The sequence below is a fragment of the Photorhabdus sp. RW14-46 genome (assembly GCF_963887965.1).
GTDB classification, from domain to species: Bacteria; Pseudomonadota; Gammaproteobacteria; order Enterobacterales; family Enterobacteriaceae; genus Photorhabdus; species Photorhabdus laumondii.
Genome location: NZ_CAWPHH010000013.1, coordinates 1 through 57,671 on the forward strand (window position 1 = coordinate 1; position 57,671 = coordinate 57,671).

A 57,671-nucleotide genomic window follows, 5' to 3' on the forward strand; every position below is an offset into this window, starting at 1 on the left:
TATTCACCCTGGCTGAATAAAATTGAGCGTCTGTGGCAATCCTTACATGAAACGGTGACACGAAATCATGGCTGTCAGTATATGTGGCAATTGCTTGAGAAAGTGAAAACGTTTTTAAATTCATGTCCCTACAGGAATAGCAGAGAATAAAAAGAGTGAGTGTATTATAATTATGAAAAGTTATTTAGTTGAACGTCAGGGCTATTGAACTTAATACAATAACTCTTCCTCCATGACTTATTAGTTTTCCATCATCAGATACAACGGAGGAATGAAAGATATGAGTATCTTTTGAAGGTAACGGCAAGAGCACATCCCCAAATGAAGCAATAGTAATACTCGACATAAAATCTCTGTCCTTCTGATAACACTGGCCGTTGCTCAAAGCCTTTTCTGCATAAAAATACGGGCATTCCCATCTGGGAAAGAGGGCACCTCACCAAAAATGCTATAACCATGCTTCAGATAAAAGTCAGGTGCTTGAATCGCCATAGTAAACAGCACCGCCGTATGACATCCACATAGGATCGCTTTTTTTTCGGCCCGTTTCAGCAACATACTTCCCAGTCCCTGCCGACGCAGTTCTTCCGGAAGAAAGAAATAACTAATGAAAAGCACACCCAGAGAGGTACGACCCACCAAGCCACCAACGACTTCGCCTTGCTGGTCATGGACATAGAAATCCAGCGGCTGGTTGTCAGAAATATTGGTTTGTTCCACATTCCATATATCAAGTAATTGACTAATTTTCCCCCGGCTTTCAACATCACCCTGATCGGAACTTTTGATGGAGTGCCCGGAGTCCAGAATATCTCGATTCATGCATTGATCCTGATTGGCCGGGACGATATATCGGCCCGGTTGGTTATATTAAGTTGCCGTACTCGCCAAACGCGTTTCCAGAAATCACTGCTCATAATCACGACCGCGAGCTGTTAGTACAGGTACCACAGGTCTACCATCGGATAATTCGATCCAGAGCCTTAATAAATGGCGCTGGTTGAGTGCATCATCCTGAAACTCCGTGCGGGAATGCAGTGTGGTATAGTTGTTGAGAAAAAGGATTTCTCCAGGCTCAAGCATAAATTCGAGTCTGAACTCTGGGCGGTTACATATTTCATAAAATGCGTGAAGTCCAGCATCAAGTGCGTCAGGGAGAGCTAGTCCCTGAAGTTTTGCTGCTGCTCGCATATAAGCACCGAGACACATAGAGCTCACCCTACTTGACGGCAATAATTCAGGACACATGAAGCAAGATGAGAGGTTTCTTCAAGTGCAGGAATAGAACTGACCTGTGTACCTGTTTCCATCAATGAGCGCTGAAACAACTCAGCGTGAGTGACTTTTCCCTCTCCATTTACCCCCATCTCTTCACGTAAATTTTCCATCAGATGATGAATATCATTGAAGTTATCAATATGGCTGATCAGAGCACACAAAAAGCGAGTAAAGTTACAGTTTGATTTTGTTCACTCACCTTGCCTCTCCTGTTTCTGAAATAAAACGCATCTCTGATCTCTATAACAAGCAGTTCTTTACTAGTAGCAACAGAATAAGTACTGCGGTGCTTATAACCTCTTAACAATCAATGCCAGCGAAAATATACCCGTTATCTTTCAAGTTGCCTCTTTGTTGGCTGCACTCACTCACCCCGGTCACATAGTTACCTATGCTCCCGGGGATTCGTTCCTTTGCCGTCGCGATGCATCTTGAAATCCATAGGGTATAAACATTTCATTGATGAAACCATAAATTATCTTAACAATCATTTCAATAAATTATTAATCACGCAAAGTAATAAATATTCAACTATTTGAAAAATAAAATTAATATCTTTATGGGAGTATGAGTAAGTACCAATATCGCCTAATTTTTTATTGAAATAATTACTAATTAAAATAATTTCCAATAGGTATCAATTGATGTATCTAAATAGATATATGGACACCGACTCGATTCAAGTAGATAAATAAATTTTCTGGCAACGAAGTCGAAAACATATATTCGGCTTCAATGAGCCCGGATGAAAATCGGTACTCTCTGCCCTCATTATTTCAATTGATGCTATACCCGTTATCTTTCAAGCTGCCTCTTTGTTGGCTGCACTCGCTCACCCCATCTTAGTGAAAAATTGTTTCAATCATGGCAGAGTCATCAAGCCATCGATCCTATCTCTGATGAATATCCAGAATTAACGTTACACGACGCCTATCTCATCCAGCAAAAAGTTATTGCTTACCGGTTGGAAACAACTGGAGAGCGAATTGTCGGTAAAAAAATCGGTATCACTAGCCAAGCAGTTATGGATATATTGGACGTCGATCAACCCGATTTTGGCATTCTCACCTCAGATATGCATTACAAAAACAATGCCACTGTACCCATTGAACAATTAATTGCGCCGAAAGCTGAAGGTGAAATTGGTTTTATCCTGAAACACAATCTGTTATGACAAATTGACAGATTATTACCGGAGGAATAAAGAATAATGATCAACGAAGCAATTCAGGCAGCAAATGGCTTGGTAAGCATTGTCCCTCTCTTAGGGGGCAGCACTTCACGCAAAGATTATGATGAGGCTATGAAGCTGGTAGAATATCTGGTCGAGCACCATCCAGATAGTCCGCTGGTCGATATGCTTACAGCTAAAATTGACACATACGAAAGTAATGCGCCAGAGTTTACAGAGTTCAATGAACGTATTACTAGCACACAAAGCGGTGTCGCAATTCTATGTACATTGATGGATCAGTACGGCCTGAATCAGACTGATTTTGAGGATGAAATAGGGAAGCGTTCCCTTGTTAGTCGTATTTTGAAAGGTGAACGTTCGTTAATGCTTGAAGCTATGCGTAAACTCTCAGTTCGTTTTGGCATACCGGTTAGTGTTTTTATTGATTAATTGATAGCAAAACGACACAACCGACAACTGCGGCCATTAAAAAATGCTGGCATTACCCGCGTAGTTGCGGGTTTTTAAATCATCATTCATGCAATTTCCCCTTTCTTCCCTTTTATTGTCTGACGGGCCAGTTGCAGCAATTCGGCCTGTAGGCTCCAGGTTTCTTCCTGCGAATCTTTCAGCGCCGATCGAACCTCTTCCAGTTGCACGGTCAGATGCTCACCGGTAGTGCTGCGGCGGACCACCTCCTCGCGCAGCACCTTCTCACTGTCATTTAAAGTGAGCCTGAGGCCCTTTTCATTGGCTCTTAATGCGAGCAAAAAAGGTCGATGATTGCAAGCAAGCGGCTACCGCTAACTTTCCAGCAACTTCTGCGGTATTAACTAATACAGCCATATTGGCTTTCGCAGAAATTCCATCGGTTTCTCGATCCACCATTCTCATCAAATACTTTGTCAACGAGTTGCCAGCAATATTTTTCTTCTTAGCCTCTAATACAGCTTCCTGTATAATTATATCAATCTTTTGATTATCCAGAGCATCCTCAGGCTTAGTTGGCGTCGTAATTAATACCCCTTTTCCTCCTGGCAGCATCCAATTTATCTCAATAGCTTTGGCAATGACGGCAAGTTCATCAAGACGCTGTGGGCTTTTGAATCCGCTGGAACGGCAATAGAATGCAGGAAAATCATCCGACTGATGGGAGATGACTGGCACATTCCATGTCTCCAAAAACTCCAATGTTAATCCAATATCGAGGATATTTTTTGCACCAGCACATACGACAGCAACTCGGGAACGCGTTAACTGAGTCAAGTCTGCTGATATATCCATACTCGCCTCTGCCCCTCGATGTACCCCACCAATACCCGCAGAACAGAAGAATTTAATACCCGCTATTTCTGCTGCAAGTATTGACGATGCCACAGTGGTCGCCCCCATACCGCCACTCGCTAACACGACCGGAATATCTCGACTCGTGACCTTTGGAACGTGAGATGCTGTCGCAAATTTTTCAATTTGCTCATCTGACATTCCAATCAAAAATTCCCCCTTATCTATTCCTATCGTTGCGGGTATTGCCCCACTTTCACGAACAGCCTGCTCAACATTCTTAGCTGTTGTGACATTATCCGGATAATCCAAACCGTGAGTAATCACATTAGATTCCAGAGCAACAACAGGCTTTCCTGATTCAAGTGCTTCTTTTACCTCAAGGCTGAATTTAAATGGAACCTTATTGCTGATATTCATACTATATACCTTTTAATTTTTTTGATATTATCGACTAAATACTGAACCTTGCAGATTATATTTCTATATCGCTGGTAATTTTAAAATTAGATTATTTTCTCAATCTCAGCAACACCTTCACTTTCCAACAGTTGATAGTGATCCGATATTAATTCAATTATTTTAGGCGACATTGATGAAATCACATCCGATTCCTCGATAAATGAATCATTATCTCTATTCGCCTTGAAAATAGTTATAGGTGCCTTTAGGTGTCTGTGATAAAGCTCATCAACACTGTACTTGAAATCATAAGTCAAAGTCACAATCCTAACGATACGTTTTACTAATGATGGTTCCAAGTTTTTAAAACGACTACATATAAAGTTAATAAATGTCGTTTCACTATTTACTTGTTCTAAGCAAGTTTTAACCATTGGGCTGTTGATTGAACGAGAAAATACAGAAAAAAGTATTTTAACAAAAGCCGGATTAGTAAATTCAGCGCCTTTATCCATATATTCCGCTTGCTTCATATCAAGATGAGGAGACCCCGGAGCCAATAAATTCAATGCGTTAACTTCTTCTCCCGCTTGTTCAAGCTGGTATGCAACTTCAAATGCTACTCGGGCACCAAATGAATATCCCCACAATATATATGGCCCTTCTGGCTGTATTTTCTTTATCTCTTTAATATCCTCTTCTGCCATTCTCTGGATAGAAGAAAACGGTATTTCACTCTCGTTTATCCCATATGCCTGTATTCCATAAAATGCCCGATCAGGAACGACTTTATTAGCAAGCAATCTCAAACTCATAGGATATCCGCCCAAACCCGGCCAACAGTAAATGGGGTCTTTGCTTGCCTGATTCAATAAAATTAATCTTGATATTGTTTTAGAGTCTGTCTGTTCAATCCACTTAGCCAATTCTGCTATATTAGGAGATTGAAAAAGTATCTGTAACGGAAAACGAATATTAAAGGCCGCATTGATCTTATTAACCATTGCAACGGCCATCAAAGAATTACCCCCACTTTCGAAAAAATCATCGAGGGCAGATACTGAATCCCATTTCAGTACTTCCATCCAAATTTTTCCAAGCCTTATTTCAGTATCTGTATGTAATGGCACCAATAGACGCTGTGTTGAAACATTCTCCACGGCTTTAGATTCTGATAAAGATTGATAATCCACTTTTCCATTGGCCGTCAAGGGTAATTTATCGAAAACTAATACCTTATTTGGAATCATATATTGAGGGAGTTGTTGTTGAAGATCATCTTTAATGATTTCAACTGGCCCTTTCATATGAACAACATCTTCTTTCATGCCTTCACACATATATTGCGCTTGGCTAATACCCCCACCTATGCAGAAATAAAATGCCGCCATAGGTCTATCAAGTGCATTGAGAATAGATCGCATCCTTTTCGCCGAAGGTAAATCGTTATTGCTCTTCGAACTGTAACCAGATGACATTAATCCAATATACAATGGATTACTTTGTAACGCATGTAACCGACGACCCAGTGTTATATAATAATGCCATTCAGGGACACAGCGTGGAATAATTGACACGCCAAAACTGGAGCGATCATAAACTTGCTGATTAATCGCAATAACATCCTTTTTTCGGACAATATCATCACTTATTCGTACAAATTCTCCGTTAGAAAAGTGATATAAACCACACGGCATCTCAGGTATTTTATGGGCATGTGTTTGTAAATAAATATCAGTCTCAAATGGCGGCAATCCATGTTCATAGCTACATATTTCAAATGCACCAAGATAATAATCCTGAATATCACCATCATACCAATCTGGACATTCATCTTGATATTCACTTTTACCAATACTCAAGCCAATTTCCGGTAATACGTCATCAAAAAGACCCATCATATGGCCCGCTTCCATTTCCAGAACTTCTTGTATATTGTTCTTATAAACGGGCTCAATGGCTTCATGCTTGCCAATAAAATGCACTTTTATCGTTGGCATTTGCCGACGACTCAATGTTGAAATTTTTATTAACTTATGTGTCACTGGATGATAATAGTAAATCCCCGCATCCAAACCGAGAACATTATGCAATTCAAAATACATTTGTGTCGCATAGAGAGCACCCGGTGAAGCATAGGCATATTTGGGCAATAAACGTTGATGGCTGGTAAACTGACCAAAATAACGCAATGCATAACCGAAATCATTCAGGGTTAGATGACTCAGTGGCAAAGAGCTAATTTCATTCGATTGAGTGGCTGTCAGCAATTTTTTTAATTTCTCTACCGTTATTTCTGTTCCCTCAAAATAGCGATATGTCTTGCGCCTAAATGCATATTCTCTCTGTTTTATCTCCCCTTCTTGATAAGGAAGTAAGAATGTAGGACGATTTTCACATAACTCTTCACTTCGACAACCAGAATTAGAAAGTTGGGCTTTCACCTGTAGTTTATCGGCTTTTGATTTGTGATGTGAGCTACTATTACCTTGATCCATCAATGCAGCTTCTTTCTCATCTAATTCCACACACGCGATGAGATTTTGGAAACCCGTTCTGGCATCCTTCTTAATTAACATTGCCGCCGTCTTTATCCAGCTATGTTCTTCAATCGCATGGCGTATTTCATCAAGCTCAATACGGTAACCTCGTAATTTGACCTGGCTATCAACCCGACCAACAAAATAAGTATTACCATCAGCCCCTCTGGTTACCAGATCTCCCGTTCGATATAACCATTGATGTTGAGTTCCTGATACAAGGTGATTACAAATAAATTTATCTTTTGTCATTTCTGGTTTATGCAAATAACCACGTGCTAATTGAGCACCCGAAATATAAAGCTCGCCAATTTCGCCAACCGCCACAGGTAATCTATCATCATCAAGAACGTAGTATTCGGTATTATCTACAGGTGCACCAATCGAAATAGAGGTTTGATAATTCGGCAAAGTCTCATTTGTCACCCGGAAAAATGATGAATTAATCGTACATTCTGTCGGGCCATATAAATTGATTAATTCACAGTGAGTAAAACTATTCAAAAATTGCGTGGCTAATTTGGTTGTCAGTGCTTCTCCCCCACTGAATACTTGAGTCAGTGATAAGCAATCCAAAAAATTAGGATTATCCAGTAACGCTTGTAGCAAAGTAGGAACACATTGCAAAGTCGTTACTTGATGCTGAAGAATGGTTTTAATAATTGCATCCGGATCGCGATAGCAACCTAAAGGACCCATAATCACTTGACCACCAATTGCAGGCGCTAGAATTTCCCATTGAGCCGCATCAAAACTCATTGGTGTTTTCTGTAAAATCCGGGAGTGACATCCTAATTTGAACGCTTTTGCAAGAAATCTCATTTGATTTACAATACTGTGATGTTCAATCATCACTCCCTTTGGCTTACCCGTGCTACCAGAGGTATAAATAATATAAGCCAGACTAGTGGGTTTAGGAACTTGAACTGTGCCCAGAATATCTTCTATTGTTCGTGTTTTTATCGTCAGAGCGACATCTTCTGGTGTCATAATTAATACTGATTTTGGTGCAATGTCCTGTAGCTGTGCTTTTAAGTGCGATTGCGTAAAAATCACATCAATACCAGAATCTTCTATCATATATTTGAGGCGTTCAGTTGGATAGTCAGGCGATAACGGCAAATAAGCTTTATCCGCTGACAAAATACCCCATGCACCACAAATTAAATCTATAGAAGGATCACAAAAAAGCCCAATACCCACCGAATTCTTTGAGCTAATTTCTGACAGACAATACCCAATCTCTTTCACCCTCAAATAGAAATCAGCGTAACTGAGAGATTCTTCTTGATCAATAACAACATATCCATCTGCCTGGTGCTTAAGTTGACTCTCAAGCATATTCATCAATGTTATTGCTTCTTCTTTAAGATAAACATCATTGATTGAGTCACATTGTGTAATATTATTTTCTAACATTTTCGATAACTTTATATAATAATAAAATGAATATCTCCGTAGTTAAAAATGACATTTTATCTACGGAATTATAAGTGCCTTTTTGCTCATGATTTATGACTTATATTTTATTAAAACCATACAATCAGTTAAATTCAACAAAGACATACCTTTCGAGGCAGATTAATACCCTTACCAATTACATTATTCAATGCTCTCCGAAAATAAAACGGTTATTATTCTCCACGGTAATACTGGAGTATTTTTTTGTAGTTTCGTGATAAAATTCATCTCATCACGATATGGAATTATCAATCAATTAATTCATTATTCTTTAAATATTCCAATATTATTCAATTGGTGCTTCTTCGAAAGAAGGAGGAAGCAAAGGAGTACTTGTAAATTGACTGGATGCTGCCCTATAAATAGTTAAACCCTGTTCTTTCCACAATTGATTCATCACATAAACCAGTTTCGGATTATGTTCTTCCTCTTCCTCTAATGCCCTGGCAATAATATGCGACCACTCCTGTTCCCAGACAGGATAAGTCATTTCGTCTTGCCTGAATGAATAAGTCTGATTAAGCGCCGAAAATTTGGCAGGCTTCGATAAATCAGTTGTTGAAAACAGAATGCACAACATGCCAACCCAGTAACATTTAATAATATTTTTACTTTCCTCAGCCGGTAAACGTGAAGCGATATTTTTCATTGCAAACAACGAGGTAATCAAATGAAGAAACAAAAAATCACCGGGTTTAGCGAGATAAATTAATGTCACGACATAAAATAACTGCGCCCAACTTTCTTCTACATTTTGCGTCTCAATCCAAACCGGCAAACGGTATATTTCTGGGTGACCTTGCATTAAAATACGTGCAATACGATATTGAAGACCAGATCTTTTTAATTCAGGATGTATTAAATCAGTATCGGCCAGATCTTCATTATCAATCAACGAATTCACCCAATCGGTCAATTCTGCTCTCCTCTGCTCCCACAGTGTTGAAATTCGCAATATAGAATCAAAAGCATTCTTATCGTTTAGCGAACTATCAATAAAAGCGCGTTCTGAATGGCAAGGAACGTACGAGAATGCCATGTAAGCAAGTCCTTCAATAATCATCCACGGGTGATTAATATCCAATGCCCAACCTAAATGAATGGTACCGTGAGTTAATGCACCAGCCCACCCAGACAAAAGCGTTGGCATATATTCTTGTAATACTTGTTCAATCCCTTTCTGTTTAATTTCTTCTTCAAAATAATCACAGTAAGAAGAATAACTTGTTCGCTTACCCAAGAAATGTTTCCAGTTCGAACTATCTACCACGTGCTTTAATGTTTTAGGGGGTTCCAGCCCCATACCATAAGGCGTCAATTTAACATAATTATCATAATAGTCTTTAATTCTGCTAGCACTGATCCCTAAACCATGTAGTGCTATAACAGCATGTTTAATGTGATTCGTCAGGTGACCGTTAAATTCAATGTGATATGAGCGATCATTAAGTAGTTTATTAATCATTTTTTTACCCTACCCTTATTTTAACTCAGTTGTTTTTCTAGTGAGATAAATTCCAATTAACACAAACAGTACTCCAACAATTTTTACCAACCCGGGCGTCATCCCCTGATATAGCCAATCAAGTAGTACCGCTGATAACATTTGCCCGGCAATAACAAGGACAGCGGCATTCATCGCCCCTAATTTAGGAAAAATATAGCTACTGACTGCTACAAACAAAGCGCCAAACACCCCACCCATATAAGCCGCGGTTGGGATAATGCTAAAATCCCATTTATTCCATTGCCAGCTCGATAAAAGTGTTAATATCACTGTTAAGAGAAAAAAACCACCTATATGATTCCAAAGCGAAGCACCAAAAGAACCTATCGAGACACTTAACTGCCCATTAATCGTCCTTGTCGCCGCGATAAATATGCCATTTAAAAAGGCAATAAAAATCAAGCTCAGCATTAGTTACTTCCCCCAAATAGAATTAATATACTGCCAAATAGAACAAAGAAAATCACATAAAAATCTTGTATCACTATCTTTCTTTTTCTTGTTCCTAAAAGCCCAAAGTGATCAGCAACCAGACCAAAAATTATTTGTCCAACTAACCCTAATGAAATTGTACTGGATAATGGTAGTCCACCATTAATAGCAATAGCCGCCAGCACAACGGTAAATGCACCAGGAATACCACCAAGATAAAACCATATAGGAATATTTGATTTCTTATGTTTACTTGCATCTATTTCTTTCCTAGAAAAGAGCTTAGATACAATAATAAACAATATCAAAGCAACAATCGCGCCAATGCCATGAGCCACCCATGATGCAAAAAAGGGTGTTGTACTTTCCGACAGTATACTATTGGTGTAAATCATCAACGTCAGTAGACTTCCACCAATAACTGCCAGTAAGATATTTCTTATCGTATTAATCATTTAAGTATATTTTCCTCAATAATACGAAGTACGTCATCAAAACAATTAGCTATCCAAGTTGGCTTGGCTTCTTTCAACATATCGACATTATGTATACCATATGTCACCGCTATTGATCGCAGACCAACGGCATTTGCCATATGAATATCGTGAGTTGTATCACCTACCATAACTGCCATCTCTGGTGTAGCACCGTAATATTCCAAAATTTTCCTTCCTGATTCTGGATCAGGTTTAGGTTTTGAAACGTGATCAGCACCAATTACCTCATCAAATACAACGTCTATACCAGCAGCCTGAAGTAATGCTGTTGCACTTGCGGTAAATTTGCTGGTCGCTACAGATAATTTTACTCCCTTTTTATTTAAAGAGATTAATCCATCTTCAACACCAGGAAATAATAATTCCTTTGCTTTCGGCAGAATACATCGACGATACTGTAATTGATATTGTTCAACAGCTTTAGCGATTAACGCCTCTTCAGGCGATATATTCAAGAGCGTTGCAAATGCTTTCTCTAAGGGCAGACCAATTGTAGTACAGATGTTTTCATTTCCTACCAATGGAATGTTTAATCCCTTAAAAACAGCATTGAATGTTTCCACTATTGCGCGAGAAGTATCAAACAATGTACCATCTAAATCGAAAATGATTATTTTATTCATTAAAAAATACCTTTAAAAAATCATTAATTATAAAATAATTTAATAACCTGGAGACTTAATCAACAAATCTTCTTTAAATTTAATTTCAGGAAAATAAACCTCTTCATTCCATTTGGCCTTTTCGATCGGCTCTAATGAAATGGAAATAACATCCTCTTTACAACCAAACGCTTTTTTTACCACCTTCGTCAATTCTAAAGATAAGATATCTTTATCTTCTTGTAAGAGGTTAGCAGGAAAATGTTTTATATTAATATGTGGCATATGTCATCCTTTTATACCCGTCATCTTTCAAGTTGCCATAGGGTATAGATTTAAAAAATAATTAATCTAATTTTATTATATCGCATTCACGATGGTTTATACGTTCCAAAATATCGATCACCAAAATCACCTATGCCAGGATTCATAAAAGCATCTTTATTAAGCCCATTCTCTATTGAAGAGGTAATCAGTTTAATTGTCGGGTATGATGTCATGATTCTATTAAGACCAACAGGAGAAGAAAGAAAATTAACAACAATAATATTATCTTCAGGTACTTCTCTTTCTTTTAATAAATCGATAGCCTTAGCTAATGATCCTCCTGTAGCCAACATAGGTTCAAAAAGTAAAATAGTTCTCTCCGCAATATCATCAGGTAAGTTCGAATAATAATAATGAGGAAGTTTTGTTAATTTATCCCTTTGAATAAGAATTTTTCCCATTGGGGAATCAGGATACATTCTTCGATACTCGCCCTCTATACTTTCTCCCGCACGTATTACCGAAACACCACAAAGCTTAGTATTTAAAATCGCTCCATTATAAATATCCCCAATTGGGGTTTGAATATTATGAGAGGTATAAGGTAGCAACTCAGATGCTGCCTCTAATAATAAACGAATGATACGATCAGAATAAAATACAAACTCCGATTGTTCGGCTTTACGATTACGCGCTTTTGTATGCAAAGAAGTCAAATATTGACTTTTCGGCAAAACATGCACGTTTTTATAATTCTCCATTATAACTCCAACTCATATTTATAGATAAATGTTATTCAGCCGTACTTGGTCTCAAATAAACCCGTGACAATTAACGTGCCTATTTAGATCATCACATATCGATTAAAAGATAAACTCTCATATCCATTCTCTTAATGCAATAGGTCGAATCTACAGAATATTTTATATACTACTGCTTTATTGTTTAAATAGTTGTATTTAGCAACAAAATCAAAAATAGGTTATTAAATTCAAGCCATATTTTCAGACTTGTCTTATTTCTCTATAAACCTTTATATGGAACCCTAATCTGACTTGTCAGAAAAATAAAAAATAGACCCGTTATCTTTCAAGTTGCCTCTTTGTTGGCTGCGATGACCGAACATTAAACCTACATAATGTAACAATTTCTTATAGTTAATATATACCCGTCATCTTTCAAGTTGCTTCTTTGTTGGCTGCACTCACTCACCCCGGTCACATAGTTATCTATGCTCCCGGGGATTCGCTCCCTTGCCGCCGCGATGCATCTTGAAATCCATTGGGTATAATAAGATAATATATTTTGCCGAATAAATTGCAGAAAACTATTATAGCTCTTACCAGAATCATCAAGAAATGCTAAAGTTGAAGGATATGAATATTTCAAATGAGCATGCCATATGATCCAGGAAAAACGTGTTATTCGTCGAATCCAGTCTGGTGGTTGTGCGATCCACTGCCAGGATTGTAGCATTAGCCAACTGTGTATTCCTTTTACCTTGAATGAACACGAGCTTGACCAGCTTGATAATATCATCGAGCGTAAGAAACCTATCCAGAAAGGGCAAACGTTATTTAAAGCGGGCGATGAGTTGAAATCTCTTTATGCTATCCGTTCTGGCACCATTAAAAGCTACACCATCACCGAAGAAGGTGATGAGCAGATTACAGGTTTCCACCTCGCAGGGGATTTAGTCGGTTTTGATGCTATCCTCAATACTCAGCATCCAAGTTTTGCTCAGGCTCTGGAAACATCAATGGTCTGTGAAATTCCGTTTGAAACACTTGATGATCTGTCCGGCAAAATGCCTAATCTCCGCCAGCAAATGATGCGCTTGATGAGTGGAGAAATTAAAGGCGACCAAGAAATGATACTGCTGTTATCTAAGAAAAACGCGGAAGAACGGTTAGCCGCGTTTATTTATAATCTCTCTCGTCGTTTCGCTCAGCGGGGTTTCTCACCAAAAGAATTCCGTTTAACTATGACCCGCAGTGATATTGGTAATTATCTGGGTTTAACGGTTGAAACTATTAGTCGTCTGCTTGGGCGTTTCCAGAAAAACCAAACTCTCGGTGTAAAAGGTAAATACATCACGATTGAAAACATGGATAAGTTGTCTGAGTTAGTCGGAAAAAAATCTGTTTCAATTACCTAATCTTAAAACCAGATCACCTTATTTTGTTGATCTGGTTCTCCTCTAACCTGTTCGGTTTGCTTATATTGGTTTATCTTTAGTATTGAAGCGTGAGTATTGAAGCGTGTTTTGTCTAGCCTCTGTGAGGATACCATTATGGCAAACTATCAAAACCTTTTAGTTGTAATTGACCCAAGTCAGGACGATCAACCGGCATTAAGGCGTGCAGTTTATATCGTGCAACGTAACGGTGGCCGGATTAAAGCTTTCTTGCCCATTTATGATCTTTCTTATGAGATGACCACCTTACTCTCCCCAGAAGAAGGTAGTACTATGCGTAAAGGTGTTACCAGCCAACGCACGGCCTGGCTTAAACAACAAGCGTATTACTATCTGGAAGCCGGTATTGATATTGAAATAAAAGTGGTATGGCATAATCGACCTTATGAAGCGATTATCCAAGAGGTCATTACAGGTAATCACGATTTACTTCTGAAAATGACGCATAAACATGACAAGCTAGGCTCCTTGATTTTTACCCCACTTGACTGGCAATTACTCCGTAAATGTCCATGTCCAGTATGGATGGTAAAAGATCAGATCTGGCCGGACCAAGGCTCGGTTGTAGTCGCGGTCAATTTATCCAATGAAGAATCATACCACCATGAATTGAACCTGAAATTGGTTAAGGAAACTCAGGAACTGGCAAATCAAGTCATGAAAAATCCGGAAATTCATTTGGTCAGCGCTTATCCTGTCGCACCACTGAATATCGCTATTGAGCTACCCGATTTCAACCCAAGTGTCTATAACCATGCTCTACGTGGCCAGCATCTTATTGCCATGAAAGAATTGCGCCAAACATTCTGCATTGATGAAAAATATACTCATATCCATGAAGGATTACCGGAGAATGTTATTCCCCAAATGTGTGATGAGATGAATGCGGGCATTATTGTTCTTGGTATCCTCGGCAGAACTGGGCTGTCCGCTGCTTTTCTGGGAAATACCGCAGAACATGTGATAGACCATCTTAAATGTGACATTCTGACAATCAAACCTGATGGTTTTGAATGTCCAATTAAAGCCGCTAAAGAGTAATAGGATGATAATCATCTATTTGGCGATAAAACCCGAAACAGATTTTCGTCCCAGTTTTTATCGCCAGATAAACGGTTCAGGCAGTGTCACACCGAGGATCTCCTCACGAGCTATACGCCAGAAAAGACGAATACCCGCTTTAACTTGATAAGTTTCTTTTCCCAATACCTTAAAGATTAGACCACACTGATGAGGTAAACGACTGGTACCACTCGCTATACCTGTTTCAGCATCGTACTGAGGAGCCATCCGCGCCAGAATACGATCGTGATGAAGCTGAGGTGTCAGCAAGATCACATTGCCAAATACATGAAACGGCCCCATCACCCCCACACTGTTCAATGACTGCTTTTTGGGCTCCAGTACATAACGCTCTGTAAACAATATCTTGCCATCAAAATCAGTTGCCGTAATACGTGATGAGTAAACATCAAATTTAAACCCCTGATCAGCAAGGTAGTATTTGCGACCGGACATAATAATTTCAGAATAAATCAGGGTGGCAGTCGGATGGATGGTTATTTGAGTATCGGTAATAAACCGAGAGCCGCTGTGAGGTATTACCGGATCGGGCATCATTTCCAGATAGCCTCCCTGCTCTATCTGGATAGTTTGTACTTGCGCTGCGTAGTTATTTTCCATCGAATGAATCTTAGTCGCCGATTGGGTAGTGACATGACCAAACGCCTCTGGAGCGACATGAATGTCCAGCGCCAATCTATCCCCTTGCAAGATACATCCCGATGTGGAGATCATAAATACGCACGGCATCTGCGGCAGTGCCTCATCCCAATACAATGCCCGCTGGACCAAATAAGGAACCCGACGTTTCATTTGTGCCAAAATGCTGCGATCACCACGCCGGGCAAATCCCAACCGTAGATAACCACTTTTACCGACATCACCGCTTGCCATCTGGGGCGGTTCATCCTGAAATCGTGCAAGTTCCGGCGCGTTGACACCAAGATTATTTGCCTGTTGACACGCTTCTCCAATATTTTGTGGCAAGCGGGTGAAAGTCATTGTGTCGCCTGTAATGAATGGGTAAACAGGAAATCACGCATGATCATATTTACCAACGTTTCAACACCCTCACCGGTTTTGCAATTGGTAAGGATATAAGGACGCTGACCACGTACAACTTGAGTGTCATGCTCCATCACCGCCAGACTGGCACCAACATAAGGCGCTAAATCAATTTTGTTGATCACCAGAATATCGGCCTGTACCAAACCCGGACCGTTCTTACGCGGAATTTTCTCCCCTTCAGCGACATCAATCACATAAATATAAAAATCTGCCAACGCCGGACTAAAAGTGAGTGTCAGATTATCACCACCACTTTCAATCAACACAACGTCGCTGTCAGGAAAACGCGCTTCCATCTCCTCTACCGCAGCAATATTCATACTGGGATCTTCACGCACCGCGGTATGAGGACAAGCACCGGTTTCCACACCAAGTATCTTTTCTTCATCCAAAATGCCTTTCAAGGTACGTTTAACCTGTTTAGCATCCTCAGTGGTAACAATATCATTGGTGATAATCAGAGGTTTTATTCCGCGCTGAATTAAGATAGGGGTGATCACTTCAATAACGGCAGTCTTGCCTGAACCCACCGGACCGCCAATACCAATTCGGGTAATTTTTTTCACAAGGATTTCCTCATACGATTAAGAGGGGGTTAAAAGCGATATCAGAATCAAGTTAATTACTGAACAACCGGGTAAATGCGCTAACGTGCAATGCCGCCAGAACATCGGTCATCGGTGCATAAGATGTCATCTGTTCAATCCCTCCCTTTTCCGCCTCATCACAAAACAGTTCAATATCTTGATTCAATGAGAACAAGATACGTTGAATGTCAATATGGGTAACACGCATCAGGCGTATAGCCGCGCTGAGTATCGTCATTGCAACGCCATATTGATGCATGACGATCACTTCACGTGGAGCCGCACCCAATGCACTCATGACGACCGCCAAAGTAATCGGATAGGTACCGGCGGCAATATCGCTCTTTATTTGTGCTAACCACCATGCAATTAATGACTCACCGGTGACTTCAACCGCCATTTCCGCTAACTTTTTCCCCATCCGCGTGACCATAGTGCGACTTTCTTCATTTAATTTTCGGTTAAATATCGCCCAATCATGGGAGATAGCCGCATCATGCTGCCCACTATTTAGCGCCTGACACGCAGCCATTACCGCGCGGCCATCACTACTCACCGCCTGTAACAACGCTGTACGCGTAAAGTCGCTTAATGTTGCCACGTCATATACGATTTTGCTCTGAATGGCCGATTCCAAACCGTTTGAGAAAGAAAATGCGCCAACAGGCAGTACTGAATCCGCAAACTGCATGATTCTGATTAAGCGGAGAGCATTCATTTTAGTTTGATCACATGCTGGTTCAGAAATGTATTATCGACATGAACGTGTGTCGCGGAATCCTCTGCACCACCGAATAACAGGCGAGCCTCTGAGTTGTTAAGAGAAGGCAATATCTCTTCACCTTTAACAAAGGAGTAAGGCAATGCATGAAAACCGTGGGTTTTCATGACTGAATCCATAACCTTAGTTGATACTGTCAGCGGAATATAAATCTGATTATGTTTAATCACTGATTTCCAATGCTGGTTACCTAAAGCATGACCAAGTTCAAAGCTCGTTTTCATTACCGTCTCTACATCTAATGACAGCAATGATTTCAGGTGAATAACCATCACATCACGCAAGCTCATTTGAACAATAACTGCCAGTCCTTTAGCTTCGTCCCACAATAAAACGTCGCCATCAGACAATATCTGATGACGGTCAAGGGAAATACCCAAATCCAACCCGTTAAGGGTGGATTTACGACAACGGCTTTTTTGCGCTTCCCATTGCGAAAGCACCAAGATATCTGGCGAGATCCCTTGCAAGCGATCTCGCCAGAAAACATCCTTTTTGGCATTACCAAGAATCTGTTCAATAACAATCATAAGATAATCCTCTGAACGCATGGATCGGTTAATCCGGCCAGAAAAATATTCTCTGACCGGCAGCAAAAAATAGGTTAACTAAAGAAATAGCGCTGATTGAGCGCGACTGTCCTGACCGGTTTTACTGTGGCATATTCACCATTCACCCTGACGGCAAAGGTTTCTGCATCCACTTCAATCGTGGGCGTTTCAGCATTACGCACCATATCTTTCTTAGAGATAGCCCGGCAGTTGTGCACTGCCATAACTTGGCGCTCCAAACCAAGGCTCTCTTTTACCCCCAGTTCCATTGCTGCTTGGGATACAAAAGTGACACAGGTTTCCTGAAGAGTTTTGCCCAATGCGCCAAACATCGGACGATAAAATGTCGGTTGTGGTGTCGGCAGTGAAGCATTTGGGTCCCCCATCACCGCCCAATTAATCATCCCGCCTTTAATGACCAACTTAGGTTTTACACCAAAAAAACGTGGCTCCCACAGCACAAGATCCGCCATTTTTCCCACTTCAACTGAACCGAGCACATGGCTTATTCCCTGAGCAATAGCCGGGTTAATCGTAATTTTGGCGACATAACGTAATACACGGAAGTTGTCGTTATGTGCTGCATCCTCCGGCAACTTGCCACGCGCCGCTTTCATGGCATGAGCAGTTTGCATCACACGCAACCAGTTTTCTCCCACCCGCCCCATAGCCTGAGAATCACTGGAAAACATCGACAGTACGCCCATATCGTGCAAAACATTCTCCGCCGCAATGGTCTCTGGACGTACACGGCTTTCCGAAAATGCAACATCAGCCGGCACTTTGGGATTAAGGTTATGGCAAACCATAATCATATCAAACAATTCTGCCTGGCTATTGATACCGTAAGGCAGGGTAGGATTAGTCGAACTAGGCAACACATTCATCTGGCTGGCAACTTTAATGATATCCGGTGCATGCCCGCCACCGGCGCCTTCGGTGTGGAAAGTATGAATGGTGCGACCTTCAAAAGCATCAATGGTATCCTCAACATAACCACCTTCATTCAAGCTATCGGTGTGCACCGCGACTTGGATATCCATTTCATCCGCTACGCGTAAGGCATTACGCAATGCGGAGTTAGTTGCGCCCCAGTCCTCATGCACTTTCAACCCGGCAACACCCGCTTTGATCTGCTCAACCAGCGGCATAGCCACCGCAGCATGGCCTTTTCCCAAAATACCTACGTTAACCGGTAAACTCTCAAAAGCACGCAGCATGCGGTGGATATGCCACGGACCAGCGGTAACAGTAGTGCCGTTAGTGCCATCAGTGGGACCAACACCACCGCCAAAGAAAGTCGTCACACCATTGGATAAAGCATGTTCAACCTGTTGAGGAGAAATAAAATGAATATGGGTATCAATGCCAGCAGCCGTGAGGATGAGATGTTCACCGGATATCGCATCAGTACTAACACCAACTACCATACCGGGGGTAACACCATTCATCATGTTAGGATTACCACTTTTACCTATCCCGACAATGCGTCCCCCTTTTATGCCGACATCCGCTTTAATAACACCTTGCCGGGCATCCAAAATAGTGACGCTGGTAATCACCAAATCCAAGACGTTTTCGCTGGTCATTCGGTTATCCGCACCCATACCATCACGCAGCGATTTGCCCCCGCCATAGACCGATTCATCACCGTAACCGCGCAGATCTTTTTCAATTTCAATAAATAGATTGGTATCACCCAAGCGGATCTTATCGCCAGTCGTCGGGCCAAAAAGACCTACATATTCCTGCCGGGAAATGGTTGGCATAGTTTATTCCTTTGTTCGAAAGATTTTCCGACGTTCGTCAACTCTACCTTGAATTTATTCGATTCTACTACCCGGCATGTAACCAGGTTGTCTCCACAGGCTCATCAATAGCAACCGGACTTTTACCCGCCCAACCATCGACTAAATTATTAAATCCATAAACGTTTTGTTTCCCACCAATCGGGATTAATGACACTTCGATTTCATCACCGGGTTCAAAACGAATAGCAGTTGTTGCTGTGATATTAAGTCGTTTACCAAACGCAGCCGCACGATTAAATTGCAACGCTTTATTTACTTCAAAAAAATGGAAATGAGATCCCACCTGAATAGGGCGATCACCTGAATTACGAACTCTTAATTGAATAACCGGACGATCTTCATTAAAGGAGATCGGGTCTTTAGCCAGAATATACCCCCCCAACGGAGTAACATCTTCTTTATTATTTTTTTCCATCGGAAAATCTCCACGTTAAGACGTGAGTCAAGACATAAGTTAATATTTTGTCTAGATAATTTTTCCTGCTATTTACAATTTGCTTCAACAATTATTGAATGGGGTCATGCACCGTGACCAAACGACTACCATCAGTAAATATTGCTTCAACCTGTACATGCGGAATAAGATCAGCAACGCCATCCATCACATCCTCTTTAGTCAGAACATGCCTGGAATCATCCATCACTTCTTCCAATGTTTTCCCCTCTCGGGCACCTTCCAATGCAGCCGCAGTAATAATTGCGACGGCTTCAGGATAATTGAGTTTTAAACCGCGAGACTTACGCTTTAATGCGACATCAGCCAGTGTATATACCATGAGTTTTTCGATTTCCCTTGGTGTTAATTGCATAAAACCCCCTAATCGTCGCGATGCATCCTGAAATCCATTGGATATAGAACTTAATACAATTTTTCCAACAGACTTTATTCAAAAGCTGCTGTCCCTATCCGAATATTGATTTATACCCGTCATCTTTCAAGTTGCCTCTTTGTTGGCCGCACTCACTCACCCCGGTCACATCGTTATCTATGCTCCCGGGGATTCGCTCCCTTGCCGCCGCGATACATCTTGAAATCAATAGGGTATAGATAATCTTTTAGTAAAAAATCTTTGACACAAAGAGCATAATATGTCAATTAAGATCATTCTTCTCAATACAGGTTAGTCCTCTTACCTCTTATTTAAGTTTATCCAAAGTAATATTACAAGCTGATTAGTATGCCCCTACTTAGTGAAAAAATTATAGGTCATGAAGTCAGAAAATACTTACTGTTTTTTTTGACTTCTAGCAATCACCCGTAAGGCGGGTTTTACATTTACAGATTTACAGGTATTCCATATATGAATAATTCAACGGATAAAAAACGTGCTGTATCTCTTCTGGTTGTTTTGATTGCCGCCAACATATTGGCTTGGGTTTGGGCATTTATCGCTTTCCGTCATCATGCGGTTATGATGGGAGCAGCCCTGTTGGCTTACGGTTATGGACTGCGCCATGCAGTCGATGCTGATCATATTGCCGCAATTGATAACGTCACCCGTAAATTGATGCAACAGGGTAAATCACCCATTGCCGTCGGCGCTTTCTTTTCTCTTGGGCACTCTACCATTGTTATTCTGGCCTGCTTCGCCATCGTTCTAACCTCTATGGCGTTTAAAGATCAAATGGGCTGGGTTCATGACTATGGCGGCATTGTTGGTACCTTAATTTCTGCCTGCTTTCTGCTAGCAATAGCCCTGATTAATTTACTGATATTAAAAAGCGTCTATCAGAAGTTTCAGGAGATCAAACGTGGCAGAAATCTGGCTAAAAGTGATTTAACTACACTAGAAACGACGCCGGGGGGGATCATGACGCGCCTGTTTCACTCGGTCTTCCGGCTGGTAAGCAAAAGCTGGCATATGTATTTGGTCGGTTTTCTGTTTGGCTTGGGTTTTGACACCGCTACCGAAGTTGGGCTATTAAGTATATCTGCCGCCGGTTCTCTCAGTGGACTTCCTCTGTGGTCGTTGATGGTATTCCCGGCGCTATTTACCAGCGGTATGGCGCTCATTGACTCACTGGATAATTTTGTGATGGTGGGAGCCTATGGTTGGGCATTTTCCCAACCGACACGCAAACTCTACTACAACATGACCATTACCGCGGCTTCCGTTGCCGTAGCGCTGTTCATTGGTGGATTGGAAGCACTTGGACTTATTGCTGAGCAATGGGATTTGCACGGCGTTTTCTGGGATACCATTGGGACATTAAACGATAACATGGGCAATGTTGGTTTTTGGGTCGTCGGAATTTTCATTCTGTTCTGGACCTTATCAGTGATGAATTATCGCTGGCGGGGGTACGATACGCTGGAAATTAAATAACAAACGCAGAACTCTTCACATAACCGTGCGATGTATTACATCCTGAAATGTTGTTATGCTCGCTATCTAATGATAGCATTTGTGTTACTAGTGATATCATTGTGAGAAAGGTTATGCATAAACAAACGAAACAGACAATAACCCTTCGCTTAGATGAAGGGTTAAAAACACGCATTAAAGCGTTGGCTGACACGCAAGGCATTTCTGCCCATTCGCTTATGGTACGTTCAATCGAAAGTGAAATTGATACTTTGGAGGCCAGACAACAATTTTTACGTGATGCCGAAAACGCTTGGTTAGAATATGAAGCCACCGGTTTACATTTAACTGGCAGTGAACTTTGTAATTGGCTGGATGCGATTGTACGTGGCGAGGATAAGGAGCCACCTGAATGCCATCTGTAATAGTCACTCCCGCAGCAACAAGGGATATAAATCGTCTTATTGATTTCTTATATCAACGCGATACAGTTGCTGCGAAGTCGGCACTTAGTATCATTAGCAAACACATCCAAGCACTGGAATCTAACGTCTTATCTGGACGGCCAACAGAAATTTATCCACTCTTTGAGTTAATTATCCCTTTTGGTGGTACAGGCTATATATTGTTATACAGAGAACTTCCCGGAAGTAATACGCGTTACATTTTGGCTATCCGTCACCAGCGAGAAATCAACTATAAGCACTAACTTAAGCATTAATAACTAGTGAACCGAAAATTAAGTAAATAACGGATGTAATCTCTGTCTCTCAATCAAAATATGATTGAGAGACAGCAAAACCCAACCCGAGTTTTGTAAATTACAACGATAAAAAATCACAGTGCACGCAGGATTTCCTCTACACTCGCCTTCGCATCACCGAACAACATTTGGCTATTGTCTTTAAAGAACAGTGGATTTTGCACACCAGCGTAACCTGTGTTCATGGAGCGTTTGAACACAACAACATTTTGTGCTTTCCAAACCTCCAGAACGGGCATACCCGCAATTGGGCTGTTGGGATCTTCCTGTGCCGCAGGGTTAACGGTGTCGTTAGCACCAATAACCAGTACGGTATCGGTATCAGAGAAATCATCATTGATTTCATCCATTTCCAGAACAACGTCGTAAGGCACTTTTGCTTCTGCCAACAGCACGTTCATATGCCCAGGCAGACGTCCCGCAACGGGATGAATACCAAAGCGAACATTGACTCCCTTCTCCCGCAGTTTGGCTGTGATGTCATGTACCGGATATTGCGCCTGTGCAACAGCCATACCATATCCCGGCGTGATGATAACAGAAGTTGAGTTTTTCAATAGTTCAGCAACGTCTTCCGCTGTGGTTTCACGGTACTCACCCATTTCCTGATCATCACCGGTTGAAGAACCATCCGTACCAAACCCGCCGGCAATCACACTGATAAAAGAGCGGTTCATGGCCTTACACATGATGTAAGAGAGAATCGCCCCCGAAGAACCAACCAGTGCACCCGTTACAATCAACAAATCATTGCTCAACATGAAACCCGCTGCTGCTGCGGCCCAACCCGAATAAGAGTTCAGCATTGAAACCACCACTGGCATATCCGCACCACCGATGGAAGCAACCAAATGCCAACCAAATACCAATGCAATTGCTGTCATAAGCAATAACGTGAACACTTGCAGCCCTGTACTGTCCGTTTTCACAAAGGTAATCAACAGCACAAAGGAGATCACAAGCGCGGCAAGATTTAATTTATGACGATTTGGCAACATCAACGGCTTAGAGGAAATTTTTCCACATAATTTACCAAATGCCACAACAGAACCGGTGAAGGTAATCGCACCAATGAAAACCCCTAAGAAGACTTCTGTTAGATGGATATTTTCCATCACAGGTTCTGCAAAACTATCGTGAGCAATAAAGCTATTAAAACCGACCAACACGGCGGCTAAACCAACAAAACTGTGCAGAATAGCAACCAGCTCCGGCATTTCAGTCATTTCAACTTTATTTGCCAGACGAATACCAATCACCGCACCGATCACCATCGCCAGAATAACCCAGACAACACTTCCGGTATCAGGCCCGAAAATAGTTGCAATCAATGCGATTGCCATTCCGGTGATACCAAAAATATTTCCGCGTTTAGAACTTTCATGACGAGATAAACCTGCCAGGCTGAAAATAAATAAAATGGCGGCAACAATATAAGCTGCTGTAACGACTCCACTCGACATTAGTTACCCCTTAGTCCTTACGAAACATTTTCAGCATACGTTGAGTGACAGTGAAGCCACCGAAGATATTAATGCTGGCAATAAGAACGGCAATAAATGAGAAGAAACTTACCCATCCACCATCACCAATTTGTAATAACGCCCCAACGACAATAATCCCCGAAATGGCATTAGTGACCGACATTAACGGTGTATGCAACGCATGGCTGACATTCCAGACCACGTAATAACCCACCACACAAGCCAGCGCGAAAACAGTAAAGTGAGATAAGAACTCTTTTGGCGCAACATTGGCTAACCAACCGAACAAGATAACCGCCAATGCCAATAAACCATATTTCAACCAAGGTGAAACGGGTTTCGCCGCTGGCTTTTCTGCTTTAATTGATGCCGGTTTTGCCTGCGGCTGGGCCGAAACTTGAATGGGTGGTGCCGGCCAGGTCATTTCGCCCTCTTTGACAACTGTCACGCCACGAATAACAACATCGTCAAAATCAATATTGATTTCGCCATTTTTCTCTTTACACAGTAATTTCAGCAAATTAACCAAATTAGTGCCGTAGAGTTGTGAAGATTGTGTTGGCAAGCGACTTGGCAAATCTGTGTAACCAATAATTTTCACACCATTTGCAGTAATCACCAATTTATCTGCTTGCGTTAATTCACAGTTTCCTCCGGTCTGAGCGGCCAGATCAACAATCACGCTACCCGGCTTCATGGATTCAACCATCTCTTTGGTGATAAGGCGTGGAGCTGGTTTTCCCGGAATAAGTGCCGTTGTCACAATGATGTCAACTTCTTTTGCCTGTTCAGCAAAAAGCGCCATCTCCGCTTTAATGAAGGCTTCGGACATGACTTTTGCATATCCGTCACCACTACCGGCCTCTTCTTCAAAATTCAGCTCAAGAAACTCTGCCCCCATGCTCTGAACTTGTTCTTTAACTTCAGGACGAGTATCAAATGCACGAACAACCGCACCCAAGCTGCCCGCTGCACCCACAGCAGCTAAACCCGCAACACCGGCACCAATAATCATCACCTTGGCTGGCGGAACTTTTCCTGCCGCAGTAATCTGACCCGTAAAGAAACGACCAAATTCGTGAGCGGCTTCAACTATTGCACGATAACCAGCAATATTTGCCATAGAACTCAATGCATCCAGCGACTGTGCTCTGGAAATACGCGGCACTGAATCCATCGCCAACACCGTGACTTTGCGGTCTGATAACTTCTGCAATAACTCAGGGTTTTGCGCTGGCCAAACAAAACTAACCAACGTACTCCCTTCTCTCATTAATGCTATTTCATCATCCTCAGGAGCATTAACCTTTAAAATAATATCTGAACGCCAGATATTATGACGATCAGTAATTTCAGCACCTACTTGTTGGTAAGCACTATCCTCAAAGCTGGCTAAATGCCCTGCTCCACTCTCAACAACGACATTAAATCCCAATTTCAGCAGGTGTTCCACGGTGTTCGGTGTGGCTGCAACACGTGCTTCATTGGCAAGTCGCTCCTTCGGTACACCAATACGCATAATGTTCCCTTCCTAAAGCCTAAGATTAATGATGATTATTGCTTGCTACAGTCAATTTAGCGACTAAATTAACTTTATTACTGCCATCAGTGAAATCTATCAACAAATATTTTGATAACCAACTGAAAATATTATCGGCGACCGATCGCTAATGGGTAAAAAATGACTAAAATATCCTGATATTCCCACATTGTCACATTATTTTCCTGCATTTGAAGATAGAGGATAAAATTCGGCTCGCTGGTTAGCGATGTAAAGCGTGTCAGGTCCGCCTGTAAAGATAAAAATAATCTGAAGTGGAGCGATGTTTTCATCGGGTTTATGAGGTTAAAGGGGAGTGGATTCGTTCCAATGGGTACTGGTGGCTATGAAAATAATGTTTATGCCTACACGCTGACTATCTCCTGTAACCATTGTGATGATTCTATTTATGATGCGGAGAAAACTTATCATTCTGATTGAGTTTTGGTGACCGCCTAAACGGCCACCTTTAATGGAATAACGATTATACAAAATCGTACACAGAGTCGAGATTTTAATTAAAATCCACTCTACTTTTTCTTTTGCTGACTATTAGCAACCTGATATAGAGTATCTAAAAAGTTTGTATATTTTCCTTTAAAACCATCTAATTTTGATTTATATTCATTTATATATTTAGACCAATTACTCCCACCAAAGTCTATCTGCATTTTATTAACCAAAACTAAAAGGTCGTTATTATCATTCTGCAATTTTTTGATAACAGTATAATAGTGATAATTAATCCCCTCACACGCATCAGATAGATCTTTTGTTGAATTATCCATCCTGTAGGCAGTAACCAAAGAGGAATTATAGCTCACTAATTCTTTCTCTTTCTGCGCAATTTTTTCTGAAGCAACATAATACGCTTTAATTTCAGGATATACTACCGCCGTTCCAATAGCTATCACTATACCTACGATAATCCCTATGATACCAATAATAGTACCTTGTTCTAATGCGTCAATTTCCTCTTCAGAAAGTTTTTTTTGATTAAGTTCCATATTCTGTATAACGTCTTCGATAGAGAAAGGTATTTTTCTCTGATCGTTTATGATTTTACTAAACAATCCAAAAGCGGCACTATTTTTTTCAATCATTAACCCTGCAATTTCGTTTATTTTATCTCTGTGCTCTCTATTTGAACTGTCCTTAAGTAAATTATAAATACGTGGTAAATCTCTTGCATATTCTTTAGTATCATCTCTTACTATCCTTGCTTTACTGCGGATTCTGTACTTATCACTCAGACATTCAGTTAAATATTTATCTTTTAACGTTAGATGATCCATTAAGTTTTTTATGGCGTCACGAATATTACTGATATTGGGTGAAGATTTATTTATTTCACCCTTTATTATATTTACACTATAATCTACATCTTTTGAAATACCGTTGATAAATCCAGGGAGCTCAGATATTAAAGTATTCAATTCATGCCCCTGCTTATTGATAAAACTTTGTATATTACTAGTAATATCAATTAGTTTTGAAAGATCTCCATCATCACCAATATAACGAACATTTAAATAATTTTTTTCTAAAACTATTATATTTTGCTTTAACTTACGACAAGCATTAATAAATTCAGACATGTTATCCATAGAGAATCCTATTTTATATTTTCATGTTAACCATAAGACATATATTACAACCTAGGAAACTAATAAATATATTTCAATGAGTCAACAATCAAAAATAACAACCACATTACAAGCAACAAAACCACCATATTATATCGTTTGTTTAATTATTTTTAAAAATTATCCTGTAAAGTAACACACAGATGACTGTAATAATGATTTTATTTCTTATCAACGTACTTCCATTAAACAATATTAACGAAACTAGCTTTAATAACTACAATATATACTGAATATATGCTCATAAATCTGCATATATGAATACTAATTATTTTCAACTAGTTAACATTAATTTCTGGAGGTTATTTTAAATGGCTAAATTATCTGTTATCAATAATATTATTAATGAAACTGAAGACAGTATTCATATTGTACAAGGTGAAGAAAATGATAAACTTCATACACTGAAAAGAAATTCAGAACTTAAAGTTTCTGTACGAATCCCATGGATTGGCAATCAAGACGAAGGGCATAAGGCTATTCGCATAACAATCAGTAGTTATGATAATACTATTTGGCTTTTCCAAGATTACCATCGCCCTGCAAATCAGGATCAAATTAAATATTATGAAGGTGAAGAATTCAACTACCAAAATGCAATAAATGTGCCAGGAAGGAGTAAAGGGGGAGGAGATAAAACTTTGTATTTCAAAGAGGAAAAAGGTAAAACTGTTTTTAGATTCCTTTGATTATATTATGACCATTAAATTTTTATCCTACGAAATAAAGCTATATGTAATTAACTTAATATCCATATATTGGTTGAGTAAGCTACCTAAATGAAGCAAACTCCAAGTATTGGACAGTTTACCTGATAGTTAACAAGGTCTGAGTTCGATATTGCCCCAGATTCAGACCTTTTCCTAAGGGCTGAAGATTTTCGCAAACCTTACCAATTGAGCAATTTCATGATGGAATACGCTACTTCTGAGGATACCCGCTACTGTTGTGAGCTCAGGCATGTCCATTTTAAGATCAAGTGTATTGATCTTACGGATGAAAAAATGGCATGTTTTTACTCACTAACTTGTCCCATGTTAAGTATTCCCGGAGTTATCCTTTAACTTCTGCCCAAAACTCATCACCAAGCAGAATCGTTAACATACTGTCCTCACAGCTAAGATTTTGCCACCCCAACTAGATTAGTGTCGAGGTAGTATAACACCGGGGGAGAAACATCCTTTTAGAGACCGGTAAGCGGGGCACAATAAGAATCTGCGAAAGTTACTGGTTCAAATGGCTTTTAGTACCGATGCAAATCGCACTTTAACTGGACCACTCCCTATGTTGATAAAAACTTATGGCGCTCTACCCTTAAACTTGCATTCATTCATACTGATAGCATAAATTCGTGGGACATTAGCTATTATTACATGTAATAATTATCGGCTATGTGATGCACAACCATGTTCAGCAAGTTACAACTATTTAATGCGCAAGGTGGAAGGATTTTTTATGAAGCTGAAAACAACGATCATTGCAGCAGCGGTACTCTCATTAACGGGTATTACCACTGTTCAAGCAGCTCAGGAGTTATCCCCGGAGAAAGCAGCAGAGCTGAAACCATTTAAACGTATTACAGTTACAGGCCCTTTTAATGCTATTTATGAAGCTGCCGATGCGGTTTCCCGTCGTGCAGACAAAATGGGTGCAGATGGGTTTTATATCCAAAGCCTTGACGATCTAAATAATAGCGGCAATCTGCGCGTTACAGCTGATCTGTATCACAAAGATGCAGAGAAAATTGATAATTCACCTAAATATCGTCTGTTCCGCGGCATCAAAGAATTACCCAAAGCAGAAGCTGTAACGTTGGAACCATTCGATACGGTCACTATTAACGGCTTTTACGACAATGAACCCGATTTGAATGAAGCCATTGCCAAAGAAGCTAAGAAAAAAGGCGCGGCGGCTTTCTTTATTGTTCGTCAGGTTGCAATCAATGATGGCGGTAATCAGACGGTGACAGCTTATGTTTATAAAGATGATGCACCAAAACGCCAAATTCAGGCTGATGAAGCCGTTATCCCGGCAGATTCCGATTCTGGACGTATTGCATTGGCTGCTGGTGGCGAATCAGCTAAGAAAGTAGAAATTCCTGGTTTAGCCTCTTCAACTTCAACCAGTAATTCTGTTGGCCGCTTCTTTGAAACCCAGTATTCTAAAGGCAAACGCTACACTGTAACTCTTCCTGATGGCACAAAAATCCAAGAATTAAATAAAGTCAGCGCTGCTCAGATGGTTCCTTTTGATTCCATCACCTTTTCAGGTTACTACAACAGCATGCCTGATGTTTCTTATGAAGTGGCTAAACGTGCCGCGGCTAAAGGTGCTAAGTACTATCATATTACCCGTGAATGGCAATCCAGTGGTGGAACCTCCACTATCAGTGCAGATCTGTTCAAATAATCAAAAACAAAAAAAGGCACACATGACCATCATATGTGCTTTTTTTACTTATACCCGTCATCTTTCAAGTTGCCTCTTTGTTGGCTGCACTCACTCACCCCGATCACATAGTTATCTATGCTCCCGGGGATTCGCTCCCTTGCCGTCGCGATGCATCTTGAAATCCATTGGGTTATATAAAGTAATAAAGTTCTTCAAATTAGTTAGCGGATTCCAACTTTGAACCGATACAATCAATGGCGTTCTGTATCGTCACTATTTTTTCCGCTTCTTCATCATCAATAGTTATCCCGAAATGCTCTTCTAGAGCCATAATCAGTTCAACATTATCTAACGAGTCGGCACCTAATTCCTCGAATGTTTGTGTATTAAGAATCTGGGTTTCAGGTATTCCAAGTTGTTCTGCAACAACACTTTTGACGCGATTCTCTAAATTTTCCACGCTGTATTTTCCTAGATGTACCAATTACAAGGGGAAACAGGTTGTTTCCCCATTCTTCATTAACACTAAGATTAAATATTTACACAACCGTCAGATGCATGAATGCTCCTGTGAATCTGGCACTTTCAGGGATAAAACATAACAGACGCTGATCTTTCTTCAATTTACCCGACTTCATAAGCTCATCCAACATGATATAAATAGAAGCCGATCCGGTATTTCCTTTCACTGTTAAGTTAGTAAACCAACGCTCTTGTTCAATACTAAAATTAATATCGTCAAGACCCTCGGAAAATTTCATGCGGAAATATTCAGATGAGTAATGAGGCAAGAACCAATCAATAGATTCTGAAGATAAGTTACGATCAGCAACTATCCGTCTCAATGGTTCGGTAAGTGTGAATTTAACGACCCTCTCATTTAAATATCTGACATCTTGTTTGATGCAGAAAACAGAATATGCAAGCCAATCAGCCTGACTCATTTGAGCCCAACCTTTCAAACTGCCATCTGCTAACTTTTCTCCACCTGAATACATACATGTCTCTTGCTCATTAGCAAAAGAGTAAATATCTATCCAATCAATTCGTAATGAAACACCATCAGGTCGAGGTTTATTTTCAAGTAAAGCAGCGCCGGCACCATCAGAAAGCATCCAACGCAGAAAATCTTTTTCAAAAGCGATTTCAGGGCGTCGTTCCAGTTCTGCAACCCGAGCTTCGTTTTCACTCTGGAAATTGCGGGCATGCAATACAGTGGAAGGTACTTCCGACGTTGTTGAAACCGCATTACTTGTCGCTCCTGAAAGAACGGACAAATAAGCATATTTCATCGCTGTCATACCCGCAGCACAAGCACCGGAAGTTGAGATAACTTCACAGGGTTTATTTTTGAGCTCTCCATGAACCATGACACCATGACCCGGTATAATTTGATCAGAAGTACCACTGCTTGCTGCCAGACTTTGCATATCGTCTAAAGAGAAGTGTTCATCAACCAAACCTTTTACTGCCTCAGCCGCTAGTTGAGCAGATGTATAAGTTGCCTCACCGGTCTCTGGATCCAGTGCATAATGGCGATATTTGATCCCATTATTGCGAAGGACTATATGACGAGATCTTGATGGACGACCACCAACAAAACCAAGGACAGATTCCATTGTATTATTATCTATCGGGTTTCCCGGCATAAACGCGGAAACTTTAGTGATATAAACGTTGTTACTCATTTAATTATTTATCTCCTTATCATCATAGCGGGCAGAACCAGAAGGTTGTTCATAGTATTTCTGTAATTCATTAAGACGTTCTTTTAGTAATGGGGAAAGCAAACGGCGCACAACCACTGAAATAGGAAAAACAACCAGTACCATCAATATCAAATAGGTTACAAACAACGCTAATAAAGAGCGTCTTACCCATATCCCTCGTTTGCCCACACGGCAAATCAACCCAGACCAAAATCTAAATCCTCGATGTGCCGCACGTTCACCGAAAATAAAAGCTTGGTCGACAACCGCCGCTCCCATACCTTTCAACATTGGAGCATCAACTTTCTCTTTATCCGTTTTGAGCGCTGCCAACAATGCATCACCAAAACGTGTAGCATCTTTAACGTCTTCCTCCGATACACCCGCCCGCGGTAAGTTAGGGAATGGCTGTCTTTTTCCTGTCATTAGCCATATCGGGGTTGTGAATACTGTCGCAAAAAAGTTTGCTTTATCAACAAAGACCACGTTATCACGCAAATACGCTCCACTTTCATGCAACAATCTTTTGACAGTTTCTTGAGCTATCAACCACATGTTTCGGCAAGCAATAACTGTCACCACTGGTCGGCCATTAAGTAAACGCTTTCCTTCTTCACTCTTAAGAAATGCCACTATCGGAGGAGCCGGTGATAAATACCAAACTTGGTAGCCTAATATGACCAAATCAAAAGGTTCTTCGTCTTCCAGATTCAAAGGCGCTAGCTCAGGCGGATGTAACTGCACTGTTTCTGGGAAAACATCAACAAATTTAGAAAACTTCCAGGGAAATTCAAATTCAGGAATCGGTTTCAGAATAACTTCACGGATGTATATCTCGTCAGACTCTTGCAGGGGTGAAATTAAGCTTTTTACCACCTCGATCAATTGGCCGCTTTGGGAATACGACACTACAAGAACACGTTTCATATGTTCTAACCTTTATGAATATTTAATACTGAGCCATTCATCGGCACCTAAAAGATAAAAATTTGAATGACAGCTATCCCCTAACCATCTGAGAATATTTTTTGGTATACGTACATATAATCATTCCTGAAAATTAAAAACATATATACCCGTTATCTTTCAAGTTGCCTCTTTGTTGGCTACACTCGCTCACCCCAGTCACATCGTTATCTATGCTCCCGGGGATTTACTCCCTTGCCGTCGCGATGCATCTTTAAATCCATAAGGTATACAAGAAAAATAAGTTAATAAATCGCAGAGTAATATTTTCACAAACAATATAAATCAAAACAGTCGTTGTCAACATGATTTTTTTATTTTTATATAAGATTAGTTTTATATCACATTGTGGAAATTTAATTAGTTACTGATAGAAAAATCAATGAAAAATATATTAACTTGAATATAAAATTCACAAAATCAATTAAAATCAAAAAAATATTTAAATCAAATCAATAAATTAAAAAAACATTCCATATGTTTTAATTTGATAAGATATCCATAACATTATGAAATTACATATCCAATAGATTAATTTAATAATCTGACATGAAAACAAGAGATGATTATTACTTAGCAGTAATATTACATAAAAAAATGAAAATTAGAGGTAAAACTTTATTTTTCACAACTATTTTATTAAATTTTGAGATCGATCGAAAAAATTAAAATAAAAATTACTTAATTAGTAATAACACCATAGTAATTCATGCTTATTACCTATTTACCTTAGTACAATAAACAGCATTATAAAAATAACGCATATCAGCTTATAAAAATAAATTGCATCTCACCACACCCAAACTCACCATCAAACAATGCATAAATTTTATAGTTATTTGCATAGAAAACCATTGCATCCAGCTCATACCCTTCGTAGAATCCCCCCCTATTTCTAGGTTCAATCAGTCTGTTTCTCCGTTCTGTACAGCTTGGAAGCGATAAAACCCCGATACCCAGTTCATCTTTATGATCAGGATAATGAACTGGTTAATAATGCAGTTTATGTCATATTAGGAACATATTTTTGGAAAAGAAACTAGGTCTCACAGCGCTTACTGCTCTGGTACTCAGCTCTATGGTCGGTGCGGGTGTTTTCAGCTTACCGCAGAATATGGCTGAAATCGCCAGCCCGGCAGCGTTAATGATCGGCTGGGGAATAACAAGTGTCGGTATCCTGTTCCTGGCGACCGCACTGTTACTGCTCTCTCGTCTTCGTCCGGATCTTGATGGAGGGATTTTCACTTATGCCAAAGAGGGCTTTGGTGAACTAATAGGCTTCTGTTCTGCCTGGGGATATTGGTTATGCGCAGTCGTTGCCAATGTTTCTTATCTGGTTATCGTTTTTGCCGCCCTGAGCTTCTTTACTGATAAAGGGGGCATTGTCATCTTTGGTGACGGCAACACTTGGCAGTCCCTATTGGGAGAATCTATTCTGCTCTGGTTCGTACATTGGTTAGTACTCCGCGGCGTTCAAACCGCAGCCGGAATCAACAAATTGGCGACAATGGCAAAATTGCTGCCTTTAGGTGCTTTCATCATACTTGCCGCCATTGCTTTCAAAATGGACATCTTTCATTTCGACTTTAAAGGCATCGATTTAGGGGTTCCTGTCTGGCAACAAGTAAAAGATACCATGTTGATTACCCTTTGGGTTTTTATTGGTATTGAAGGTGCTGTTGTGGTGTCAGCCAGAGCGAAAAAACGGACAGATGTGGGTATTGCAACCATGCTGGCTGTCGTTGCGGCGTTAACAATATACATCTTGGTCACCCTACTCTCCCTTGGATTAGTACCACGACCTGAGTTAGCAGCAATGCGCAATCCATCAATGGCCAACCTGATGGTGGGGCTTGTTGGCTCCGCCGGTGAAATCATTATTGCTGCCGGATTGATTGTCTCCGTCTGTGGGGCTTATCTGAGTTGGACAATCATGGCCGCAGAAGTGCCATTTATCGCTGCCCAACACGGCTCTTTTCCAAAAGTATTTAACCGGCAAAACCGCAATAATGCGCCATCATCTTCATTGTGGTTCACTAATGGCGCTGTACAACTCTCTCTGGTTTTGATCTGGTTGAGTGGAAGCAACTACAATTCATTGCTGACAATTGCATCCGAAATGATTTTAGTGCCCTATTTCCTTGTCGGGGCATTTCTTTTAAAAGTCGCTTTTGATCGTAGCAATAAGGGGTTATTACTCATTGCTGTTGGAGCATGCATTTATGGCATATGGCTGCTTTATGCATCCGGTTTGATGAATTTGCTATTGTCTGTTGTTCTCTATGCACCAGGTCTTATTGTTTTTTTGTATGCACGCCGCCAAAACCCGCAGAAAAATAGCTTACATCTGGCTGAAAAGCTCACTATTACCGCATTGCTGATAACAGCAATCCCTGCCACTGGGTTGCTAATCAAGTAATCCCGTCAGATCCAGCCATTATTCCCCTGTAATGGCTTTCTGGATTTTCATATAGCAGTTTGTTTGGTTTTTCGTTGTTCTGTCATATTTTTGTTAGTGTTATCTCTAAAAGTATGTTGTAACTAATTTTGTTAATGCAACTCGATGGGTATGATTATTTAATCCGACATTCCGCACCGCATTCGTAATTTGCTGTTTTAATTAAGAATTAACAAGTGAGTGAATTTTATACAAACAATTTAAAATCAGTATATTACAGATATAGCTGCGGAATGACAGTTTAATCAATTTTTGTCGAATTCTAAAATTATTCACCCCGTGTTGAAGGAGCAAATCAAGATGATTTTCAAAGCGACTATGTTGATAGATGTATTCCTGATCATCATCGGCAAAGATGTAAAACAAATATCTATTTTGTCCTATTGGAATCGTCTCTGCCTGGAGCATTCGCACCGTAACAAATTCAGTACGAATGCCCTGATAAAGATCAGATATTCTCCTTAAATTATTTCAGTTTATCGGCCCAATCGGCAATTGCATCTGCCGCCTCGATCGGCTTTTCGGCCGGTAGCGCATGGCTGGCACCTTCAATCACTGCGACAGTAACGCGGTTGCCGAACTCATCCTTCGCTTCCATTCGAGACGATTCAGGTCGAAACGGATCGGAACCCGCCTGTAGATCGAGGATTGGTGCCGTCCCGCCAGCCCACCAATCCTTGCGATTGGTTAGCTTACGCGCCGAGGACTGACTTTTTATAACATCAGAATGCCACCCCTCAAGCCAAGGCGTCGGGTCATTGCCTGCCGCGAAGAAGGCAAGCTTAAGTTTCGTCAGCCGCTCCTCACGGGTAGATTTCGGATCACTTATCACCATGATCGCATCCGAGAGCTCCGAGGGCCAAGATTTCGCCGCCCCAGCCAAAAGTACGATGCCACGCGTCATTTCGGGATAATCCGAGGCAATCGTCTTGGCGATCCAATGGCCATAAGCGTGCCCCACCACAATTGCCTTACCTCCTTCCGCCGCAACTACTGCCGCAAAATCGTCGGCAAAGTCGTGGAAAGTCACATTTTCCATCGGACCAGTCGACCCCGAGATTCCGCGTGGTTCCGGCAGAGCAACGCGATAGCCGCGCCTCGCCAGTCGATCTGCGAGTGGCGCGAATTCTGCGGTTCCCCGCCCGGTTGAAGCAATCACCACGAGCAGTGGCCCCTTCCCTCGCACCGAATATTCGATCGATGCCACGCCATTGGTGACAGTTTTCTGCTCTGCTTGCATGGCCGAAGCCGGATGCGCGACGGCAAACACGATGGACAAAAAGCCTAATATCAAGACGAACTGTTTCATTTTCCTCCCTTACAGGGTTAATTGTGTGAAGTGTTTATACCCTATGGATTTCAAGATGCATCGCGACGGCAAGGGAACGAGTGCAGCCAACAAAGAGGCAACTTGAAAGATAACGGGTATATAACGTCAACTAAGATAAGCATCGCTATAAACAATAAATATAGAAAGATCACATTAGAAGACTATAGAGTAATTTAATCCAGGTGACTTACTCCATTAGAATAAAAATTCTCAAAGAGAAAATGACAGCGAGAGGTAATAACATAAAAATAATAGAACAAAAAAATAAATTCTTAAGAGTGATAAATTAATTGTGATTTATATCACAATTAATTTTATAACCAATTATTAATCAAAAGATATTCGCATTAATTAGCATAATGATTTATTACATACAATAAATCACGTTAATATTAAAAAATAATCCTGTTTAAGAAATAAATACAGATAAAAGTCTTAAATGCAATACATTATCGAGTCATTCTTTGGATTTTTCCTAATTAATCGCTATGATCGCCCGGCTTTACCCCAAAAAAGACACAGTTTAAGTTATCGTTGTTGTTATCGGGTAAAAGCTATATTCCCTACGGATTTCAAGATGCATCGCGACGGCAAGGGAGTGAATCCCCGGGAGCATAGATAACGATGTGACCGGGGTGAGCGAGTGCAGCCAACAAAGAGGCAACTTGAAAGATAACGGGTATAGATATTTACACGCTGTATTGACGTTTATACAGTTCCCATTAAATCAGTATTTCTATTGCCCTGACGCCATGCTCGACAGGGTTAGGATCTATTTAAAATGAAAGCTAAACTGATTATTTCATCCTTACTTGCATCTTCTGTATTTATTTCTGTAGCAAATGCAGCAGACGGAAAAATCAACTTTACAGGTAATATCATCGCGAATGCCTGTAAAATCGATACCGACTCTGCAAATCAAAACGTAAACATGGGAACAATTAGCTCAAATGCATTTAGTGGCGTAGATAGTACCGCGGCTGCAACACCCTTTAGCATTAAGATGAGTGATTGCCCACCAGAATATACTCATGCACAAGTTAAATTTGATGGGCAGATAGATAATAGAAATAACAATCTCCTGGCCTTATCCAATGATAAAGGCCAGGAAGTCGCCGATGGCGTTGCTATTGGTATCTATGAAGAAGATAACTCAACGCTGATTCCTTTGGCAAAAGCCTCCAAATCCCAAGCTTTTACTGATCAAAAAACAGCAGAATTGAAGTTCATTGCAAAATATGTTGCTACAGCTCAAGCAATTAGCCCGGGCTCAGGTGATGCAGTCGCCAATTTTACGATTGTTTATAACTAAGACAGGCTAAATTTAGAACGAAACTTTATTCACGTTTTGTCTCTAATAGAGAAGTACAGGGCATGGATGCCCATAAATCCCACAAAATAACGCATAAAAACACGATAAAACGGAGATGCTACCGTGCAGTATCAACGCCTATTCACAGTAATTTTTCTATATATTGTCAGTATAAATTTCGCTATCGCTGGTGTCGTCATTGGTGGAACCCGTGTTATTTACATGAGTGACAAAAAAGAAGCGTCTATTTCTATAAGCAACCCGGAGAAAGATGCACCTTACCTAATTCAATCTTGGATCCAAGATGAAAATGATAATATGAAGACTCCTTTTATCGTTACTCCTCCGATCTTTAAACTCGCAGCAGACCATGAAAATATCCTGCGTATTGTAAAAACAGAAAGTAACCTACCTCAAGATCGGGAATCACTTTTTTGGTTAAATGTAAAGTCTATTCCTACCTCGGTGAAATCAAATCAGAATCAATTACAAATAACAGTTAAGTCAAAGTTTAAATTGTTTTACCGCCCTGCAAATTTGGCAGAAAAGTCAAGTACCGCATACAAAGAGATCAAATTCCGTACGGAAAATAATTCATTGATCGCAGAGAACCCCACCCCTTACTTCATTTCATTCTCTTACCTTAAAGTAGATCAACATGAAATAAAACCTGCGGGCATGATTAAACCCTTTAGCCAACTAAGCTGGCCTCTGCCGGCAAAGAACATAAAACAGGTAAATTGGAAAGCAATTAATGATTTTGGTGGTGCTACTGCCGAGGAAAAAACAACCATTTAATAAAACCACTACATTACTCTACGCCAGAAAATTAATTATGGGAAAGTGCTCACAGCATAAGATTAATAAGCAACCATACAATATTGAACATTCATGGCTCTTATTATTGCCATTTATAGCTGTTGGCGTACTTTTTTACCCGGCTAAAACTTATTCTGAAGATTATTTCAACATTCATGCTCTGGAAATAGGCACTGATTTTGGCTCACCTGAAGACATTGATCTCTCTATTTTCACGCAAGATGACTATCCGCCCGGTATTTACTGGGTAGATATTTACCTTAATAGAGATAAAATAGATACCAGGAACGTAACCTTTGTCACGATAAATAATAAATTGCTGCCCAAGCTGACAATTCAGCAATTACAAGATATGGGAGTAAAAATTGATAGCTTTCCAGAGCTGATCAGTTTACCACCAGAAACAGAGTTGTCTGATCTAAGTCAATATATTCCATCAGCAAGCACCACCTTCAATTTTAGTCAGCAAAGACTGGATATCAGTATTCCACAAGCAATATTAAGCAGTCAGGCAAGAGGTTATGTTTCGCCTGAATTATGGCAGCAAGGATTAACTTCATTACTGATTAACTATAATTATAGTGGTTCAAATACCTGGCAAGATAATCCATCTGGTTCTACGCAAACCCATTATCTGAATCTTCGAACAGGTGCTAATTGGCAAGCATGGCGCTTACGCAATTATTCTACCTATACCAGTCGTGATAAGAGTTGGAAAAGTATTAACACCTATTTACAACGAGATATTCACGTACTAAAAGGACAATTAACGCTAGGTGACAGCTTTACCCCCTCCTATATTTTTGAGGGTGTTCAATTCCGTGGCTTACAGTTAGTTTCTGATGACAATATGTTACCAGACAGCTTACAAGGTTTCGCCCCTAGTGTCCGAGGAATTGCTCAAAGTAATGCTCAAGTTACAATCAAGCAAAATGGCTATATCATTTATCAAACTTATGTTTCACCGGGTCCATTTGTCATTAATGACCTTTTCCCAACCACAACAAGTGGAAATTTGGACGTTATTATCAAGGAAGCAGATGGTCAGGAATATCGATCTACTCAGTCTTTTTCGACTATACCGATTATGTTACGGGAAGGAGGCTTGCAATATTCGATAACACTAGGCCAATATCAATCATCAAATAATCGTGGGCGAGAGCCTAATTTTACCCAAGGCGCATTAGTCTATGGCTTTTCTAATAATATCACTGCCTACGGTGGTACGATTTTTTCAAAAGATTATCAATCCGTTGCTTTAGGATCAGGTTATAATTTTGGTATATTGGGTTCTCTCTCTTTTGACATCACTCACGCTAACACCGATTTACCATCTAATATAAGTACCAAAGGGCAATCCTATCGTTTTCAATATGCAAAAGACCTCTCATTAACAGGAACTAATTTTACTCTGGCAGGCTATCGTTATTCGACTCACGGTTTTTATGATTTTAAAGAAGCCAATGATATAGAGAATTCCAATAAAAGCGACTGGCGTTACCGCACCAATAAAAGAAGCAAATTACAACTGCATATTAATCAATCTCTGGGAAATTTTGGCAGTTTATATCTGTCCGCCTTTCAACAAAATTATTGGCAACAACCTGGCTATGAACGTAATATCAACGCAGGTTATAGCACCAATTATAATAATATTAATTACAGCCTGAATTATACCTATAGCCAACTTCCAGATACGAATAAAAATGAGCAGCTTTTTTCATTCAGCATACAGATTCCATTAGATCGCTGGCTAAAGAATAGCTGGACCAGTTACAATTTTAATACCAATAAAAACAAAGATATTTCCCACCAAGTAGGTTTAAGTGGCACAGCGCTGCAAGACAATAATTTAATTTATAGTTTACAGCAGAGTTACACCAATCACGGTACTGGCGCTGGCGGTCATATTCATGCGGAATATAAAGGCGCTTATGGTCAACTTAGTACTGGTTATAGTTATGATCGTCATTCTCACCAATTGAATTATGGCCTTCAAGGAGGCATTGTTGCTCACCCATACGGCATGACGCTTTCACAACATTTGGGAGATACATTGGCATTAGTCCGGGCTGATGGCGCTCAAGGAATAAAGATCCAAAATAATGTTGGTATTGCTACCGATTGGAATGGTTATGCAGTTATTCCTTATGTCAACAGTTACCGGAAAAATCGGATTGCACTGGATACGCATTCATTAGCAGATAATGTCGATATTGACGTTAATGCCCAAACCGTTATTCCTACTCGTGGGGCATTAGTCCTGGCCGATTTTAAAACCCGGATAGGTCACAGAGTTCTCATCAATCTCTATTATCAAGAAAATCCTATTCCTTTTGGTGCAGTTGTCACATTAGAAAAACACCATGACATTGATGAAGTAAATAGCGCTATTGTCAGTCATGAAGGGCAAGTTTACCTTACTGGTTTACCTGATAGTGGACGATTATTCGTTAAATGGGGCTATAAAGATATTCAGGAATGTGTCGTTAATTACAACTTACCGGAAAAAACTCCTTTATCTGGTATTTATATAATAGCAGCTCACTGTAAATAACCACCCACAGGAAAACGCTATGTTTAATATTTACAATAAATTTAAATATTTTCTCATTATCACCAACTTATTAATTGGTTTGATAGTCAGTTCTTATAGTTTTGCCGCTAACTGCCAGTTTGAAAAAGGATTTAAACCAGAAATCACTCATCTCTCCTTTGGAACCTTATATGTGCCAAGAGATCAAGCTATTGGCACAACCATTTACGAATATCGTGCAGATGAATTAGATAATAAAAATAATATCTTCTATTGCGATACAAACATTAATACATCATGGGGATACACATCCTACAAAAGTGCAGAATACAACAAGGATGCTATTTACGAGTCCGGCGTCCCCGGTGTTGGTATCAGAATAAATACTTGGGGCCCCGGCTATGGTATCGACTGGTTACCCCGTATTGCTAATAACCCTGTAAGCTGTGACAATTCTGGTCGTTGGTATTGTGGTAAAACATGGGGTTATCTGACAATTCAGCTAATAAAAATAGCACCAACAACAGGTTCTGGTTTTGTCAGAAACGAACAATTAATTCAGGCACGGGTAAATAATCATATCGTGCATACTTACCGTTTGGGAAATACCCGAATTATTACTAAAAGCTGCTCACTGAAAAATAACAACGTTACTGTCCCTATGGGCGATATCAAAAAAAGCGATTTTTCTGGCATTAATAGTATCGCAGGAGGGAAGGATTTTGAGGTTATTTTAGATTGTGATGATGATGTCCAGATTCAATTAATGCTTGACGGAAAGAAAGCAAAAAATAACTTATATCATGTCTGGGCGCTTGATCAAAATGATAATCGCACAACTGCTTCCGGTGTGGGTATGCAAATTCTTTACAACAACCAACCTGTCATTATCCATTCACAAATAAATATTGGTAATAGCTATTCAGGTGGGAAGTTATCTATCCCTTTACACGCCCGCTATTTTCAGACCGATCGCAATATTACCCCTGGGCAGGCAAATGTAACTGCAACAATGACTTTAACTTATCAGTAATAAATTTATCTGCATCAGTTATAGAAAGGTTATTTCTTGACTGATGCGCTGTTATGTTATTATTTTTATCTGAAAAATTTTTAAGAAAATTCAGCAGATTACGATAATTAACACGTTATGCATTAGTGATAATAGCATCAATTGCTGAGAGAATTTCTCCTCGGGAAATGACAACATTACATATAAAATCTTTTTTCTTTATTTTATTGGCGTCAAGGAATGTAATAGCCGGAGTAAATACATAATATTTATCACCATTGATATCAACTACCGGCGTAATACGTTTACGAGTTAGTTCCATTTCTCCTGTTGAAGTCAGTGGAACAATTAATCTTGTTGATAAATTTTCAAAATAATCATGCTGAATAACCAGATAATAAGGCCAAAATTTATTAGATTTTGCTGAAGGATTACGATAAACATCAAATTGCGACATCAAAGGCTCCCAAAAAACTCATCATCAGTAATTATCCCTGCACGTTCTAAGAACTTATTAATTACCTGTATACTCTGCGCATCTTCCTTTTGCTCACATTTTTTAGCTTCTACAGCCTGCGCCAAAAGTTCATCCAGCGTAGCCGATAAGTTCATATTCAGGCTACGGGCCGCGTCTACCAGATCTGTTGTGAGGTATACGTTAGTGCCCTTCTTGGCTCCAGGCCGCGTAACAATTGTAGATCTCATAGTATGACCTCCTATGCTTAAAGTTATGCGCATAATTGTAATCCAATGAACCTAAAAGAAACAAGGGGATTTTAGTGTAGGGTTTTATTTTTGAGTGAATTAATCTAAGAGCTAATCTTACGGATTACGGATTTTCTTAGAAAGGTTTTTCTTCCATCATACCTTTAATGCTCTTTCCTATCCCTTCATTCATTTAAATCTTAATTTATTAATTTACAAAAAATTTATTTTATTTACAAAATTATGCTTTTAAAAATGTTTATTAAGTTTAAAGTTAAATTTCTTAATATTTACTAATGGAAACAAGTTATGACGTGGAAATATTCACAAGGCACTGGTGTACTTACACATAATGGCTCTTTTATTGCAAAGGGCTATAGCGGTCATGGAGCTGGAATAAATAATCCCTCTATGGAACAGGTTGAAGGTGAAGGGCCAATTCCTCGTGGTTATTACAGAATCAACGGTTATTCTAACTCAATAACCAAGGTTACCGTGATATTAGATCCTATTATGGGAACTAATACGTTTGGACGCTCTCTTTTTAGAATACATGGTGACAGACGGGATGGCACATACCGTCAGGCATCACATGGCTGCATCATTATAAACGGCTATAATCTCAGAAAAGAGATAGCCAACTCTAGCGATACAATTCTGGTAGTCGAATGAAAAAACTGATCCTGTTTTTAATGCTAGTATCATTTAACTCACTGGCCGTGGATCGCCATATTACAGCTAAAAATCCATATCCGAATTTAACACCAGAGCAATTGAGCCTACAAATAAAACAGCAAGGTGCAAGAGCAGTAATTAAAAATATGCCAGAAGGGGATAACGGAGAATGGAATTATATAACAGATCATATTGCAAGTGGAGATATAATATGGCTCAAGGTGGCTCCTTTACTTGCAAAGGGAAGTGATGCCCATTCATCAGAAACGCTATCAACAGCATTAGCAACTGCATTACCTAAAAACGTAAACGGAGTATTATCTATTCTTGATGATTCCAATGTTTCAATTAGCACTGATTCTGTTTGTTCGCTACCTTTTTATCAAGGAACAGAAGCAGAATTAAATCAGTATGTCGTTGATAGTATTCGGGCACTGTATAAAAGTAAAAGTGGTGAAAAATGCTTACAAAAGCTTATTTCTGCCACCGGTAATTCAAAATCGTTTTCTGAATGAGATTAATAATGGCTATTCCTTTATATATGTACATAAAAGACGACGGCGGAGCAGATATTAAAGGTTCCGTTGATGTCTATGGTAGAGAAGGCAGTATTGAGATTTTAGGTCTTCATCATAGCGTCAGTATCCCCACTGATGATAATACAGGAAAATTAACTGGAACGAGGAAACACCTTCCATTTATGATTGAGAAAGAAATTGATTCGTCATCCCCATACCTTTATAAGGCATTAACCACGGGACAAACGTTAAAATCAGCAGAGTTAAAATGGTATAAAGTAAATGAACATGGGCAAGAAAAAGAGTATTTCAATACTTTCATGGAAAATGTAAAAGTGGTTAATATTGTTCCTGTTATGCTCGATATAAAAGACGTTTCAAAAGAGAAATTCAATCATATGGAAATCGTTGAACTTCGCTACGAAAAAATTACCTGGAAGCACAATGATGGAAATATAGTTCATTCTGATAGTTGGGCTGAAAAGGTATAACTACTTATCCCTATAAGCGATAATATGTATTAGGTTAGACTTGAGCTGACAGTTACCGGTAGTTTATGTAGGTCTCTGTCAGATTAAAAGTGTTTACTAGGTACTGATTATGATTTTAGAGTAGAAGATAAATGCGATACAGAGCGAAAGCCAGAGACGGCAAGCCAAGTATCCAAAGAATAATGGTTAATTGCATACCCTTTAATTTGCCATCAAAAGACAATGAACTCTTTTCAATAGATGACTCAATTCGAGATATAGCGTTATCAAATTTGTTCTCGATTTCTGTAAATCTAGCGTCAAACTTGCCCTCTACTTCTGTAAGTTTGGAATCAAATCTATTCTCTGACTTTGTTAATCTGGCATCAAACTTGCCTTCTATTTCTGTAAGTTTGGAATCAAATCTACTCTCTGACTTTGTTAATCTGGCATCAAACTTGCCTTCTATTTCTGTAAGTTTGGAATCAAATCTACTCTCTGACTTTGTTAATCTGGCATCAAACTTGCTCTCTACTTCTGTAAGTTTGGAATCAAATCTATTCTCTGACTTTGTTAATCTGGCGTCAAACTTGCCCTCTACTTCTGTAAATTTGGAATCAAATCTATTCTCTGACTTTGTTAATCTGGCGTCAAACTTGCCCTCTACTTCTGTAAATTTGGAATCAAATCTATTCTCTGACTTTGTTAATCTGGCATTAAGCTGTTCTTCACTTGGTTTCTTAGACAAAGTATTATTGATTACATCTAATTTTTGCATGATAACAGCAACGTCGGTCTTCATTGTGCCAACATCACTGATGACTGATTTCAGATCAGCCTTCACATCGCTCATTGTGGCTTTGATATGCTCAACGTCTGATTCAAGTTTTGCTACACGAGCTTCCAACATATCACCACCTCCACCACCATTGCCGTTTCCATACTTCATAGTATTGGGCAAATGTTTATGACTTTCAATAGTTGCTATATCATTGGCAGAGAATTCGTAAATCTTAGCCATCACTTACCTTCCACTTTAGATGTAACAACAAAATAACTCTCATTTACGTCTATACCCGTTATCTTTCAAGTTGCCTCTTTGTTGGCTGCACTCACTCACCCCGGTCACATAGTTATCTATGCTCCCGGGGATTCGCTCCCTTGCCGTCGCGATGCATCTCGAAATCCATAGGGTATATAACTTTGCTATCTGCGCTGCCTAATTCCCCCGAATACAGCTCACCAATAAGCTTATAAACACCTTCATTGGGCAAGTGAACCCTCTTTAATGTCATTGATGAAACCATAATATATTGGTCTGTAGACGTAAAACCAGACAAGTGAATGTATGCTGTATCATTTCCCTTATCTTGATCATCAAGAACCGATTTATCATCAAAGAACACGTCAATTTTAGTGTAATACAACTCATCTTTACGCAAGAAAACGCCTAAAGCTACATTAAGATACTCTACAGATGGAAAACTATCAGCATATATCCACATACTAGGAGGGTGCATCACATCAATTAACATTCCTTGTCTGATATGTACCGGGTAAGCAAATGATATTTGCTCTAACGTCATGATATTCCTCATATGTTTACTGCTGCTTCACATTCGATACTATTGCTTCTGTAAGAACAAATCCATAACGGCAATCTCCGTTTGGTGGACAGGACTTAATTAAAACAAAGTGCTGGATAAAAAACCAGCACTTTGTCAATAACCTGAGCCACCTTTAGTCTTCTTTGATCAGGAAGCAATTTGCTCCATCGTTTGCAAAATTCTCTTATCCGAGACCGGATATGGCGTGCCCAGTTGCTGAGCAAACAAGCTGATCCGCAGTTCTTCAATCATCCAACGAATCTCTTGCACCTCAGGTAACTGTTTCTGTTGCAGTGATAATTTCGCCAGCCATTGCTGCCACTGTTGCTGAACATTTTCGACACGCCCCATTTGCGCTCTATCTCTGTGCGGATCAATCGCCAATTTTTCAATACGGCGCTCAATGCCTTGCAGATAACGCAGGACATCCGGCAAACGTTTCCAACCATTAGTGGTAACAAACCCTTTGAAAATCAGACCAGAAAGCTGCTCTTTGATATCCGATAACGCCAAGGCCAGCGAAATATCAATTTTCCCCTTAAGGCGTTTATTAATAGCAAAAATGGTGGTGAGTATCTGTTCCACTTGCTTAGCTATTTCCACGACAGTATCGTTCAACTCAGCCCGAACTTTGTCCTGTAGCTGAATAAAACCTTGCTCATTCCAAGCGGGCCCACCATTCACTGTCATCAATTTATCCACACCACAAGAGATGCAATCGTCAATCAAATCCAATACCTTGCCATAAGGATTAAAATAGAGCCCCAATTTGGATTTATTCGGCAATTTCTCATGTAAGTATTTAATTGGTGAGGGAATATTGAGCAACAACAGGCGACGGGTACCTTCCCACATGGCAATTTTTTGCTCCGGTTCGGTTTCAAACAATTTGATACCGATACTCTCTTTTTCATCCACCAGCGCTGGAAATGCTTTGACCGAGTAACCACCACGTTTCTGCTCATACCGTCCCGGTAATTCACCAAAACTCCAAATGTGCAGCCCACTCTGTTCAATTCCATCATCAGCAACAGCGGAAAGTGTCTCCTGAACTTTCTCTTTCAAGCGTAATTTCAGTGCAGATAAATCTTTACCTTCCGCGATAGTCCGATTCTTCTCTCCTACCACTCGAAATGTCATTTTGAGGTGCTCTGGTACTTGCTCTAACTGCCAATCATCACGTGACACCGTAACACCCGTCATTCGCCGTAACTCTTTCTCAAAGCTATCTAACAAGGTTGATTGCGGTTGAGCTACCCGCTCCATAAATGCCTGAGCATAGTTTGGTGCAGGGACAAAATTACGACGAACCGGTTTCGGCAATGATTTAATCAGCGCAACAACCAGATCATAACGAATACCGGGGATCTGCCAATCAAACCCTTCATCCTTAACCTGATTCAACACCGGCAGCGGAATATGAACTGTCACACCATCAGCTTGCATGCCCGGCTCAAACTGGTAACTAAGCCGTAATTTCAATGCCCCCTGATACCAGTAATTAGGGTAATCCAGCGCACTGATTTTATCGGCATCGCCTTTGATCAACATATTTTTTTCAAAATTAAGCAAGTCCGGTTGCTCTTTACCTGTCTTCATCCACCAGCGATCAAAATGGCGAGCAGAAACCACATCCTGAGGTAGCCGTTGATCATAGAAACTAAACAAGGTTTCATCATCCACCAAAATGTCACGACGACGGGATTTATGTTCTAGCTCCTCAATTTCCTCACGTAATTTCAGATTCGCTCGGAAAAATGCATGTCGAGTTTGCCAGTCGCCTTCCACCAGCGCATGGCGGATAAACAACTCACGGCAGAGCATTGGATCAATTTTGCTGTAATTAACCAGACGACTAGCCACAATTGGCAAACCATATAAAGTGACTTTTTCCCTAGCCATTATCGCACCCTGAGATTTTTGCCAGTGCGGCTCGCTATAATGATACTTCACCAGATGCCCGGCTAACGGTTCAACCCATTCAGGTTCTATTCGCGCAGCAATACGTCCCCACAAGCGACTAGTTTCAACCAATTCCGCTGCCATTGACCACTTAGGTGGTTTCTTGAATAAGCCAGAACCAGGAAAAATAGCAAAACGGGCATTACGCGCACCAGTATATTCCTGTTTATCGGTATCTTTTTGGCCGATATGAGATAACAGCCCAGAAAGTAACGCAGTATGAATACCTCGGTAATCTGCCTCCTGACTATTTACCGACAGGCCAATTTCTTTCACAACTTGTCGTAACTGGGTATATATATCCTGCCACTCTCTGACTCTCAGATAGTTAAGATAATCTTGACGGCAAAGCTTGCGAAATTGTGAAGAGGAGAGTGCCTTTTGCTGCTCTTTCAAAAAATCCCATAATTTCAGAAATGCAATAAAATCGGAGTCTTTATCAGCAAATCGACGGTGTTTCTCATCAGAAGCCTGCTGTTTCTCCAGTGGCCTCTCTCTTGGGTCCTGAATAGATAGCGCAGAAGTGATAACCATCACTTCACGTACACAACCATGTTGACGAGCTTCCAATACCATACGCGCCAGCCGAGGATCAACCGGGAGCTGAGCAAGCTGTCGCCCTATTGATGTAAGACGGTAATGACTCTTAGCCATTGCGCCTTGGTCAATAGCCCCAAGCTCCTCCAGAAGCCGAACACCATCCTGAATATTACGTTTATCAGGCGGTTGCACAAATGGAAATGCACTGACATCCCCAAGACCAATTGCCGTCATTTGCAGAATGACCGATGCCAGGTTAGTACGCAGGATTTCTGGATCAGTAAACTCTGGCCGAGAAAGGAAATCGTCTTCTGAATACAGCCGGATACAGATCCCGTCAGATACACGTCCGCAACGCCCCTTTCGCTGATTAGCCGACGCCTGTGATATGGGTTCAATCGGCAATCTCTGTACTTTCGTGCGATAACTGTAACGGCTAATACGTGCATACCCGGTATCAATCACATATTTAATTCCCGGTACCGTCAACGAGGTTTCTGCCACGTTAGTTGCCAGCACAATTCTCCGCCCCGTATGTGACTGGAAAATCCGATTCTGATCACTGTTAGAAAGACGCGCAAATAATGGCAGTACTTCGGTATGACGCAGATTCAGTTTATTCAGCGCATCGGCTGTATCACGAATCTCCCTCTCTCCACTCATAAAGATCAGAATATCCCCAGGCCCTTCACGGTTGAGTTCATCAACAGCATCAATAATGGCCTCAAGCTGATCCCGCTCTCCACCATTATCTTCCCCCATGACAGGACGATAACGCACTTCTACCGGATAGGTTCGACCAGAAACTTCGATAATTGGCGCATGATTAAAATGGCGAGAAAAGCGCTCAGGATCGATAGTCGCGGAGGTAATGATCACTTTCAGATCGGGACGTTTTGGCAGTAATTGGCGCAAATAACCCAGAATAAAATCAATATTCAGACTGCGTTCATGCGCCTCATCAATAATGAGCGTGTCATACTGTTTAAGTAGCCTGTCATTTTGCAGTTCCGCCAGCAAAATACCATCGGTCATCAGTTTAACCAACGTGTTATCACCCACATGATCACTAAACCGGACTTTATAACCAACAGCAGAACCCACGGAGGTTTCCAATTCTTCCGCCAGACGATTGGCAACCGCGCGAGCAGCCAATCGGCGGGGTTGAGTATGACCGATAATGCCTTTTATTCCCCGACCTAGTTCAAGACAAATTTTCGGGATCTGGGTTGTTTTACCCGAACCGGTTTCACCGGCAATAATGACAACTTGATGGTCACGAATAGCTTTGTAGATATCATCTTTCTTCTGGCTGACGGGCAAGTTTTCTGGATATTTGATCGTTGGACAAGCAGCCTGACGGTTAATGATTTTCTGAGACTCTTTCACTTATATTGATCCTTGTAACTTCTTAACTTTACTGATTAGCCAGCTTTTATTGATGACGCAGTTCTTATTGATAACATGGTTCTTATTGACGACTATAGTAGCATATCCTATTTATTGGCAATAATTTCAGCTGATATTTCCACCACGTTATATCAACGCGGATAAAAGTCTTTCAATAAATTTGAATCCTATTCTCTAAATATTGATCTGTTACCATAAGTCAATAACTCATAAAATAACTATATCGTGATTAACAAATGAATTACCAAAAGTTAACTTAAGGAATAAACATGAGTAAAGTTCTGGTTCTTAAATCCAGCATTATGGCGCAGCATTCACATACTAACCAAATGGCAGATTTCTTCATTGAAAAGTGGCAAACCAATCATGCCGATGACAGCATTACAGTACGCGATCTGACTGCACAATCCATTCCTGCTCTAGATAATGAACTGGTTCATGCATTGCGTCCGAGTGGCAATGAAATGACCGCTCGCCAAAAAGAGACGTTAGCACTATCTGACGAACTGATTGCGGAATTGCAGGATAATGACGTTATTGTTATTACTGCACCTATGTACAACTTCCACATTCCAACCCAACTGAAAAGCTATTTTGATATGATAGCGCGTGCTGGCGTGACTTTCCGTTATACCGAGAATGGCCCAGAAGGTCTGCTAAAAGGCAAACGAGTCATCATCCTGACCAGCCGTGGCGGCATCCATAAAGATGGCCCCAGTGATCTGTTAGTGCCTTATCTGCGTCTGTTCCTAAGTTTCATTGGGCTCACTGATATAGAGTTTGTATTTACCGAAGGTGTCGCGTTAGGCCCTGATGCCGCAAATCAAGCGCAACAAACCGCCCGTGAAGTTTTGCAAGCAATAGCTTCCTGATAGCCACTTTTTTGTTCATAGTTCATACATTTATATTGCTGTTTTTTGCGCGTCATTCGACGCGCTTTTATTTCTTCAACCACTTACCATTAATACCACGCACATACTCACCAGGTTCAGCTCTATTCACCAATTTTTCGCCAGTAAGTTTAGCCACTTGCTCTGTAGAAATATTATTGCCAGCCGCAATTTCTGCGTATTTTTTCTCACGGGCTTGATTAATTTCTGCCACCAAAGCTTGTGCCTGATTATCTGTTTTCACTATAGCCAGATAACCACTGAAAGTTTCACCAACCAATCCTTTCTGCTTTGCCTCATTCAGAGTCATTCCTACAACGGAAGAGCTGAACAATACACTAGCCAATAACAATATTCCCGTACCTGTTCTCTTCATCATGCCAACCCCCTAGAATAAACCCGTGTTATTCTTGAGCATCTCTTCAACTTGCCTGTCTACTTTTATCTGAATTTCATGCTCAATTTTGACATTCATATTAATATTAATGGGCTTCTCCGGTGTTGCCACTTCAAGGCGTATACAACCTGACAGCATTAAAGGCCCCATTGATAGTAAGAACAGCTTCATTCCAGTTTGTTTTGTCATTTATCACTCCCATTTAATACAGAGATATTTTGCTGTAACCAATCTTCAAGATTGTTGCCAAACCGTAAGCTGCGCCATAAGTGAAAGATATTCTCTTCATGATGGTAATTCAGCTTGACTTGCCGTTTTTTATCTCTTAATGAATTAACACCTTGAATTTCAGCGCTAAGTGCCAGAATCCCTAAATTATCAAGACTGAGCTGCGCCCGTAAGCGACTGATTTCTAAATAGCGTAACCAATCCATAGCGGCACCAGCGGAAATATTATCTTTGTTAATGGAATCTACCGTGTCTTTATCCAGACGTAAGGTCATATGGTCGATATTGGTAATCTGACCTTGCTGAACTATCCAACGTTCATTATTAATAAACAACGGCAATTTTCCGCTGATTTTGCCGGATATCGCAAATTGTTTGACTTTCAACACAGTAAGAAGGCGACTTAACTCCAATTTATCAAGCGCCAAAATAGCAGGATGATGCTGAGGAAGCCTTAATTTATCTAAGTTAATCTGTCCATCCAATATACCTACATTCACATTAGTCAATTCCAGCGGTTTTTGTTCCGATGGTGGATAAAATCCCTGTAAGTCCGCCGTCAAGTTACGCATTTCAAACAGGTTATTAATCGTTTTCACTCGTAGTTGAACCGGCGATTTAACACCAAATTGCCAGATACTCTCTTTCAGCCGCCACGGTAAGACAAAATCAAGTCCACTGATTTCACCCTCTTTAAGCCACATGCTGCCATTTTTTACTACCCAGTGTCCCCCCGCAACAAAACCTTGCCCTCGTGTGGCAGAAAAAGCGGCCTGCGCATAAAGATCACCTGATCGTAAATTTATGCCTAAATCTTTAGGTACCAACGGCTGAAATGCAAGTAAGGATTGAGTAGGCCAACGCGCTTCACCACGCAATCTTGCTCCATCCCAACGACTGTAAAAAGGGATCGGACCAATATTTCTTGATGAAAGATCACCATTAACAATAAAGTTATTCGGGCTTTCTCCTGTCAATTTTGCTGTCAGCTCAGCAGGGGGCAAAAAGCCACCGGACCGAAATGATGTTTTCTTCGCTGTCAGCCGTAACTCACCCTTAAAGGCGGGCGATTTCTCTGAACGTTGCCATTCCAATGGTTTTGTTAATTGTAGACGCGGCGTATCCACCCGGATCATACCGTGCTTAATCACATTAAAACCGGTAGTCATTTCGTTGACGTTAATCAATGTGTCATGCCAACGCCCTTTTCCAACGATATCCCATTTAGCCTGTAGTGGCGGCAAATAGCCATCTCCCCAATAGTTCCAACGCCAATAGCCTTTATCCGGCATAAAATCCTCGGCATGACCATCTAGATGCAAACGGAATTTTCCCCAGTCACGGTGTTGCGCATTAACAATCGCCTGTAACCGACCCGTAAAACCTTCACGTGTCAGATAAGTTCCCGCTAACGGTGATCGGGCATCTTTAACCATAAACTCATCAGACAATCGCCCCCAAACCCGAAACAACGAACCTGACTGGAAAGTCATTTTCGGATTAACCAGCGGACCATCAATTATCGCAGGCAATGACATAGCCATCATCATATCCTGCACATTAATCTGACCCGTTAATTGCAAAGGAAATTGCGTATTTAATGAATTTATCCGGCCCGGTTTTATCGTTAACACAATATTCGCTTTACCACGTTTACCCTGAGTGACCAAATTTATACGACCACTCATTAGCAGGTTATCCAACCCTTGTTGCCAATGAGCAATCTTAATATTCACTCCTCCCGCAAGAGGTTGTTCCGCACTCGTCCACTGCCATTTACCATCAGTAATATCAAACTGGTCTTGGTTAAACTGCCAAGGCAATTCGGCCAAAGGTACTGTTGTCCCCTCTTCGCCGATAATAAGTTTGCCGGATGTCCCTCGCCAACCTAACTTGATATTCAGCGGGTGCGCATATTGCCTGGCAATAATTTTACCTTTTACATCACCATGAGGCGGTAATTTGTCCACATTAAGAGGTAATGTCATTTCACCATTAAGGCTGATTTCCTGTTCTGGTAATTTAATTGCCAGTTGGTCAATAACTAGCGATTCCTTACCATAAATATGCGCTGACAATTTAACCTTCTTCCCCTGATAACTGAGTTCTTGCCCCTGAGAAGAGGAATTGAATTCTAGTCTTCCAGCAAAATCTTGCCAGGGATGAAAAGAAAGATTTTCCACGGACAAACTTCCCTGTGGAATAAGAGCTAAAATATCAGCAACAGACAGTGGATCATGGCTTTGTGTCGATTTAGGTAACTGATTTAGGCAATTGATATCCCCGCTAATATCTGCGGCATTTAATCGCCAATGATAACTGTTATCTATCTCTGAATATGGGTAACTAACAGATAATCGCGATACACGAATAAGCCTGCAATCCTTCACCTGCAATGAAATATCATCCAATTGCAAAGCCCCATTTTTCCATTTTGGTTGTTTCAATGAAACCATCATACCTGGAGGTAACCAGCGACCAGTGACCTTAGGTAACCAATGAGGAATAGAAAACCATCCCACTGCTATCAGCAATACCGATAACATCAGTATGGTAATGAATATTTTTAACCCTTTGGTTATCAATTCCTTGCTCTCCTTATTAAGCCTTAGATCGGTTACTTCTATTGTTATTCCATAATTTAGCAGACACGTCTTAAACTAAGACATTGATTATTAAGAAAATTATGTTGAACATATAGGGGAACAACAAGCAATACACTTATAGAGTTAATTAATTTATTGGTTTATTTAACCCTTTACGTCAGCAATAATTTAAGCCCAAAACAATTTATTAGCTACTTAAATTATAGCGGAGATAATTCCATGAAATTAGTCGTTTACAGTACCAAACAGTATGACCATAAACATCTGGAGCAGGTCAATAAAAAGCTCGGATTTGGTTATGATTTCGAGTTTTTCGATTTCCCTCTCAGTTCAAAAACGGCCAAAAACGCTACTGGTGCAGACGCTGTTTGTATTTTCGTCAACGATAATGCTGACCGTAAAGTGCTTGAAGAATTAGCTGAAATGAATATAAAAATCCTCGCATTACGTTGCGCAGGTTTTAATAATGTCGATCTAGATGCAGCTGAAGAATTGGGTATTCAGGTTGTACGGGTTCCAGCCTATTCCCCTGAAGCTGTTGCTGAACATACCGTCGGATTAATGTTGTGCTTAAACCGCCGTATCCACCGAGCTTATCAACGTACCCGTGACGCCAATTTCTCTCTTGAAGGCTTAATTGGCTTCAATATGCACAGCCGTACAGCGGGAATTATCGGAACCGGCAAGATTGGTATTGCAACTCTACGTATTCTTAACGGATTTGGTATGCGTCTGCTAGCTCATGATCCCTACCCCAATCAAGCTGTTTTGAATCTCGGTGCTCAATATGTCGATCTGGGTACGCTGTATGCACAATCCGACGTCATATCTCTTCATTGCCCGTTAACACCAGAAAATCATCATCTGCTGAATGAAGTTGCTTTCAGTAAAATGAAAAACGGCGTAATGATCATCAATACCAGCCGAGGGGCTCTAATTGATTCCGTCGCAGCCATTAACGCATTAAAACAACAAAAAATTGGCGCTCTGGGTATGGATGTTTACGAGAATGAACGCGATCTCTTCTTTGAAGATAAATCTAATGACGTAATTCAAGATGATATTTTTCGTCGCTTGTCTTCGTGTCATAACGTGCTGTTTACCGGTCATCAGGCATTTCTGACAGAAGAAGCCTTAACCAGTATCAGTGAAACTACGCTGAGAAATATCCAGCAATTAATCAACGGAAAAAATTGCCCAAATATTGTTAGTAAGTACCCTTAAAATAATATATAGGAGATAAACATGAAAAAAATACTACCTTTGGCAACAGCAACTTTATTGTTAGCCACATTCCAAGCGTCTGCGGTAGAAAACGTGTCAGTTGATGATTTACAACGTCACAAATTTGTTCTAGTGAGCGTTAATGGCGAAGGCGTGAAAAATCAAGATGGTCGCGTACCAACCATTGAATTCGGGGAAAAAATGCATGTTTCTGGTTCCATGTGTAATCTCTTCATGGGTCAAGGTAAACTGAAAAATGGTGTACTGACCGTTAAAAACCTGGCCAGCACTCAGATGCTTTGCTCTGATGAAAAATTGAATAGATGGGATTACCTGATTGGTCAAGTATTAGCCGATGGCGTTAAGGTGAAGTTGAAAGATCAAAAACTGACACTATCTCACCCCGACAATACATTGGTTTATAAAGTTAAGTAATCAAAAAAATCATTTATAACGTTAGCATTAAACATTTAGCAGAGTGAAATTCCTTGAATGGACTCAAGATTAAACTCTGTTTATCCAAATGTTTTATGTGTTAGGTGCCGGAAATTATTCTCCGGCACTTCCAGATATAATATCTAAGCAATAAATTTACCGCAGACATTAAACTTTTAAACATTATAGGAGAACCAAAATTGACATAAATAAATATAGATAATATAACTTATTTTTAACTTATTCCTTCTAACTTAAATAAAGAGTTATACACTTTTTACATTTAATAAATAGTTTACTAACTAAATAAAAGGAAATAATTTATGTCCAATATTGCACTGACTGATATTCAATTTATCAACCTCATGAACGAAATGCGCCAACACGCAAGGCATATGTTAAGTGGTTCTAAAACTGAACCATTTATGCCATCAACACCTGAACTCCAGGCATATGCAAATATGCTTGGGGAACAATACGAAAGTATAGATATTACTGAAAACAAGGAAGTAGATGGTATTATTAATCAATTGAAAGATTCCGTGAAATCTGGTGCTAATTCAACAGTAAACGTCTCTAAGACAAGTGTAACTAATAGCACACAGAAATATCAGGAAGCGATTGCCACTGATCCAGACAATGCAGACCAAGACTGGATCGATAACATGAATAAATCTCGTCAAAGAACCAAAGATGAGAACAACAGACAAATTGATACAAGTTACGATAAAGCCATTCAATTCGGATTACAATTTCCTAATGCCAGAGCAGCAATACAAAGTTTTATGGAAAAAACTAATGCATTCTTCTCCAGTTTATTTGGCAGACTTTCAAATTTTATACTTGATGCCGCCAGGCAACTCTCTGAATGGATAAGCAGAGCATGGGAATCAATTAAATCGTTCTATGATAAAATTAATGTTTGGATTTCCGGCGCTTTGTAATTAATTGATAATGGTTCGAGTTAGTTCGAACCATTATATACCCGTTATCTTTCAAGTTGCCTCTTTGTTGGCTGCACTCACTCACCCCGGTCACATAGCTCTCTATGCTCCCGGGGATTCGCTCCCTTGCCGCCGCGATCCATCTTGAAATCCATAAGGTATATTCACCTCAGATATAACCTAAGTAAATTAATTACTTATTAGGCAGTTTGATCCTGGAAATAATTGCCAGTCTATCCATATAATATTCCGCATGACCCCACAACCAACTCTGCTCTTTACTAACATCATCTTCAGCTAAAATATTTCTTAATTCACAGGTCATAACATCATAGCCATAAACATAAAGCCCAAACTGTAACGCCTCATACATTCTGGCTTGCCAAAAAGAGGTGCCTTCTATTATTTGACTCATATTTGAAGCAACAACATCATAGGCTTTAATCAGATAGTGGAAAAAGATTTTAGCGGCCAAATCACTTAATGCCGCTTTATGTTGTGGCTTCCTCGTTCGCCACACAAGTATCTGCGAAGCGAGACGACAGTTAAGCACCAAATCACTTAATATAATAACTTTGTTGTAATAAACGACTTCTTTTGTTTCGTCACTAAGTAGCGCTAATTCAAAGTAGGGCTCATCTATATCATCCAAATCTAGCCTGTTATCAACCCTGATCAACCGGTAACCAGGTGGAAAAATGAGTTCATCCACATCATGCACAATATTAGTACCAGAGGAATCAAGAGCATCATACAGAACACGATTGAACTCTAACTCACTCAATTGGATGAAATCATTGGTAATCTTTTCTATGTTTCCCACATGTATTGGCATACTTTATGCTTCCTATAATAGACCACAGGTTCAATTACCTAATGGTAATAGTATAGATGCAATTATATATATCCGTCATCTTTCAAGTTGCCTCTTTGTTGGCTGCACTCGCTCACCCCAGTCACATCGTTATCTATGCTCCCGGGGATTCGCTCCCTTGCCGTCGCGATCCATCTTGAAATCCATTGGGTATACAATCAACCTTTAGTTCATTTTTGGGGGATATGCCCACTGGTTAACTTCGCTCTTCCCAACCTGGGAAACACAGAAAATAATTTATTAAATTATAGTGAGTTAAATCATTATCAAGGTTTATTAATAATATGATCTTCCCATTCTACAACATCAATTTCCCGTACAGCGATGTGCCTAACCGAAATTCTTTCGCTATGCATTGCTGATTTAGAACCTTTAATCAGAGGATGCCACGGTAATAATGGCTTCCCTTCTTC

The 57,671-nt window shown here is 40.3% G+C and carries 62 protein-coding genes and 3 pseudogenes (1 of these 65 running past the window's edge); 25 read left to right on the forward strand and 40 right to left on the reverse strand.

What is annotated here, in order from left to right; genetic code table 11:
• A pseudogene (locus AACQ38_RS12335) lies at window positions 1-150 on the forward strand (IS630 family transposase); the annotation flags it as partial.
• Window positions 151-381: 231 nt separating this feature from the next.
• Here AACQ38_RS12335 and AACQ38_RS12340 read toward each other — a convergent pair.
• The 3 genes from AACQ38_RS12340 to AACQ38_RS12350 form a co-directional block, all read right to left on the reverse strand.
• Window positions 382-822, reverse strand: coding sequence for a GNAT family N-acetyltransferase (locus tag AACQ38_RS12340; protein WP_113049495.1), 441 nt, complete (start codon window positions 820-822; stop codon window positions 382-384).
• A gap of 84 nt (window positions 823-906) precedes the next feature.
• Window positions 907-1,191, reverse strand: a complete 285-nt coding sequence (locus tag AACQ38_RS12345) for a TauD/TfdA family dioxygenase (RefSeq protein WP_445260624.1) — start codon at window positions 1,189-1,191, stop codon at window positions 907-909.
• Window positions 1,192-1,214: 23 nt separating this feature from the next.
• The gene (locus AACQ38_RS12350; RefSeq protein ID WP_157852050.1) at window positions 1,215-1,388 is read right to left on the reverse strand and encodes a hypothetical protein; all 174 of its coding nucleotides are present in this window, start codon (window positions 1,386-1,388) and stop codon (window positions 1,215-1,217) included.
• A gap of 743 nt (window positions 1,389-2,131) precedes the next feature.
• Between AACQ38_RS12350 and AACQ38_RS12355 the strand changes: the two genes are divergently transcribed.
• Window positions 2,132-2,452, forward strand: coding sequence for a 2-keto-4-pentenoate hydratase (locus AACQ38_RS12355; protein WP_229008934.1), 321 nt, complete (start codon window positions 2,132-2,134; stop codon window positions 2,450-2,452).
• A gap of 36 nt (window positions 2,453-2,488) precedes the next feature.
• Window positions 2,489-2,902, forward strand: coding sequence for a helix-turn-helix domain-containing protein (locus AACQ38_RS12360; RefSeq protein ID WP_207631857.1), 414 nt, complete (start codon window positions 2,489-2,491; stop codon window positions 2,900-2,902).
• Window positions 2,903-2,988: 86 nt separating this feature from the next.
• Here AACQ38_RS12360 and AACQ38_RS12365 read toward each other — a convergent pair whose 3' ends face one another.
• The 10 genes from AACQ38_RS12365 to AACQ38_RS12410 form a co-directional block, all read right to left on the reverse strand.
• Window positions 2,989-3,147 carry a hypothetical protein gene (locus AACQ38_RS12365; protein WP_165578261.1) on the reverse strand — a complete coding sequence of 53 codons (159 nt, stop codon included), beginning with the start codon at window positions 3,145-3,147 and terminating at the stop codon, window positions 2,989-2,991.
• Window positions 3,148-3,199: 52 nt separating this feature from the next.
• Complete coding sequence (locus AACQ38_RS12370; RefSeq protein ID WP_165578262.1) at window positions 3,200-4,156, reverse strand: pseudouridine-5'-phosphate glycosidase; 957 nt, start codon at window positions 4,154-4,156, stop codon at window positions 3,200-3,202.
• An 86-nt stretch (window positions 4,157-4,242) separates the two neighbouring features.
• Complete coding sequence (locus AACQ38_RS12375) at window positions 4,243-8,097, reverse strand: amino acid adenylation domain-containing protein (protein WP_165578263.1); 3,855 nt, start codon at window positions 8,095-8,097, stop codon at window positions 4,243-4,245.
• 328 nt (window positions 8,098-8,425) lie between these two features.
• Complete coding sequence (locus tag AACQ38_RS12380) at window positions 8,426-9,604, reverse strand: questin oxidase family protein (RefSeq protein WP_011146439.1); 1,179 nt, start codon at window positions 9,602-9,604, stop codon at window positions 8,426-8,428.
• A gap of 15 nt (window positions 9,605-9,619) precedes the next feature.
• Window positions 9,620-10,057 carry a DMT family transporter gene (locus tag AACQ38_RS12385; protein ID WP_165578264.1) on the reverse strand — a complete coding sequence of 146 codons (438 nt, stop codon included), beginning with the start codon at window positions 10,055-10,057 and terminating at the stop codon, window positions 9,620-9,622.
• Window positions 10,057-10,533, reverse strand: coding sequence for a DMT family transporter (locus tag AACQ38_RS12390; RefSeq protein WP_165578265.1), 477 nt, complete (start codon window positions 10,531-10,533; stop codon window positions 10,057-10,059). The genes AACQ38_RS12385 and AACQ38_RS12390 overlap by 1 nt, the downstream gene beginning before the upstream one ends.
• Window positions 10,530-11,198 carry an HAD family hydrolase gene (locus AACQ38_RS12395; protein ID WP_011146436.1) on the reverse strand — a complete coding sequence of 223 codons (669 nt, stop codon included), beginning with the start codon at window positions 11,196-11,198 and terminating at the stop codon, window positions 10,530-10,532. Before AACQ38_RS12395 ends, AACQ38_RS12390 begins: the two co-directional genes overlap by 4 nt.
• 39 nt (window positions 11,199-11,237) lie before the next feature.
• Complete coding sequence (gene pptA, locus AACQ38_RS12400; protein WP_011146435.1) at window positions 11,238-11,462, reverse strand: tautomerase PptA; 225 nt, start codon at window positions 11,460-11,462, stop codon at window positions 11,238-11,240.
• 86 nt (window positions 11,463-11,548) lie between these two features.
• Window positions 11,549-12,205 carry a uracil phosphoribosyltransferase gene (gene upp, locus AACQ38_RS12405; protein WP_011146434.1) on the reverse strand — a complete coding sequence of 219 codons (657 nt, stop codon included), beginning with the start codon at window positions 12,203-12,205 and terminating at the stop codon, window positions 11,549-11,551.
• A 370-nt stretch (window positions 12,206-12,575) separates the two neighbouring features.
• Complete coding sequence (locus AACQ38_RS12410) at window positions 12,576-12,833, reverse strand: hypothetical protein (RefSeq protein WP_165578266.1); 258 nt, start codon at window positions 12,831-12,833, stop codon at window positions 12,576-12,578.
• A 13-nt stretch (window positions 12,834-12,846) separates the two neighbouring features.
• Here AACQ38_RS12410 and AACQ38_RS12415 point away from each other — a divergent pair, with 13 nt between their 5' ends.
• Window positions 12,847-13,602: an FNR family transcription factor gene (locus tag AACQ38_RS12415; protein ID WP_011146433.1), complete on the forward strand. Its 756-nt coding sequence runs from the start codon at window positions 12,847-12,849 to the stop codon at window positions 13,600-13,602.
• A gap of 135 nt (window positions 13,603-13,737) precedes the next feature.
• Window positions 13,738-14,682: a universal stress protein UspE gene (uspE, locus tag AACQ38_RS12420; RefSeq protein ID WP_165578267.1), complete on the forward strand. Its 945-nt coding sequence runs from the start codon at window positions 13,738-13,740 to the stop codon at window positions 14,680-14,682.
• A gap of 57 nt (window positions 14,683-14,739) precedes the next feature.
• On the opposite strand, the gene AACQ38_RS12425 is transcribed toward uspE, so the two are convergent.
• From AACQ38_RS12425 to AACQ38_RS12460, 8 genes are all read right to left on the reverse strand, one after another.
• Entirely contained in the window at window positions 14,740-15,705 is a 966-nt protein-coding gene (locus AACQ38_RS12425) for an urease accessory protein UreD (protein WP_165578268.1), read from the reverse strand.
• A complete protein-coding gene (ureG, locus tag AACQ38_RS12430; RefSeq protein WP_011146430.1) occupies window positions 15,702-16,337 on the reverse strand; it encodes an urease accessory protein UreG in 636 nt (211 codons plus the stop codon). The genes AACQ38_RS12425 and ureG overlap by 4 nt, the downstream gene beginning before the upstream one ends.
• Before the next feature lie 52 nt (window positions 16,338-16,389).
• Complete coding sequence (locus AACQ38_RS12435; RefSeq protein ID WP_011146429.1) at window positions 16,390-17,076, reverse strand: urease accessory protein UreF; 687 nt, start codon at window positions 17,074-17,076, stop codon at window positions 16,390-16,392.
• Complete coding sequence (gene ureE, locus AACQ38_RS12440) at window positions 17,073-17,669, reverse strand: urease accessory protein UreE (protein WP_058589084.1); 597 nt, start codon at window positions 17,667-17,669, stop codon at window positions 17,073-17,075. Before ureE ends, AACQ38_RS12435 begins: the two co-directional genes overlap by 4 nt.
• A 74-nt stretch (window positions 17,670-17,743) precedes the next feature.
• Window positions 17,744-19,459: an urease subunit alpha gene (locus AACQ38_RS12445; RefSeq protein ID WP_058589081.1), complete on the reverse strand. Its 1,716-nt coding sequence runs from the start codon at window positions 19,457-19,459 to the stop codon at window positions 17,744-17,746.
• A 67-nt stretch (window positions 19,460-19,526) separates the two neighbouring features.
• Window positions 19,527-19,916 carry an urease subunit beta gene (locus AACQ38_RS12450; RefSeq protein ID WP_011146426.1) on the reverse strand — a complete coding sequence of 130 codons (390 nt, stop codon included), beginning with the start codon at window positions 19,914-19,916 and terminating at the stop codon, window positions 19,527-19,529.
• Window positions 19,917-20,007: 91 nt separating this feature from the next.
• Window positions 20,008-20,310, reverse strand: coding sequence for an urease subunit gamma (locus AACQ38_RS12455; protein WP_011146425.1), 303 nt, complete (start codon window positions 20,308-20,310; stop codon window positions 20,008-20,010).
• Window positions 20,311-20,404: 94 nt separating this feature from the next.
• Complete coding sequence (locus tag AACQ38_RS12460) at window positions 20,405-20,539, reverse strand: hypothetical protein (RefSeq protein ID WP_255563009.1); 135 nt, start codon at window positions 20,537-20,539, stop codon at window positions 20,405-20,407.
• A gap of 263 nt (window positions 20,540-20,802) precedes the next feature.
• Between AACQ38_RS12460 and AACQ38_RS12465 the strand changes: the two genes are divergently transcribed.
• The 3 genes from AACQ38_RS12465 (at window position 20,803) to AACQ38_RS12475 (ending at window position 22,516) form a co-directional block, all read left to right on the forward strand.
• Window positions 20,803-21,828: a HoxN/HupN/NixA family nickel/cobalt transporter gene (locus AACQ38_RS12465; protein ID WP_165578269.1), complete on the forward strand. Its 1,026-nt coding sequence runs from the start codon at window positions 20,803-20,805 to the stop codon at window positions 21,826-21,828.
• A 113-nt stretch (window positions 21,829-21,941) separates the two neighbouring features.
• A complete protein-coding gene (locus AACQ38_RS12470) occupies window positions 21,942-22,232 on the forward strand; it encodes a CopG family ribbon-helix-helix protein (RefSeq protein WP_036806311.1) in 291 nt (96 codons plus the stop codon).
• A complete protein-coding gene (locus AACQ38_RS12475) occupies window positions 22,220-22,516 on the forward strand; it encodes a type II toxin-antitoxin system RelE/ParE family toxin (protein ID WP_011146423.1) in 297 nt (98 codons plus the stop codon). Before AACQ38_RS12470 ends, AACQ38_RS12475 begins: the two co-directional genes overlap by 13 nt.
• Window positions 22,517-22,644: 128 nt before the next feature.
• Here the strand turns inward: AACQ38_RS12475 and pntB are convergent, their stop codons facing one another.
• Window positions 22,645-24,033, reverse strand: a complete 1,389-nt coding sequence (gene pntB / locus AACQ38_RS12480; RefSeq protein WP_011146422.1) for a Re/Si-specific NAD(P)(+) transhydrogenase subunit beta — start codon at window positions 24,031-24,033, stop codon at window positions 22,645-22,647.
• 10 nt (window positions 24,034-24,043) lie between these two features.
• Entirely contained in the window at window positions 24,044-25,573 is a 1,530-nt protein-coding gene (pntA, locus tag AACQ38_RS12485) for a Re/Si-specific NAD(P)(+) transhydrogenase subunit alpha (protein ID WP_011146421.1), read from the reverse strand.
• Between the two features lie 251 nt (window positions 25,574-25,824).
• On the opposite strand from pntA, the pseudogene AACQ38_RS24095 reads away from it, so the two are divergent.
• Window positions 25,825-26,002 (forward strand): annotated as a pseudogene (locus AACQ38_RS24095) (DMSO/selenate family reductase complex B subunit); the annotation flags it as partial.
• Between the two features lie 122 nt (window positions 26,003-26,124).
• On the opposite strand, the gene AACQ38_RS12490 reads toward AACQ38_RS24095, so the two are convergent.
• Window positions 26,125-27,201 carry a hypothetical protein gene (locus tag AACQ38_RS12490; protein ID WP_165578271.1) on the reverse strand — a complete coding sequence of 359 codons (1,077 nt, stop codon included), beginning with the start codon at window positions 27,199-27,201 and terminating at the stop codon, window positions 26,125-26,127.
• Between the two features lie 350 nt (window positions 27,202-27,551).
• Here AACQ38_RS12490 and AACQ38_RS12495 point away from each other — a divergent pair, with 350 nt between their 5' ends.
• Window positions 27,552-27,929 (forward strand): hypothetical protein, encoded by a 378-nt coding sequence (locus tag AACQ38_RS12495; RefSeq protein WP_052739376.1) that lies wholly within the window; start codon window positions 27,552-27,554, stop codon window positions 27,927-27,929.
• 766 nt (window positions 27,930-28,695) lie between these two features.
• Window positions 28,696-29,649, forward strand: coding sequence for a DUF1471 family protein YdgH (ydgH, locus tag AACQ38_RS12500; protein ID WP_011146420.1), 954 nt, complete (start codon window positions 28,696-28,698; stop codon window positions 29,647-29,649).
• 199 nt (window positions 29,650-29,848) lie between these two features.
• Here the strand turns inward: ydgH and stlE are convergent, their stop codons facing one another.
• From stlE to stlC, 3 genes are all read right to left on the reverse strand, one after another.
• Window positions 29,849-30,091: a stilbene biosynthesis acyl carrier protein StlE gene (stlE, locus tag AACQ38_RS12505; RefSeq protein WP_011146419.1), complete on the reverse strand. Its 243-nt coding sequence runs from the start codon at window positions 30,089-30,091 to the stop codon at window positions 29,849-29,851.
• 79 nt (window positions 30,092-30,170) lie between these two features.
• Window positions 30,171-31,319 carry a beta-ketosynthase StlD gene (stlD, locus tag AACQ38_RS12510; RefSeq protein ID WP_011146418.1) on the reverse strand — a complete coding sequence of 383 codons (1,149 nt, stop codon included), beginning with the start codon at window positions 31,317-31,319 and terminating at the stop codon, window positions 30,171-30,173.
• Entirely contained in the window at window positions 31,320-32,267 is a 948-nt protein-coding gene (stlC, locus tag AACQ38_RS12515; RefSeq protein ID WP_165578272.1) for a stilbene biosynthesis aromatase StlC, read from the reverse strand.
• Window positions 32,268-33,333: 1,066 nt separating this feature from the next.
• On the opposite strand from stlC, the gene AACQ38_RS12520 reads away from it, so the two are divergent.
• The gene (locus tag AACQ38_RS12520) at window positions 33,334-34,725 is read left to right on the forward strand and encodes an amino acid permease (RefSeq protein WP_109791524.1); all 1,392 of its coding nucleotides are present in this window, start codon (window positions 33,334-33,336) and stop codon (window positions 34,723-34,725) included.
• Between the two features lie 505 nt (window positions 34,726-35,230).
• Here the strand turns inward: AACQ38_RS12520 and AACQ38_RS12525 are convergent.
• Complete coding sequence (locus AACQ38_RS12525; protein WP_112872284.1) at window positions 35,231-36,073, reverse strand: alpha/beta fold hydrolase; 843 nt, start codon at window positions 36,071-36,073, stop codon at window positions 35,231-35,233.
• A 30-nt stretch (window positions 36,074-36,103) separates the two neighbouring features.
• Between AACQ38_RS12525 and AACQ38_RS12530 the strand changes: the two genes are divergently transcribed.
• The 6 genes from AACQ38_RS12530 to AACQ38_RS12555 all read left to right on the forward strand — a co-directional run bounded on the left by AACQ38_RS12530 (window position 36,104) and on the right by AACQ38_RS12555 (window position 41,794).
• On the forward strand, window positions 36,104-36,271 hold the full coding sequence (locus tag AACQ38_RS12530; RefSeq protein ID WP_158538231.1) for a hypothetical protein: 168 nt from the start codon (window positions 36,104-36,106) through the stop codon (window positions 36,269-36,271).
• Window positions 36,272-36,720: 449 nt separating this feature from the next.
• Window positions 36,721-36,879, forward strand: coding sequence for a hypothetical protein (locus AACQ38_RS12535; protein ID WP_162129012.1), 159 nt, complete (start codon window positions 36,721-36,723; stop codon window positions 36,877-36,879).
• Entirely contained in the window at window positions 36,876-37,406 is a 531-nt protein-coding gene (locus AACQ38_RS12540; protein WP_011146413.1) for a fimbrial protein, read from the forward strand. The genes AACQ38_RS12535 and AACQ38_RS12540 overlap by 4 nt, the downstream gene beginning before the upstream one ends.
• 123 nt (window positions 37,407-37,529) lie before the next feature.
• Window positions 37,530-38,204, forward strand: a complete 675-nt coding sequence (locus AACQ38_RS12545) for a fimbria/pilus periplasmic chaperone (protein ID WP_165578273.1) — start codon at window positions 37,530-37,532, stop codon at window positions 38,202-38,204.
• Window positions 38,161-40,782, forward strand: coding sequence for a fimbria/pilus outer membrane usher protein (locus AACQ38_RS12550; protein ID WP_339367047.1), 2,622 nt, complete (start codon window positions 38,161-38,163; stop codon window positions 40,780-40,782). The genes AACQ38_RS12545 and AACQ38_RS12550 overlap by 44 nt, the downstream gene beginning before the upstream one ends.
• Before the next feature lie 19 nt (window positions 40,783-40,801).
• Window positions 40,802-41,794 carry a fimbrial protein gene (locus AACQ38_RS12555; RefSeq protein WP_109791522.1) on the forward strand — a complete coding sequence of 331 codons (993 nt, stop codon included), beginning with the start codon at window positions 40,802-40,804 and terminating at the stop codon, window positions 41,792-41,794.
• Window positions 41,795-41,909: 115 nt separating this feature from the next.
• Here AACQ38_RS12555 and AACQ38_RS12560 read toward each other — a convergent pair whose 3' ends face one another.
• Window positions 41,910-42,233, reverse strand: a complete 324-nt coding sequence (locus tag AACQ38_RS12560; RefSeq protein WP_173362508.1) for a CcdB family protein — start codon at window positions 42,231-42,233, stop codon at window positions 41,910-41,912.
• Entirely contained in the window at window positions 42,230-42,478 is a 249-nt protein-coding gene (locus AACQ38_RS12565) for a type II toxin-antitoxin system CcdA family antitoxin (RefSeq protein WP_011146408.1), read from the reverse strand. The genes AACQ38_RS12560 and AACQ38_RS12565 overlap by 4 nt, the downstream gene beginning before the upstream one ends.
• A 309-nt stretch (window positions 42,479-42,787) precedes the next feature.
• Between AACQ38_RS12565 and AACQ38_RS12570 the strand changes: the two genes are divergently transcribed.
• Genes AACQ38_RS12570 through tssD form a run of 3 tightly spaced genes read left to right on the forward strand, consistent with a single transcriptional unit; the run spans window position 42,788 to window position 44,162 of the window.
• The gene (locus AACQ38_RS12570) at window positions 42,788-43,150 is read left to right on the forward strand and encodes a tlde1 domain-containing protein (RefSeq protein ID WP_011146407.1); all 363 of its coding nucleotides are present in this window, start codon (window positions 42,788-42,790) and stop codon (window positions 43,148-43,150) included.
• The gene (locus AACQ38_RS12575) at window positions 43,147-43,668 is read left to right on the forward strand and encodes a hypothetical protein (protein WP_165578274.1); all 522 of its coding nucleotides are present in this window, start codon (window positions 43,147-43,149) and stop codon (window positions 43,666-43,668) included. Before AACQ38_RS12570 ends, AACQ38_RS12575 begins: the two co-directional genes overlap by 4 nt.
• A gap of 8 nt (window positions 43,669-43,676) precedes the next feature.
• Window positions 43,677-44,162 carry a type VI secretion system tube protein TssD gene (gene tssD, locus AACQ38_RS12580; RefSeq protein WP_112872317.1) on the forward strand — a complete coding sequence of 162 codons (486 nt, stop codon included), beginning with the start codon at window positions 43,677-43,679 and terminating at the stop codon, window positions 44,160-44,162.
• Window positions 44,163-44,277: 115 nt separating this feature from the next.
• Here the strand turns inward: tssD and AACQ38_RS12585 are convergent, their stop codons facing one another.
• The 3 genes and pseudogenes from AACQ38_RS12585 to hrpA all read right to left on the reverse strand — a co-directional run.
• Entirely contained in the window at window positions 44,278-45,162 is an 885-nt protein-coding gene (locus AACQ38_RS12585; RefSeq protein WP_113049499.1) for a hypothetical protein, read from the reverse strand.
• A gap of 112 nt (window positions 45,163-45,274) precedes the next feature.
• Window positions 45,275-45,727, reverse strand: coding sequence for a hypothetical protein (locus tag AACQ38_RS12590; protein ID WP_165578275.1), 453 nt, complete (start codon window positions 45,725-45,727; stop codon window positions 45,275-45,277).
• Window positions 45,728-45,895: 168 nt separating this feature from the next.
• Window positions 45,896-49,627, reverse strand: a pseudogene (gene hrpA / locus AACQ38_RS12595) (ATP-dependent RNA helicase HrpA); the annotation flags it as partial.
• Between the two features lie 302 nt (window positions 49,628-49,929).
• Between hrpA and AACQ38_RS12600 the strand changes: the two are divergent.
• Window positions 49,930-50,532 (forward strand): FMN-dependent NADH-azoreductase, encoded by a 603-nt coding sequence (locus AACQ38_RS12600; RefSeq protein WP_058588717.1) that lies wholly within the window; start codon window positions 49,930-49,932, stop codon window positions 50,530-50,532.
• A gap of 67 nt (window positions 50,533-50,599) precedes the next feature.
• On the opposite strand, the gene AACQ38_RS12605 is transcribed toward AACQ38_RS12600, so the two are convergent.
• Genes AACQ38_RS12605 through AACQ38_RS12615 form a run of 3 tightly spaced genes read right to left on the reverse strand, consistent with a single transcriptional unit; the run spans window position 50,600 to window position 53,760 of the window.
• Window positions 50,600-50,926 (reverse strand): YdbL family protein, encoded by a 327-nt coding sequence (locus AACQ38_RS12605; protein WP_011146402.1) that lies wholly within the window; start codon window positions 50,924-50,926, stop codon window positions 50,600-50,602.
• 12 nt (window positions 50,927-50,938) lie between these two features.
• Window positions 50,939-51,136 (reverse strand): YnbE family lipoprotein, encoded by a 198-nt coding sequence (locus tag AACQ38_RS12610; RefSeq protein WP_011146401.1) that lies wholly within the window; start codon window positions 51,134-51,136, stop codon window positions 50,939-50,941.
• Window positions 51,133-53,760, reverse strand: a complete 2,628-nt coding sequence (locus AACQ38_RS12615) for a YdbH family protein (protein WP_207631858.1) — start codon at window positions 53,758-53,760, stop codon at window positions 51,133-51,135. The genes AACQ38_RS12610 and AACQ38_RS12615 overlap by 4 nt, the downstream gene beginning before the upstream one ends.
• A 240-nt stretch (window positions 53,761-54,000) precedes the next feature.
• On the opposite strand from AACQ38_RS12615, the gene AACQ38_RS12620 reads away from it, so the two are divergent.
• The 3 genes from AACQ38_RS12620 (at window position 54,001) to AACQ38_RS12630 (ending at window position 56,384) form a co-directional block, all read left to right on the forward strand.
• A complete protein-coding gene (locus AACQ38_RS12620) occupies window positions 54,001-55,005 on the forward strand; it encodes a 2-hydroxyacid dehydrogenase (protein WP_165578277.1) in 1,005 nt (334 codons plus the stop codon).
• 21 nt (window positions 55,006-55,026) lie between these two features.
• Window positions 55,027-55,440, forward strand: a complete 414-nt coding sequence (hslJ, locus tag AACQ38_RS12625) for a heat shock protein HslJ (RefSeq protein ID WP_011146398.1) — start codon at window positions 55,027-55,029, stop codon at window positions 55,438-55,440.
• A 323-nt stretch (window positions 55,441-55,763) separates the two neighbouring features.
• Window positions 55,764-56,384, forward strand: a complete 621-nt coding sequence (locus AACQ38_RS12630) for a hypothetical protein (RefSeq protein ID WP_058589216.1) — start codon at window positions 55,764-55,766, stop codon at window positions 56,382-56,384.
• Here AACQ38_RS12630 and AACQ38_RS12635 read toward each other — a convergent pair.
• The 4 genes from AACQ38_RS12635 to AACQ38_RS12650 all read right to left on the reverse strand — a co-directional run.
• The gene (locus AACQ38_RS12635) at window positions 56,356-56,478 is read right to left on the reverse strand and encodes a hypothetical protein (protein ID WP_255563020.1); all 123 of its coding nucleotides are present in this window, start codon (window positions 56,476-56,478) and stop codon (window positions 56,356-56,358) included. The genes AACQ38_RS12630 and AACQ38_RS12635 overlap by 29 nt on opposite strands.
• A 99-nt stretch (window positions 56,479-56,577) precedes the next feature.
• Window positions 56,578-57,219, reverse strand: a complete 642-nt coding sequence (locus AACQ38_RS12640; RefSeq protein WP_011146396.1) for a hypothetical protein — start codon at window positions 57,217-57,219, stop codon at window positions 56,578-56,580.
• Between the two features lie 62 nt (window positions 57,220-57,281).
• Window positions 57,282-57,416 (reverse strand): hypothetical protein, encoded by a 135-nt coding sequence (locus tag AACQ38_RS12645; protein WP_278249246.1) that lies wholly within the window; start codon window positions 57,414-57,416, stop codon window positions 57,282-57,284.
• A gap of 108 nt (window positions 57,417-57,524) precedes the next feature.
• Window positions 57,525-57,671 carry the 3' portion of a YcgN family cysteine cluster protein gene (locus AACQ38_RS12650; protein ID WP_011146395.1) on the reverse strand. The gene runs 285 nt beyond the window's last position, so only the last 147 of its 432 coding nucleotides appear in the window; the start codon falls outside the window, past its right edge; it ends in the stop codon at window positions 57,525-57,527.

Coding starts and splice junctions, on each gene's coding strand:
- AACQ38_RS12575 (WP_165578274.1), top strand. CDS start 43,147: ATGAAAAAACTGATCCTGTTTTTAATGCTAGTATCATTTAACTCACTG.
- AACQ38_RS12605 (WP_011146402.1), bottom strand. CDS start 50,926: ATGAAGAGAACAGGTACGGGAATATTGTTATTGGCTAGTGTATTGTTC.
- AACQ38_RS12425 (WP_165578268.1), bottom strand. CDS start 15,705: ATGACTTTCACCCGCTTGCCACAAAATATTGGAGAAGCGTGTCAACAG.
- AACQ38_RS12465 (WP_165578269.1), top strand. CDS start 20,803: ATGAATAATTCAACGGATAAAAAACGTGCTGTATCTCTTCTGGTTGTT.
- AACQ38_RS12470 (WP_036806311.1), top strand. CDS start 21,942: ATGCATAAACAAACGAAACAGACAATAACCCTTCGCTTAGATGAAGGG.
- AACQ38_RS12525 (WP_112872284.1), bottom strand. CDS start 36,073: ATGAAACAGTTCGTCTTGATATTAGGCTTTTTGTCCATCGTGTTTGCC.
- AACQ38_RS12435 (WP_011146429.1), bottom strand. CDS start 17,076: ATGAATGCTCTCCGCTTAATCAGAATCATGCAGTTTGCGGATTCAGTA.
- AACQ38_RS12360 (WP_207631857.1), top strand. CDS start 2,489: ATGATCAACGAAGCAATTCAGGCAGCAAATGGCTTGGTAAGCATTGTC.
- AACQ38_RS12585 (WP_113049499.1), bottom strand. CDS start 45,162: ATGGCTAAGATTTACGAATTCTCTGCCAATGATATAGCAACTATTGAA.
- stlC (WP_165578272.1), bottom strand. CDS start 32,267: ATGAAACGTGTTCTTGTAGTGTCGTATTCCCAAAGCGGCCAATTGATC.
- AACQ38_RS12390 (WP_165578265.1), bottom strand. CDS start 10,533: ATGATTAATACGATAAGAAATATCTTACTGGCAGTTATTGGTGGAAGT.
- AACQ38_RS12570 (WP_011146407.1), top strand. CDS start 42,788: ATGACGTGGAAATATTCACAAGGCACTGGTGTACTTACACATAATGGC.
- AACQ38_RS12340 (WP_113049495.1), bottom strand. CDS start 822: ATGAATCGAGATATTCTGGACTCCGGGCACTCCATCAAAAGTTCCGAT.
- AACQ38_RS12630 (WP_058589216.1), top strand. CDS start 55,764: ATGTCCAATATTGCACTGACTGATATTCAATTTATCAACCTCATGAAC.
- upp (WP_011146434.1), bottom strand. CDS start 12,205: ATGGAGAATTATAAAAACGTGCATGTTTTGCCGAAAAGTCAATATTTG.
- AACQ38_RS12555 (WP_109791522.1), top strand. CDS start 40,802: ATGTTTAATATTTACAATAAATTTAAATATTTTCTCATTATCACCAAC.
- pntB (WP_011146422.1), bottom strand. CDS start 24,033: ATGTCGAGTGGAGTCGTTACAGCAGCTTATATTGTTGCCGCCATTTTA.
- AACQ38_RS12375 (WP_165578263.1), bottom strand. CDS start 8,097: ATGTTAGAAAATAATATTACACAATGTGACTCAATCAATGATGTTTAT.
- AACQ38_RS12590 (WP_165578275.1), bottom strand. CDS start 45,727: ATGACGTTAGAGCAAATATCATTTGCTTACCCGGTACATATCAGACAA.
- AACQ38_RS12385 (WP_165578264.1), bottom strand. CDS start 10,057: ATGCTGAGCTTGATTTTTATTGCCTTTTTAAATGGCATATTTATCGCG.
- hslJ (WP_011146398.1), top strand. CDS start 55,027: ATGAAAAAAATACTACCTTTGGCAACAGCAACTTTATTGTTAGCCACA.
- AACQ38_RS12450 (WP_011146426.1), bottom strand. CDS start 19,916: ATGGAAAAAAATAATAAAGAAGATGTTACTCCGTTGGGGGGGTATATT.
- AACQ38_RS12640 (WP_011146396.1), bottom strand. CDS start 57,219: ATGCCAATACATGTGGGAAACATAGAAAAGATTACCAATGATTTCATC.
- AACQ38_RS12565 (WP_011146408.1), bottom strand. CDS start 42,478: ATGAGATCTACAATTGTTACGCGGCCTGGAGCCAAGAAGGGCACTAAC.
- AACQ38_RS12370 (WP_165578262.1), bottom strand. CDS start 4,156: ATGAATATCAGCAATAAGGTTCCATTTAAATTCAGCCTTGAGGTAAAA.
- AACQ38_RS12345 (WP_445260624.1), bottom strand. CDS start 1,191: ATGCGAGCAGCAGCAAAACTTCAGGGACTAGCTCTCCCTGACGCACTT.
- uspE (WP_165578267.1), top strand. CDS start 13,738: ATGGCAAACTATCAAAACCTTTTAGTTGTAATTGACCCAAGTCAGGAC.
- pntA (WP_011146421.1), bottom strand. CDS start 25,573: ATGCGTATTGGTGTACCGAAGGAGCGACTTGCCAATGAAGCACGTGTT.
- AACQ38_RS12380 (WP_011146439.1), bottom strand. CDS start 9,604: ATGATTAATAAACTACTTAATGATCGCTCATATCACATTGAATTTAAC.
- AACQ38_RS12415 (WP_011146433.1), top strand. CDS start 12,847: ATGATCCAGGAAAAACGTGTTATTCGTCGAATCCAGTCTGGTGGTTGT.
- AACQ38_RS12600 (WP_058588717.1), top strand. CDS start 49,930: ATGAGTAAAGTTCTGGTTCTTAAATCCAGCATTATGGCGCAGCATTCA.
- ydgH (WP_011146420.1), top strand. CDS start 28,696: ATGAAGCTGAAAACAACGATCATTGCAGCAGCGGTACTCTCATTAACG.
- tssD (WP_112872317.1), top strand. CDS start 43,677: ATGGCTATTCCTTTATATATGTACATAAAAGACGACGGCGGAGCAGAT.
- AACQ38_RS12540 (WP_011146413.1), top strand. CDS start 36,876: ATGAAAGCTAAACTGATTATTTCATCCTTACTTGCATCTTCTGTATTT.
- AACQ38_RS12475 (WP_011146423.1), top strand. CDS start 22,220: ATGCCATCTGTAATAGTCACTCCCGCAGCAACAAGGGATATAAATCGT.
- pptA (WP_011146435.1), bottom strand. CDS start 11,462: ATGCCACATATTAATATAAAACATTTTCCTGCTAACCTCTTACAAGAA.
- AACQ38_RS12490 (WP_165578271.1), bottom strand. CDS start 27,201: ATGGATAACATGTCTGAATTTATTAATGCTTGTCGTAAGTTAAAGCAA.
- ureE (WP_058589084.1), bottom strand. CDS start 17,669: ATGATTGTTATTGAACAGATTCTTGGTAATGCCAAAAAGGATGTTTTC.
- AACQ38_RS12350 (WP_157852050.1), bottom strand. CDS start 1,388: ATGGAAAATTTACGTGAAGAGATGGGGGTAAATGGAGAGGGAAAAGTC.
- AACQ38_RS12445 (WP_058589081.1), bottom strand. CDS start 19,459: ATGCCAACCATTTCCCGGCAGGAATATGTAGGTCTTTTTGGCCCGACG.
- AACQ38_RS12495 (WP_052739376.1), top strand. CDS start 27,552: ATGGCTAAATTATCTGTTATCAATAATATTATTAATGAAACTGAAGAC.
- AACQ38_RS12455 (WP_011146425.1), bottom strand. CDS start 20,310: ATGCAATTAACACCAAGGGAAATCGAAAAACTCATGGTATATACACTG.
- stlD (WP_011146418.1), bottom strand. CDS start 31,319: ATGAGTAACAACGTTTATATCACTAAAGTTTCCGCGTTTATGCCGGGA.
- AACQ38_RS12620 (WP_165578277.1), top strand. CDS start 54,001: ATGAAATTAGTCGTTTACAGTACCAAACAGTATGACCATAAACATCTG.
- AACQ38_RS12550 (WP_339367047.1), top strand. CDS start 38,161: ATGATTTTGGTGGTGCTACTGCCGAGGAAAAAACAACCATTTAATAAA.
- AACQ38_RS12610 (WP_011146401.1), bottom strand. CDS start 51,136: ATGACAAAACAAACTGGAATGAAGCTGTTCTTACTATCAATGGGGCCT.
- AACQ38_RS12395 (WP_011146436.1), bottom strand. CDS start 11,198: ATGAATAAAATAATCATTTTCGATTTAGATGGTACATTGTTTGATACT.